Genomic DNA, 57,671 nt, shown 5'->3' on the forward strand with positions numbered 1-57,671 from the left:
GCGGCCGAGCGGATGCGTCGGATCGAACTCGCGGATCACGAGCGCGCCGCCGGGCGCGAGGACCCGCGCGGCTTCCCGGAGCGCCGCGTCGTGGTCGGGGAGGTGGTGGAAGGCGTCCACGATCGTGATCGCGTCGATCGTCGCGTCGCGGAACGGGAGCCGCCCGGCGTCGCCGGCGACGCCGGAGAGCCCGCGGACCTCGCTCGCGCGAGCGAGCATCCCGACGGACGCGTCGACCACGGTGATCTCGGGGCCGGTCAGCGCGGCCGCGGCGCGCCCGGACCCGCCTCCCACGTCGAGCAGGCGGTCGATGGGACGAGTCGCGTGGCCGAGCCCCGCGGCCAGTTTCTCCCCGTTCGCGGGCGGCATCGCGAGGTCGTACAGCGGGGCCACCCGATCGAAGAAGCCGACGTCGCCGACACCGTGCATGGCCGTGCTCGGCGACGGAGCAAGTTAAAAGCGAGCGCGGCGGCCCGACCGCATTTATATACCCGCGCCGTAGGAGCGGCATGGAGTTCTCGCTTCTCGGCCGGCCGGGTTCGGGCGCGACCCTCCGGCTCGACTACCGGGCGTTCGCGTACGCCGGGAAGTTCGTCGTCGTCGCGCCCGGAAAGGCGGTGCTCAGGACGCCGGACGGCTCGCCGGCGGTGCCGGAGTGGGAGCCGACGGAGTCGCTCCCGCCCACGGTCGCGGCGAGCGAGCTCGACGACGACGTGTACGCCGCCGTCTCCTTCTCGCCGGACCGAACCGATCCCGAGTGCTGCCGGCTCAGGTACGTCACGGTTCACACCGCGCGCCGCGGCGAAGGGTTGGGTCCGCGGCTCGTCGATCGGACCGTCTCGCGGCTCGCCGCCGACGGCTACGCGCGAGTCCGGATCGCGGTCAACAACCCGTTCGCCTACGTCGCACTTTATAAATCCGGCTTCGCGTACACCGGCGACCGAACCGGGATCGCGGAACTGGAACTGGCGCGGCCGGCCGACGAACCGACCGCCTCGCCGGAGCGAGTCGCCGCCTACCGAACTGGTCTGCGCGTGTTCCTCGACGAGGCGCGCGCCGGCGACCGCGACCTCGACCCCGCGGAACGGCGGTTCATCGCGGCGCGGCTCGACGACGGCTCGCCGCCGGACGGCTGACGAGTCAGTTCAGCGCCCAGATCCCGTAGTTGAGCGCGGTCGCGAAGCCGATCCACGCGAGGTACGGCACCAACAGCAGCGCGGCCCGCCGGTCGACGCGCGCGAAGGCGGCCATCGTCGCGACGACGAGCGGGATGAGGAGCGCGAGCACGACGAGCCCGAGATCGGCGCGTTCGAGCCCCCAGAAGACGGGCGACCACGCGACGTTGACCGCGAGTTGGACGGCGAACAGCCCGAGCGCGACCCGCACGTTGCGGGCGACCCCGAGTCCGTCGTCTACATCGCCGCTCCGCCGGCGACCCGTCACGTAGACGAGCGCCGCCGCGGCGCCGAGCATCGCGTACAGAATCGGCCAGACGACGCCGAACGCCCAGTTGGGCGGGTAGTACGAGGGCAGTTCGAGGGCGGCGAACCACGCGCTCTCGGTCGCGGTGAAGGGGACACCGATCGCGCCGATCAGGTTGACCGCGATCGCCGCGAGGACGACGAGGGCCGCGTCCCGTCGGTCTGGCAGGCGGGTTCGGAAAGCGGGAGCCATACCGCTCACTACGGCGGCGAGCCGCTTAAAATCGACTCAGATCGCGTCGTAGTCCTCGCGGAACGTCTCCAGCGTCGCGGCGAGCACGCCGATGACGATCGGTCCGACGAAGAGGCCGGTGAAGCCGATCGAGTAGATGCCACCGAACACCCCGAGGAGGATGATAGCCGGGTTCAGATGCGCCGACTGGTCGATGACGATCGGGCGCGCGTAGTTGTCGAACAGCGAGACGACGACGAGGCCGTATAACGCCAGCAGGATTCCGGCGGTCACCTGGTCGACGAGGACGAGATACGCGGACGCGGGCCCCCAGACGAGGAACGCGCCGATGAGGGGGAGCAGCGCGAGCACGGCCATCACGAACGTCCAGAAGACGACGTTCGGAAGCCCGACCGCCCAGAGACCGAGCCCGGCGATGAGCGCCTGTAACACCGCGACCGAGATGTGACCGATGACGACCCCCCGAGTCGTCGCGTTCACCTTCTCGATGAGCCCGTCGATGACGGTCGGAGGCAGCGGGATCGTCGACCGGAGCCACCGCAGGAACGCCGGCCCGTCGAGGAGGGTGTAATACACCAGAAACAGCGCCAGCGCCAGCCCGAGCGACGCGCGCAGCGCGCTCGTGAACACCCCGCCGAGCCCGCCGAACAACGCGTTGAGAAGCAGATCGCCGGCCGTCGTGAGCAGCTCGTCGATCTGGAACTCCTCGCCGGTGATCGCGGCGATGCGCGCTTCGATCGCGGGGAGGTCGACGCCGGTGTCCCCGGCGGCGATCGAGGCGAGATCGCGGACGAATACCAGCGAGATGTACGCCAGCGGCAGGATGACGGCGACGATCGACCCGAGGAGGATGACCATCGCCGAGGTCATGTTTCCGAGCCGCGGGGACAGCGGCTTCCGAAGGCGCCGAGAGAGTCGGCGGTGGAACGGGAAGAGGACGTACGCGAGGATCGCCGAGGCGATGACGTACTCGATAAACGGGAGGATGATGAGAAGCGTCACCAGCGAGACGGCGCCGATGAGAAACAGGAGGAACGATTGCCCGCGATTCATGGCGGCACCTCTCGCCGGCGATGTATAAACGTGGCCGGTGGCGTCGATCCGACGGATCGATATCGCCGTCGGCGCCCGCGCGGTGAGACGGTCCGCTCAGGCGCTCGCTTCGTCCTCGTCGAGCCCGGGCGCCGCCGCCGGGTCGACGTCCTCCGGCTCGGCGGTGTCGCCGCCCACGACCGTCTCGCCGTCGTCGGTCTCGACGTACACGTCGGCGGCGAACCCGGCGAGCGCGTTCTCGTACTCGGGCGTCTCCAACTTCTCGGGGGTCGCGGGGGCGTCGACGACGCCGCCGGCCGGCCGGAACTCGCCGAGCGGGTCGTCGATCGTGATCCTGTGTGCGGCGAAGAAGGACTCGTAGCGGCGGTAGTGTTCCTCCAGCTCCCCGCCCGGGATCTCCATCATCTCCGTCCAACCGTGATTGAAGAAGTCGAAGTTGGCCTGAACGTGGGTGATCTCGCGGGCCTCGGCCTCCGCGAAGCCGGCTTCGAGGGCGGCCACGTAGGCGTCCATCGTCGCGTCGAAGAAGCTGTCGAGGTGGTCGCGGCGCTCCTCGCGGCGCCCTTCGTCGGCCTTGTTGAGGAAGATGCTCGTGTGGAGATCGACGAGCTTGTCGTTCGCGACGTCGCCGATGACCGGCGTCGTCAGCGCCTTCTTCGCGGCCCAGTGGCGGATGTTCTGCCGGATCTTCATGAACGCGGTTAGGGAGCGACGACCTTGAATCTGTGGCGAGCCGTCCGGTGGCGAGAGCCGGAACGGTCGACGAAACCATTATTGCGCGAGGAACACAATACACTAGCGAGATGACCGCGACGGACCCCGACGACGACTGGGCGAACCGGATCGAACACCAGCGGCAGGCGAAGATCGAGCACTTCCGCGACTCGGCGCGGTCGCCGTTGCCGATATCCATGCGCGGCGACGCGTTCCCCGGGTTAGCGTACTACGAACCCGATCGGTCGTTTCGGTTCGTGCTCCCCTTACACGAGCACGACGACCCGGAAATGGTCACCGTCGAGACGACCGCCGACGGCGAGCAGACGTACCGCCGCTGGGGCGAGTTCCGGTTCGAGTTGGACGGCGAGGAACGCGCGCTGCAGGCGTACCGCCCGGCCGACGGCGCGGACCGGTTCTGGGTCCCGTTCCGCGACGCGACGAACGGCGAGGAGACGTACGGCGCGGGCCGCTACCTCGATCTCGAACCGGACCGCGACCGCGTCGACGGCGAGTGGATCGTCGATTTCAACCACGCGTACAACCCGACGTGCGCGTACAACCACGCCTACGAGTGCCCGCTGATCCCCACCGAAAACTGGCTCGACGCGCGGATCGAGGCCGGCGAGAAGGACTTCCCGGCCGAGCCCGCCGGCGCCGACGAGCACGGTCACGAGTAGCGCGATCGAACCGGTAGTCTGGACGACAAGTCGACCGAACGAGCCGCCGAAGCGTCGATATCTCGGGGAAGAGGCGACCGAGAGACGGTCTATCACGGTCGTCAACGCGGATGACAATCCACATTAACCCCGAATCCGAACAGCCGATTATGAGCGATTCGTACGTGATCATCGGTGACGGCATCGCGGGCGCGTCGGCGGCCGAGACGCTCCGCGAGGAGGCACCAGACGCCGATATCACGGTTCTCACCGACGAGGGAGAGTCCCTCTACAACCGGATCCTGATAAAGGAGTACGCGAAGGGGAAGCTCCCGGAGGCGCCGATTTCGATCCACCAAGAGGAGTGGTACGACGACCACGACGTCGACCTCCGGCTCAACACCGTCGTCGTCGACATCGACGTCGAGAACGACGCGATCCACACCCACGAGGGAGAGACGTTCGCGTACGACACCCTGCTGCTCGCGGTCGGCGGGACCCCTCAGCAGCTCCCGGTCGGGAACGCGGACGCCGACGGGATCCACCACTTCTGGACGTTCCAGGACGCCCGCAAGATCAAAGCGAGCGTGGAGGACGCCGACAACGCCGTCATCGTCGGCGCCGGGCTCTTAGGCATCGACTTCGCCGCCATCTGCGGCGCACAGGACGTCGAGGCGAAGTACCTGATGCGCGGTGACGCCTGGTGGCGCTACGCGCTCTCCGAGGAGGGCGCCGAGATCATGCACGACGCGATGCGCGAGCGCGGCGTCGAGCCGGTGTTCGGCTCCGGCGTCGACCACTTCGAAGTCGACGACGACGGCCACGTCGAGGCCGCGGTCGACCCGAACGGCGAGCGCTACGAGTGCGACTTCGCCGGCGTCGCCATCGGGCTCAACTTCAACACCGAACTGGTCGAGGACACGCCGATCGAGACCGAAGACGGCATCGTCGTCGACGAGTTCATGCGGACGAACGTGGACAACGTGTACGCCGCCGGTGACATCACCACGTTCAACGACCTCGTGCTCGGCGAGCAGGCGAAGAACGGCTCGTGGGGGTCGGCCAAAGAGCAGGGCACGGTCGCCGCCCGCAACATGGTCGAGTACGGCAGCGAGACGTTCGAGTGGGTCTCGTCGTACTCGATCACGCACTTCGACTTCCCGTTCCTCTCGTTCGGCCACCCGACGCTCGGCGACGACTCCGTCGAGGCCACCACGGCCGACGGCGAGTGGCGACGGGTCGCGCTGCAGGACGGGAAGATCGTCGGCGGCGTGCTCATCGGCGACCTCTCGCCGCAGTCGGCGTTCAAACAGCTGATGCGCGAGGGCCGCGACGTGAGCGGTCAGACCGATCTGCTCATGGAGCCCGGCTTCTCCGTCGACGACCTGGCGGCGCAGACGGAGCAGTAGGCGCGACGCAGTAGCAAACGTCGGCAGAGCAGTAGCAAACGTCGGCAGAGCAGTAGGCCGCGGGGGTCCTCCGCTCCCCGCACGGTCGCGGGGGATCGAGATGCGGCCGACGACGAGTCATCCAATACCTTTTCACGCGCTCGTGATCTCTCTGCTACCCAATGGCTCGCGGATCGTCTCCCGATCGGTCGTCAGTGCCCGGTGACGACTTCTTTCGGTCGTTCGTCACGGAGTGTTCTGACCCGGTCGTGTCGATCGACCGCGACGGCGCCGTCGTCTACGCCAACCCCGCGACGGAGGCTGTCCTCGGGTACGATCCCGCCGATCTTCGCGATCGGCAGCTCACCGAGCTGATCGCCGATGACGCCACGGACGAGCGGGTCCGCTCGCTTCGCGGGCGGCTCGACGCGATCGCGGGAATCGCCGACGCCGGCCGATTCGGGTTTCCGGCACGACACGCGGACGGGCACACGGTCACGTTCTCCGTGCAGTTTCACGAGCACGCGGCGGGCGGAGCGGCCGCCGACTCGGACGCTCGCGTCTACACCGGCGTGTTCCGGGACGCCGTGGCGGACCCGGCGGACCGCGAACTCAAGACGTTCCGCAACCTCGTCGAGCAGGCCGGACACGCCATCTACGTCACCGACACCGACGGGACGATCGAGTACGTCAACCCCGCGTTCACCGACCACACCGGCTACGAGCCCGCCGACGCGATCGGCGCCACCCCGGCGATACTCAACTCCGGGGAGATGCCCGAATCGTACTACGACTCGCTGTGGGCGACCCTCAGAGACGGGGAGGTGTGGGAAGAAGAGATCGTCGACAGGCGCCGAGACGGCAGTGTATATCACGCTCACCAGACGATCGCTCCCGTGTTCGACGAGTCGGGAGCGCTCTCGCGGTTCGTCGCGATCCAGACCGACATCTCCGAGCGGAAAGCGGCGATGGGACAGCTGAAACAGTACCGCGACATCGTCGAACAGCTCGACGATCCGATCCTGTTGCAGAACTGCGCGGGCGAGTTCGAACTGGTCAACGAAGCGGTGAGCGAGTTCGCCGGCGTCTCTCGCGAGGAGCTGTACGGTACCGACGAGTTCGCGTTCATGGACGCGGAGACCGCGAGCGAGATCGACGAGCGGCGTCGAGAGGTCCTAGAAACGGAGGCGATGGCCGAGTACAGCGTCTCGCCGTCGTTCGAGCGGAGCGACCGAGAGGCGACGTTCAGCACCCAGCGGTACCCGTACTACGACGGCGACGGCGAACTGGCGGGGACGTTCGCGATCTGTCGGGATATCACGCGGCTGAAGGCCCGCGAGCGCGATCTCGAACGCTACGAACGGGCCGTGAACGGCGCGACGGACCTCATCGCCGCCACCGATCGCGACGGCCGGTTCCTCTTTGCGAACCCGCAGTACCGCGCGTACCACGGGATCGAAACCGACGACGTGCGGGGACTCACTATCGCCGAGGTGATCGGCGACGAGCGGTACCGCGACGTGAGCGGGTACGTCGACCGGGCCCTCCGGGGTCGCACCGTCGAGTACCGGACGACGCGGGCGCATCCGGAGCGGGGAACCCGAACGTTCGACGTTCGGTACTACCCGTTGGAACACCGGGACGAGGAGGAGCCCGGGGGGGTGGTCGCGGTGCTCCGCGACGTGACCGACAGCGTGAACCGCGCGCGCCAGCTCAGCGTCGTGGACCGCGTGCTCCAGCACAACCTGCGGAACGCGCTGACGGTGATTCGCGGCCGGGCGGAACAGCTCGTCGCGACCGACGCGACCGACGCGACCGGTTCGGCGGACCGTTCCGGTCTCGGCTCGGGCGAGGCCACCGGCGTAGACGGCGCGGACGGCGGAGTCGACGTCGCCGACGCGGCCTCGTACATCGTCGCGCGGGCCGACGATCTGCTGACGACGAGCGAGAAGGCACACCACATCACCGAGATGCTCAGCGATGCGCCCGAGACGGAACCGGTCGACGTGGCGCGGACGGTCGACCGCCTCGCGGCGACGGCGGCCGCCGAGTCTCCGAACGCGTCGGTGTCCGTTTCGACGCCCGACGACGGGGGCGCCGTCGCCGCGGCGACGGACTGGATCGATCGGGCGTTCGACGAACTGATCCGGAACGCGATCGAACACCACGACCGCGAGCGCCCGACCGTCGAAATCGCGGTCCGATCGACGGCCGAGGCGGTCGAAGTCGAGATCGCGGACGACGGCCCCGGACTCACCGGGATGAACCGCGACGTGCTGGAGACGGGAGAAGCGGTCGACGCGCTGTATCACGGCAGCGGACTCGGGCTGTGGCTCGTGTACTGGGTGATCCAGCAGTCGGGGGGCTCGGCGACGGTCGCGGCGCGGGACCCCCGCGGAACCACGGTGACGGTAAGCCTCCCGCGTTCGAAACGGAAGGCCGGCGGCTCGTGAGCGAGGGTTCGGTGGGGCGCTATTCTCACGATCTCGGGGTCGACGCAAGGTTTATCATTAATAATGTGGTATGTGTTCACATGCCACTCAGGGAAACGGGGAGACGAATGCGGCTCCGGCGTACCGGACGGGTACCGACCGACGCGCGGGTCCGTCACTACGACGAGCTCGACGAGGACACGCAGGTCGCGGTTCTGGAGCTGGCGGGGCGACCGCGGACGGCCCCCGAAACCGGCGACCTCGACGACGGCGACGTGGTGAAATTCACCGACTACTACGAGGTCCGCGCGCGCTGACCGCGGCGTCGACGAGTCGTCACCCGGACAGCGACCGGGCGGTGAGACGCGCCCCGATCGGGCGAGTGGCCCCTAAAGCGAAGTTGTTTTCGCCCGCCGGACGAAACCCGAATCATGGACAGTGGCGGATCTAGCGACATGACGTTGGCGTTCGAGTTGGAGGCGTTACAGTCCCTCGCGGACCCCAACGACGTGTTCAACAACGCTCGGCAGTGGACGGAGTACGTCGGCGTCGTCAGCGAGAAGCCGACCTACGTCGTCACCAACTTCACCCGCAAACACCGCGTGCGTCAGGACTTCTTTTCGGGGCCGCGCGGCGTCGAGGAGAGTTTGACGAACATCGCCAAGCAGTTCGACACCGACCGACACGTGTTCGTCGGCGTCGACGAGGAGGACGAGGCCCTCGCCGCGGCGACCGGGTGGGAGTTCCTCCACGTCGAGGACGCGGCGGACGCCGCCGGCTGGACCCTCGCGGGCGACGAGCGCGACGCTGAGCCCGCCGAAGAGCCCTCTCGCGACGACTGGCCCTGAGCCGGTCGCCGCCCGGTCGCCGTCCGACCGCCGCCGGCCGCGGATCGATCGATCGCCCCGTCGGAGAGGTGTTTTCACCGTCGGCGAGAGACGTGGTGTCATGAGCGACGCGCCCGACCACCACGAGACGGACGACCACCACGATCACGACGAGGACCACGACCATCACCACCACGACGCCGAGTCCGTAGCACTCGGGGTCGTGACGGTGTCTTCCTCGCGGTCGCTGGACGACGACCCCTCCGGCGACTACGTCGTGTCGGCGTTCGAGGCGGCCGGTCACGAGGTCGTCGTCCGCGAACTCGTCCCCGACGAGTACGACAGCGTGCAGGGCACCGTCGACCGGCTCGCGCGGCGGAAAGACACCGACGCGGTCGTCACCACCGGCGGCACGGGCGTGACGCCGGACGACGTGACACCGGAGGCGGTTCGAGGCCTCTTCGCCAAGCGACTCCCCGGCTTCGGCGAACTGTTCCGCCGGCTCTCCTACGAGGAGATCGGAACGCGCACCATCGGCTCGCGGGCGACCGCCGGGGTCGTCGCCGACGCGCCCGTGTTCTGTCTGCCCGGGTCCGAGAACGCGGTCAGACTCGGCGTCGACGAGGTGATCCTTCGGGAGATCGAACACCTGGTCGGCCTGGCGAGCCGCGGAGCGACCGACGACGCCGAACCCGACGACGAGAGTGACGACGAGAGCGACGACGAGCACGCCTGACGCGGACGACGCTGACGACGCGCCCGGCAGTCACACCGACGCGAGAAAGTTGCGGATGAGGTCGTGACCGGCCGCGGTCAACACGCTCTCGGGGTGGAACTGCACCGCCTCGATCGGGTGCTCGCGGTGGCGGATCCCCATCACGATCGGCTCGCCGTCGTGGTCCGTCGTCGCGGTCACCGCGAACTCGTCGGGCACCTCGGTGGCGGCCAGCGAGTGGTACCGCCCGGCGCGGAACCCCTGATCGAGGCCGGCGAAGACGCCCTCCCCGTCGTGGTCGACCGGGAAGGCCTTGCCGTGGATCGGCTCCGGCGCGTGCCCGACGGTGCCGCCGTACTCGTAGACGGCGGCTTCGAGCCCGAGACAGACGCCGAGCGTGGGCACGTCGGGCGAAAGCTCTCGGAGGACGGCCATCGTCACGCCCACGTCGCGGTCGTTCTTCGGGTGACCGGGACCGGGGCTGAGGAGGATCGCGTCTGGGTCGGCGCGCTCGATAGCCGCGAGCGAGACCGTGTTCTTGAGCACCTCGACGTCTATCGTCTCGTCGTCCTCGCCGATCGGCTGGTCCGAGACGTACTCGACGAGGTTGTACGTGAACGAGTCGAAGTTGTCGACGACGACGACCTTCATTCGTCGACCTCCGTGCCCGCGGCGAGCGGGTCCTCGGTCGGGGGCTCTCCCGCCCGAATCCGGTCGATCGCGGTCAACACGCCGTCCATCTTCTGTTCGGTCTCCTCGTACTCGGCGGTCGGATCGGAGTCGGCGACCAGTCCCGCGCCGGCGCGGACGGTCACGGTGGTCTCGTCGGCGCCTTCCTCGAGCGTCGCCGTCCGGATGACGATCGCGAAGTCGGCGTCGCCGGTCCACGAGTAGTAGCCGACGCCGCCGCCGTACGCCTCCCGCGGGGTCGATTCGAGGGCCTCGATGATCTCCATCGCGCGCACCTTCGGCGCGCCGGTGAGCGTGCCCGCCGGGAACGTCGCTCGCGTCGCGTCGAACGGGTCGGCGTCGGCCGCGAGCGTTCCCGTCACGGTCGATTCGATGTGCTGGACGTGGCTGTACTTCAACACGTTCATGAACTCCTCGACGCGGACCGACCCCGGCTCGCTCACGCGGCGAACGTCGTTCCGCGCGAGGTCGACGAGCATCGTGTGCTCGGCGCGCTCCTTCCCGTCCGCGAGCATCTCGCCGGCCAGCCGGCGGTCCTCGACCGGGCTCGTCCCGCGGGGGCAGGTGCCCGCGATCGGGTTCGAGACGATCCGGTCGCCCTGCACCGACACGAGCGTCTCCGGACTCGCCCCGACGATGCTGCGGTCGTCGTGGCGCAGGACGTACATGTACGGCGACGGGTTCACCTCGCGGAGCGCCGCGTACAGCCCCAGCGAGTCGACCTCGCCGCGGAGCTCGCGGCTCCGCGAGATCACGCCCTGGTAGATGTCGCCGTCGAGGACGTGCCGTTTCGCGGTCCGTACCGCCTCCTCGTACGCCGCCTGCGGTTCGGCGGACTCCGACTCGACGCGGATCCCGTCCGGTTCGGGGGGCGACGCGTCCGCCAACTCGCCGGCGACGCGCTCGGCTTCGGCGACGAGGTCGTCGTAGACCGCTGCGGGGTCGTCGTCGACGCCGATCACGGGGGTGAAGACGAGTTCGACCGTTCCCTCTTTCTCGTCGAAGACGACCGTCCGCGTCGTCAGCGCGAACTCCGCGTCCGGAAACGCGGTCTCGGGTCGGTCGACGCCGACCTCCTCCAACCAGAGGTCGTAGACGGCCTCGTACGCGAGGAAGCCGACGAACCCACCCGAGAGGATCTGGCGATCGGTGTCGGGGAACCCGCGCAGGCTCACGTCGGGGAACGCCGCGCGGATCCGGTCGATGGCGTCGCCGGCGGCGGGACCCAGCGCGTCGTCGAGCGCTGCGTCGTCGTCACCGCCGAGAGAATCTCCGTCGTCGCCGTCGCCGTCACCGACGAACTCGGCGGCCGGACCGAGTCGCGTCACGTCCGTTCGGTCGGGGTGGACGGAGACGATCGCCTCGGGGTCGTACCCGACGAACGAGTAGCGCGCGTGTTTGTCCGCTTTCCCCCCGGCGGTGAACGCGCCGTCGGGGTCGCTGGAGGCGACCTTCTCGCCGGATTCCAACAGGAACCCGTACGGGCCCTCACCGACCAGCGTCGCGTACGCGGCGAGAGGGGTGACGTCGGGGTCGAGCGACGCGGACGCGCGGACGACGACCGGCTTCTCTGCGTCCGCGGCGAGGTCGACGAAGGCGTCCTTCGAGCGGTCCAGTTGGGGGTGTGCGTCGTCCATGCTCACGCCAACTCCATCTCTCGGCCCGCGTTCGCGACGAAGCGGGCGATCGCGTTGTGGTCTTTCCGACCGTCGGTGAACTCGACGCCGGACGCGACGTCGACGGCGAACGGGTCCGCGACGCGGACCGCCTCGGCGACGGTGTCGGCCGTGAGCCCGCCGGCGAGGACGACCGGCGAGGTGAGCCGGGACGCCAGATCACCCGCCCGCTCCCAGTCGTGCGTCTCGCCCGTCCCGCCCGCGCCCGACTCGTCGGTCGAGTCGAGCACGAGCGCGTCGGCGACGGCGTCGAGCTCCTCCGCGCGGGCCGGGTCGTCGGCGTCGACCGCGAGCAGCACCTTCCGTTCGGTCTCCGCGCGGACGTAGCGGATCTCGTCGGGAGTCCACTCGCCGTGGAGCTGGAGGGCGTCGGGGCCGATCATCCGGACCAGTTCGACGGCGCGCTCGGCCGATTCGGGCATGGTGACGAGCGTCGCCGTGACGAAGGGGGGAACGGCCGCGAGCAGCTCCGCCGCGGCGGCGGGGTCCACCTCCCGGGGCGAGTCGACCGGCACCTCGGAGATGACGCCGACCGCGTCGGCGCCGGCGTCGATCGCGGCGCGGAGGTCCGCGTCGCGCGTGAGCCCGCAGATCTTCACCCGGGCCATCAGTCGTCCTCCGAGCCGGCCGCGGCGGTTCCATCGGTCCCGGCCGACTCCGGTTCGCTATCGGCGTCGCTCTCGTCGTCGCCACCGCACAGCGCCGCGAACTTCGCGGCGGCCGCCCCGGTGTCGATGGCCTCGGCGGCCCGCTCAACCCCGGCGGCGAGGGAGTCAGCCTCGCCGGCGACGTAGACCGCCGCGCCCGCGTTCGCGAGGATCAGGTCGCGCTTCGGGCCGGTCACCGAGCCGTCGACGATCCCGCGGAGGTCGGCGGCGTTCTCCTCGGGGGTCCCGCCGGCGACCGCCTCGATCGGAGCCCGTTCGAGTCCGAGGTCGTCCGGCGAGACGGTGAACTCGGTCACCTCGTCGCCGTCGACCTCGGCGACGACCGTCTCGTCGTGGATGCCGATCTCGTCCATCCCGGCGCCGTGGACGACGAGCGCCCGTTCGACGGGCATGTGTGCGAGCGATCGCGCGATCGTGGGGACGAGGTCGGGGTCGTACACGCCGAGCACCTGGGCGTCGGCGCCGGCGGGGTTGGTGAGCGGGCCGAGCACGTTGAAGATCGTCCGCATTCCGAGCTCCTTTCGCGGACCGATGACGGCCTTCATTGCGGGGTGGAACACGGGCGCGAGCATGAACCCGATCCCGTCGTCCTCGATCGCGGCCTCGACGGCGGGGGGCTCGGCTTCGACGTCGGCGCCGGCGACCTCGAGCACGTCGGCGCTGCCCGACGACGAGGAGACGGAGTAGTTGCCGTGCTTGGCGATCGGGACGCCCGCGCCGGCGGCGACGATCGCCGCGGTCGTCGAGACGTTGATCGTGTCGTAGTCGTCGCCGCCGGTGCCGCAGGTGTCGACGAGCGGCTTCCGGTCCGGATCGATGGTGCGCGCGGCGTCGCGCATCCCCTGCGCGAACCCGGCGATCTCGGCTTCCGTCTCGCCTTTCGCCCGGAGCGCGGCGAGAAGGGCGCCGATCTGCGCCTCGGTCGCTTCCTCGAAGACGAGCCGCGCGGCCTCGCGCGCCTCCTCGACCGTCAGATCCGTCCCGTCCGTCACGCGTTCGACCGTGTCGTTGATATCCATAATGTGCACCAATGTATTGTTTCGCGTTATGATGTACAAGTATGTACACTAAGTTAACGCTGTCGCCGCCGCTCGGTGCCGGCCCGTGCCGCAAAACCCGTCGGCAGGCTGTCGAGGGCGCGCCTACGCGTCGCGGAGCGCCGTCGTCCCGTCGGCCTCGACGACGACCACCGGGACTTCGGCGTCGTCGACCACGGTGTCGGTCGTGGAGCCGAAGACGAACCGACCGACCGTCCCGGTCGTGGGCGCACCGACGACGACGAGGTCGTAGTAAGGGGACTGCTCGACGATCGCGTCCGCGGCGCTCCGCGCTTCGACGAGCCAGCGATCGGCCCGCTCGAAGTCGCCGAGGCGGTCGTCGGCCGCCGCGAGCAGCGCCTCGCCGGCGGCGACGGGGTCGGCGGCGGCGTCGTGGTTGCCGTGGTTGCCGTGGTTGCCGCCGGCGCCGCCGCTATCGCTGCCGTCGCGTCCATCGGTCGCGTCCAACTCGGCGGCTTCGACCCCGGCATCCGACGGGACGACGTGGAAGAGTTCGAGCCACGCGTCGGTCGCGTCCGCCAGTCGCCTCGCCAGGTCGACGGTCGCTCCGGAGTGCGGGCCGGGACCGACGGCGACGAGGATCGAGGAGATCCGGTTCGGACGCGCCAGTCGGGACTCCCCCTCGAGCCTCGCGTGAGCGACTGAAGCGGTCGTCGTGGCCGCCTCAGTGACGGCGGGTTCGACGACCGACTCGCCGGGCCCTGCCTCGTGCTCTGCGGTCGGGGCCGCGGATCCCGCGGGACCGGTCTGATCGTCGGCGTCGCTCCCGTTCATGTGTTTCCGTCAGACAGACGCATGATAAATCCTGCTGGTCCGGCCCGCCGCGACCGACGCCTCCGGGTTCGGTGCCGCTGCTCGCCGCGTTCGACTGCCGAGCGCGCACCGATTGCCGGGCGATAAAAATTGGTGGTGTCGGTCATTGCGCCGAACGGCCGCCGGGGCCGCAGCTTAGATGACGCGGTTCTGCAGGTAGTCGAGGTGTTTCGCGTTGTAAACGATCTTGACCTCGTCGGTCGCCGGGCTGCCGATGCAGGTGAGGCGGACGTTCTTCTCTTCGACTTCCTCGTCGGAGAGAATCTGCTGCATGTCCATCTCGATGTCGCCCTCTTTCACGATGGACGCGCAGTTCGCACACGCGCCGGCGCGGCACGAGAAGGGCCAGTCGTAGCCCTGCGCCTCGGCCGATTCGAGGATGTATTCGCCCTGATTCACTTCGAGGCTGCCGTAGTCCTCGGCGTCGAGGTCGGCCGCGGCGGCTTCCTCGAAGAGGTCGTCATCGTCCATCGACCAGCCGTGGTCGTCGAGCACTTCGTAGTTGAGGTATTCTACTGTGGGCATCACCTGCGGGTTTGATGCCCACCTCATTAGGCTTTGCTGTTCCTCGCCTTTGACGGTCGTATCGGACACCCGTACGAACGCCGGTTGCGGTCGTTCAGTCCCCCGATCGACGCCTGACAGTCGGCTATCAGGCTTGAGACGAGGTGGGCAACAATCAAGAGCGAACGCCCCGTCTCGGTGATCGATGAAGGAGTCAGTCGTCGCCGACTTCGTCGGCCGCGTCCACACCGCCGACCTCGGAAGCGACGATCCGGTCACGGGGCGCATCCTGCTGAGCCAGCGCAGACTGGTGATCGCGACGGACGGCACGAAGACGACCGTGCCGCTCGCGGACGTGTTCGACGTGGCCGTCGGTACCGTTCCCGGCGACCTGCAGTCGTTTTTCAACGACAGCGTCACCGTCGCCTACGACGGGAACGACCGAAGACGCACGGCTCTGATCGAGGGCGAATCAGACGACATGGAGCAGTTCACGCGGCTCCTGTTCAAGGCGCTGTTGCGGAACGTCACCGTCACGGTTCGCCATCCCGCGAAAGTCGGCGGTCGCGTCACCGACGCGACCGACCACACGGCGTCGGTGACCCTCTCGCCGGGCGCGATCGGCTTCACCAACTGCCCGGAGCCGTTCCGGGTGACCCTCTCGACCGTCATCGACTACGAGCGGACGGACCGGACGCTCGCGGGGACGAAACGCCCCGCGCTCGTGTTCCGTCACGTCCCCGACACGCAGACGGTGACGTCGATTGCGACCGTCCCGGACGCGCGAACGCTGAACGTGCTCGGGCGGTACCTCAAGCTCGAATACGACGAGGCCATGGACGACCTCGACTCGTTCGATCCAACCGAGGAGCAGCTGGAGGTCCTCGTCTCGATCTACTCGGCCGGCGGCGAGGCGAACATCGCGGAGATCGTCACCGGCGACGTCACCCAGACGTCGATGGTCCTCGATCAACTCCGGGAGGCGGAGCTCGTCGTCGACGGTGACACGGGCGCCGCGCTCACCCGAAAGGGGCAGATGATCGTCACCTCCTACCTCGAATCGGTCAACGCCTGACGCGAAGGGACGCCGCCGCTGACGGGCCCGATCGGCTCGACGCGTCCGGACGAACCGACGCGCTCGGGGGAAGTTTCATGCTCGTGGACGTGTAGGGTATTCACATGCCAGACGACCACCACGGGCGTCCGACGAAACTCGACGCCGTGGCCCGCGAGCGGGGGATCGACGCCCCGGCCCGTGCCGGCTCGGCCACGGGGGGACCGTCGGCCGCGCCCGGTCCGCGGGTTGCACGCGTTCCGGAGACGCACGTCCACGACACGTTCTCGGTCGACGGAATCGACACGAAGCGACGGGAGGCGCTGTTGGAGGCCGTGCTCCGCGACTGCGACGGCGTCAGCGCCGCGTCGGCGACCCAACGAAACGGCACCGTCGGCGTCCACCACGACCCCGCCGTGAGCCGGGACGACCTCCGCGAGACGCTCGTCGCGTGTGGGCTGGTCGTCGCACCGGGCGACGACGCGTTCGTCACCCGCCGCGCGTCGCAGTTCGCCTCGGCCCGAGTCGCCGTCGCGGTGCTGTTCGGGCTGATGGTCGCGACGCCGTACATCGGCGTGCTCTACCCGACCCGCGTCGAGTGGTTGTTCTACGACCCGGTGACGGTCGCGTACCTCCAGTCGATCCTCGATTCGGCGGTCGCGACGCACTTCTTCGTGAACCTCGCGGCGCTCTCGGGTATCGCCTTCCTCGTCGCCTGCGGCCCGATCATCCGCCGAGCGATCGGCGCGGCCGCCGAGGGGCGGCTCACGAACGAGGCGGTGTTCGTCGGTGGCGTCGTCGCGGTCTTCGGGTACAGCACCCTCGCCGCGTTCACCGGTTTCGGCGGGAACGTCCACTACGACCTCGTCGCCTACGCGACCGCGGGCGTCACCCTGTGGACTCACTTCGGCGCCGACGATCCGGCCGTTGACCCGGCGGCGACCGCGGACCCGACCGCTGACCAATCCGGAGCCGACGACGACCCGGTTGCGATGACCGACGGCGGCCGCTGAGGCGGTCTCGGCGGGTCGCGTTCGTTCCCTTACTGGCGGCCAAGCGCACGCGAGAGCGTCGGCGTCGTGCTCGGTTCCATGTTCGGGGTCGTGTTCGGTGTCGTCCTACGCATTTCGCTGCGCCCACGGTTGGAGAATCGCATAGACGGCTTCGTTCATGGGAACGGCGACGTCGTTCTCCCGACCCCGCCGGACGACCGTGCCGTGGAGGGCTTCGAGTTCCATCGGCTTCTCGTGTGTCATGTCGTAATGGAGCGACGAGTACGAGTCCGCGCCGAGGTCGTCGGCGAAGTCCATCCACTGGGAAACGGTCCCGTCCCGTAGCTCGGCACCGGTAGCCCGACCGACTCGACACACCTCGTCGATCAGCCGCCGGTACATCTCCCAGGATTCCTCGTGGCTTCGAATCTCGCCGAGCGGGAGGCGCACCGTCGCGGTCATCCCGGCCTGCGCACAGATGAACGCGGCCTTCTCCCAGAGGTCGGTTTGTATCGATTCGGACAGTTCGGCGTCCATTCCGTCGGCGCGATCGCACCACTCCAGAAAGCGCGTGGCGCGGTCGCTTCGCGCGCCGTCCAGCTCGCCGTAGGTGAAGCTGGTCGGTCCGCCGGTGTGCTCGACGACGCCCGGTTCGGCGATCGTCGAGAAGATGTAAGCGACACCACCCATGACGTGCTCGCGACCGATCTCGGCGGCGAGTTTCGTCTCGTTGTCCAAGCCGTTCTGCAGTGACACGACGGCGGTGTCGTCGCCGAGGAGGGGACGGACCTCGCGGGCCGCCGCCTCGGTGTCGAAGGACTTGACGGTGAACAGCACGACGTCACACCGGCCGACGTCAGCCGGGTCGTCGGTCGCGGGCAACTCCATCGAGAAGTCACCGGAGACGCTTTCGACGCGGAGGCCGTCGCGCTGGAGCGCATCGAGGTGGTCGCCGCGCGCGATGAGGTGGACGTCGGCGCCGGCTTGAGCGAGGCGACCCCCGAAGTACGCACCGACGCCTCCGGCCCCGTACACTGCGACCTTCATCGGTTCTCGCCGCCCGTCGGAATCGGTGTGTGGTCTGCCATTGTCCGGTACACCTCACTCGGCCGTGTTAACGCTTATCTAGTTTCGTTAGCAGCTCGACGGTCCCGGTGTCTCCGTTGACGCGAATCCGCTGCCCGTCGGTGATCGCCTCTGTCGCGCCGGCGACGGAGACGACGGCGGGAAGGCCGTACTCGCGGGCGACGAGCGCGCCGTGGGTCAGGCTTCCGCCGACCTCGGTGACCAGTCCGCCCGCGGTCGCGAACAGCGGCGTCCACGCGGGATCGGACGACGGGCACACGAGGATCTCGCCCGACCGAAGGGTCGTGGTCGCCGGATCGTCGACGATCCGAGCCACGCCTTCGACGACGCCGGCGGAGACCCCGGTGCCGACCAGCGTGTGCTCGTCGACGTCCACGCGTTCCACTCGGGGGATCTCGCCCTCGCTAGTGATGAGCGGCGGGATATCGATCCGGCCGTGCCGCTCGTGGTCCCGTTTGCGTGCAGCGATGTCGGGGACCTCGCCGTCGGGGTCATCGACGAGCGAACGGAGTTCCGATCTGCGGAGAAACCACACGTCGTCCGGGTCGTCGAGCACGTCCTCGCGGACGAGGTGCTCGCCCGCCCGCTGGATCGCCTCGTGCCACGCTGCGAACAGGTGTGCGATGGCGTGTTTCGGTTCGTCTCGGAGGTGAATGTGGCTTCGGTACGTCCGGAGCAGGTGATTCACGAGCGGGCCGCGGACGGGCCCGAGCAGCCCCCGGTCGGCACTCGCTTGCAGCTCGTCGATCGCCGCCTGCGCCTCTCGTTTGCGCTCGCGGAGCCGGGACCGGTGTGCGCCTCGGTCCTCGCCGGCGAGGTTCCCACGAACGATGCCGAGCGGGGCTGAGGGGTCGTCACGCCACCGAGGACGACTCGGGTCGAACTCGCCGACGGCGCGGTGGCCGAACTCGTCGATAAACGCATCGAACGCCTGAACGAACGCCTCGCTCCCGTCGACGGCGCGGACTTCTTCGTACGGCTGTCCGTCGAGTATCGCCCGTTCGACCGCGGGCGTCTCTCGTGCGACGTCCGCGATATCGCCGAGCGCCAGCGTCATTCTGGTGCCGACTTCCGCCTCGTTGCCTCGTGCGGCCGCTTCGACGGTCGCGGCGTCCGCGCCGGAGACCACCCGTTCGAGGACCGTTCCCGCGAGCGGGCCGATGACGACGCGCATCGACTTCGGCGACAGGTCGGAGACGAACTCGGTCGAGAACCCCGCGAAGACGGTCTCGACCAACTCGGCCGGATCGTCGGTCGCGAGAATGTCGGCCGCCTGTGCGCTCGCCCATTCGTTGAGTTCGGTCACGAACTCGTCGATGCCTGCCGCCCCGCGAACGAACGGGGCGATCCCCTGCCAGAACAACCGAGCGAGGATCGGGAGCACGCTGGCGACCGTCCGGAGCAGTGCCGGGAGCGTTGCGAGCGACACGTCGATACCGAACTCCTCGCGCCGTTCGGCGAGCAACCGCTCGGTCCCCTCGGCGGCCGACCGGTTCACCGCGGCGATCGTCTTGACGATGCCCTCACGCGTCCGGCGGAACCCGAGAAACGGTGTGATGTCCATGTACGCCCGGCCCTCGGTCCGGGTGATCCAGGCGCGGTCGCGTCCCGTGAAGCCGTTCATCACGTCGCCGTACACCGCCTCCCACAGGTCGAGTGCCAGCGGAGGCATCGGGTCAGTCATCGCCTGTCCGTGACCGAGGCTGAGGTAGACGTGCAGTCGGTCGTCGTCCGGGCGGGGGACCGGCAGCGAGACGAGTGACGTGATCGGTCGGGACTGCAGAATGACGAACGCACCGTCGACGAGCGCCCACTCGATGTCCTGCGGCTCGCCGAACAGCGCCTCGATCCGTTCACCGATATCGACGAGCGTCCGGAGCTGGGCGTCGGTGAGAACGCGCGTCTCTCGCCTGTCCGTCCGTGTGTCTACCGAGGTGGTGCCCGCTCGGGTGAGCCTGCGTTCGGTCGCTTTGTCGCCGACGTCGTACTCGATGACTGCGCCCGTTTCTCGGGCGATTCGCGCGTGGTCGGCGCTCACCTCGCCGGCGACGACCGCGTCGCCTAAGCCGTACGTCGCGTCGACGGTCGCGACGGTTCGCTTGCCCGTCTCCGGGTCGGCGGTGAACAGCACGCCCGCCGCGTCGGCGTCGACCATCCGTTGCACGACGACCGCCATCTCGACGTCGGTGTGTGCGATACCGTTTCGCGCGCGATAGGCGACCGCCCGGTCGGTGAACAGACTGGCCATGCAGTCGCGGACTCCGTCGGTGACGGCGTCGGCAGTGACGCCGAGGTGGGTGTCGTGCTGGCCGGCGAACGACGCCGTCGGGAGGTCCTCTGCCGTCGCCGACGAACGGACGGCATAGGTCGTGTCGGCGCCGACGTCGAGCGCCTCGGCGATCGCGCGTTCGATCGGGTCGCCGATCGGTCGCTCGCGGATGAGCGCCCGGATCTCGGCAGCCGTCGTCGTCAGCGCGCCGGAGTCGCGGGGGTCGTGCGAGCCGAGCCGCTCGATCGCTGCGCTGATCTCCGCGTCGTCCGCGATTGACCGATACGCCGCAGTCGTCACAACGAACCCGGACGGGACCGGAACTCCCGCGTCAACGAGGACGCCGAGGTTCGCGCCTTTGCCGCCGGCGACACCGAGGTCGGCGGCCCCGAGAGAATCGAATCGGCGGACGTAGTGCGATCGCGGGTTCTGCGTCATGCTCACCTCTCTGTGGGTGTCGGTGTGTCATCTACCTAATGGTTCTGCCGGAGTCACTCGTGACCGGCTCGTTGGGTCGGTTACGTGGCAACCAGGACGACTGCGACGCCGCCGAAGGCGATGCCGAGGGCCTTCTTCGCGTGACGACGAAGGTCGGGAACAAGTGACCCGCGGCACCCGGCCGCGATCGGCGATACGGATTTACCGCGTGGAAGTCTAACGAGGCTAATGGCACAACGATCCCTCCTCGTTCGCGCGCTGTGGTTCGTGTTCGTCGGCTGGTGGGTAACACCGATCGTCGTCAACACCGCGTGGCTGCTCAACGTCACGGTCGTCCTGCTGCCGATCGGCATCAAGCTGATCAACCTCGTGCCGACCGTGCTCACGCTCGCGGAGCCGCGGTCGCTGTCGGAGCCCGAGTCGGCGCGCGGGCAACGCTCGCTCGCCGTCCGGGCGATCTACTTCGTCCTCGTCGGGTGGTGGCTGAGTCTGCTGTGGGCGAACGTGGCGTCGGCCCTCGCGATCACGGTCATCGGGCTGCCGGTCGCGATCTGGATGCTCAACCGGCTGCCGTACGTCACGTCGCTGTACCGATTCCACGGGTGACCCTGCCGGTTACTGCCTAATCGGCGTTGTCCTACGCGAACCCCACGTCGACGGGCTCCGTGGAACACCCTTTTTCAGACACAACACGGGATGAACAGTCGGTCACGCAAAGGGCATCTCTCTCGACGGTACAGGCACAAAGGAACTGCAGACACACTGTTCATCAATCGCGTTCGGAGTCCCCGGGCACTGCCTTCTTGTCTCTGCTTCCGACAATTCCCCCAATAGTTGCGCCGAGAACCGCACCGATTAGAGCGCCAATTGGACCAAACAGTAGACCGCCGAAGATGGCGGAGAATATCAGGGGAAAGAATATATCGACCATGCTCGGCCTTGATTTTTCATTCGAATTTGAAACGGTCATGTCTGCTTATTTTCTGTCCCTGAATATGTATTTTTTCTGTACTACGTGGTTTGTGCGGCTCCTGTACTGACCACAGCCGGTATCAGGAACGGAGGCGTACCGCGTCACAGAGGCCTCGGGTGAGGTACATGCTGACGCCGACACGTCCACGGTCAACTCGGCAAACGTATCCTGGGACGTAACTACACCTGCCGGGACATACGCGGAGTACGTGCTAGTCAGATCGCTCGGCGACGAACCGACGACGTACAGGACCACGTTTGAGTTCGATACTGGTAACTTCGATCTTGAGCAACCACCGTGGGTCGACGAAGCCAATTCGACAGAGCCGTACGAACTGACGGCACCCGTTCTGATCTAGCCACGTTCCAGTGCAGACGTCGCATACTCCCCTCACTTATGAACTCACACCTGTTTGACTCGAGGGAATGAACGACGATGATTCACGTCTCGATAGTTCATCCTGTCCGGTGATACCGGGTTGCTGACTACCTGTATCAAGGAGAGAGTCCCGCCATTTACAGTAGTTGCCGAATCAAATCTTGTTTCGCACTAACCAAGCCGTTGAGTTCGCGCATTTCACGATCGTAGCGGATTTCGTTGTGACAGATTCAGTGAGAGAGCGAGGGAACGCCGCGACAGCGGCGTTCCCGAGCGACACCTCTCCGCGATAAGGCGTACTCACCGGTTATCCCGGTCAGATCCGAGGTGGACTCAGCCGTAGTCTGTCGAGAGAACGAATCTGCGGAAGATTCGTGTTGAAATCAGCGGTGTCTCTGGAACTGTTTCAGCTGAAGCTAACACGTTAGCTAACACCCACAGATTGTACAACGACACCGCGAACAGAAAGTAGAACAGTCGAACCGAGAACGTCGGCGACGACGTTCTCGGGAGGAAATCGCCGAGCTGGCGATATGACGTTTCGATCCCCCAGCGGCGGCAGAACGCCGCCGCGTATGCTCTCGCTGTCGATGAGTCTACGTCTAAGCTTGTCACGAACCAGACGTGCTCGTCCTCGCTTGTGCGGTGCGGAACCGCGAAGACTGTGACATCTACCGACGCTGTTGGTTTGCGCTTTCGCTGCATCGTGTACTCGTCAGCAACCGTCTCAGCGCCGGCGCTGAGGCGGTCTTTCATTCCACTACTCGGCCGCGCACGCACGATATAACCGACATCCTGCTGTTCCAACTCCGCGACGACGTGGACTTGGTAGAATCCACGGTCGAGGTAGACGTGCCGAATGGAGACGTACTGTTTGGCTGTTTCGAGCAAGGAGCGAACGGCTTCGCGCTTGGCGCGAAAGCCGTTCGCGTCCATCGGGACCACCGCAAGCGTAAATCGCGTGCGAGGAGCGACGATACACAGCGTTGCGAAGCAAAACGCTTTGTTTGTTCCGAGATCTGGATACGTGGTTAGGACGTGGTCTGTGTCGGCAGATCCGTAGAACCGCCACTCGTGGAGATCGATGGCAACATCGACGAACGCGGGAAGTCGGCGTTGAGACCGGAGGACTTCGAACACTCGATCTCGGACGCCATCGAACTGGTCGGTGATAGCCTCTGCTGAGAGATTGCGCAAGTGATACAGCAGCGATTTAGCGAGTGAATTTCGAGCCGTAGCGGTGATATCGACGTGCTCGTCACGATCAAGTTGGAGCGTTTTCCCACCCGTATTTGCGAACTCCTGATCAAAAGCGATCCGAGAGAGGATTTCCAAGAAATCCTCTCTCGTGTACTTCCCACACGGTTTTACGCCGAATTCGAGTTCTGGAAACAGCACCGTCGACGCAGCACGGCAAACCTGTTTCGCCTCAGCTGTCTGGACCATCTGGTGACCAACACAGCCCAGCCTGAAGAGTCTCAGTCAGGTTCGGCAACTACTGTTTAGGGCGGGCGTGAATCCGACATCACACGGTACAATCCACGCTCGACGCTTATTCTGGGGTATCCTCTCTGACTTTCTTTTCACCTTCGAGGAGCAACCCTTTCCACGTCAACCCCCGGTGCTTCTTCCGTTCCTTCAACCGCTCGTACTGTTCATCGTCGTCAAATTCGATCCGAACTGCCCATCGAAACGACGTTGCCGACGTATCTAGTACCTGAATCCATGCCTCCGGGGACGCCCGACAGACCTCGACACCACGGTTATCGGGCAGGGCTCCAAACGGTACCTATGACGGGTGACCAGGAGAGCGAGGTGCTGATCGAGTTCAGCGAGAAGATGGAGCACCTACCGAAGTCGGTCGACCGAGCGGCGGTCAAGCGTCTCCAAATCGTGGCGTCCGTTCTCGACGAGGGAATCCGCGTTCCGGGAATCGGCTACCGCATCGGTATCGACCCACTGCTCGGTGTTCTCCCGGGGGTGGGGGACGTACTCAGCGGCGGACTCTCGCTGTACATCGTGGTTGAGGCGGCTCGTCTCGGCGTGTCCTCCACGACGCTGCTCAAAATGATCGCGAACATCGCCGTCGACGTGGTCGTGGGAACAATCCCGATCGCGGGTGATCTCTTCGACGCCGCCTGGAAGGCCAACAAGCGCAATTTCGAACTGGTACTGAATGACCTCACAACGGAGTACGACCCGTCCCGGTCACCAGACGAGTGAACCGGAATCGGGCTAGTCTTGCGGGAACGGACCGGGGGCCGCCCGGCCGCCGAGTCAGTTGAGGAACGGATTGTCGACCGGTTTGAACTGGTGGTTGCATGAGGGGCACGCAACCAACCGGCGGCCGGTGTCGGTGACGACGACCGTGAAGCGGCGGCTCCAGTCTCTGGTACCGCACTCGGGACACTGACGGGTAATGGGTGGCATCATGCTCAACGTGTCCGTAGGCGCTCTACACTGCCTTCTATCGGTCCGAGCGTCAAAGGTATGCCGGGAGGACAGCCGACGTCTGGGTTCATTTGGCCGGTCGCCTGTGTTGCCGAGGCCGGTGCGTCAGCCGGGCGCGCGAAAGGCCCGCGTGGTGTCTCTGTCACCGCGGACGACGTCGACCTCGACGAAACCCAGCGAGGTGAAGATGCGGTCCCAGTCTCGGTAGTACAGCGGCGTGTCCTCGTCGACGTAGTTCAGATCGTGGTCGGTCGACGACGACTCGCGTACCGGTTCCTCGATCTCCGCCGTGACGAGGACGTCGTTGGTGATCCGAGCGATTTCCTCGAAGACCCACTCGACGTCGGGGTGGAGGTGCTGGAGCGTTTCGACCGAGTAGACCGCGTCGAACTGTCCGTCGTCGAACTCCTCGATGACGTCCTCTATCGGGCCGCAATAAAACGTTCCGTCGGCGGCGAGTTCGGGGTAGGTCTCCCGCATCGTGTCGAACGCCTCGGCGTTGATGTCGACGCCCGAGAGGTTCTCGAAGCCGTGGTCGGCGAGGTGTTCGAGGTGCCGGCCCGACCCGCACCCGAGTTCGAGGACTGCCGCGTCGCGGGGAAGGTGCTCGCCGAGGATATCGCGTATCACCGTACTCGTCTCGTTCGGACCGTGATATGCGTAGTACGCCGGTGAGTGTTCGCCCGCCCGGTTTACCCACGCGTTTCGGACGGTATCGGGATCCACGTGTGTTGACTCGTGCAAAGGTGTAAAACGTCGTCGGAGACCGCCTGAATCAACTACCCCACCCAAACGCCTCGGGCGATTTGAGGGCGGGTTGTCTCTGAACCGGGGAAGCGAGTAGGACGGGGACGTTTAGAGCTGTCCGACGTCGCCGACCACGGTCCGGCTCTGCTGGCGCATGAACTGCTGGAGGTACCACGGACCGCCGGCGAACTTCCCGGTCGTTCCGGAGTACTTCCAGCCGCCGAACGGCTGGGCATCGACGAGCGCACCGGTCGTCGCGCTCTGCTCGCGGTTCACGTAGCACATCCCGGACTCGATCCGGTCGAACCACGTGTTGATCTCGTCTTCGTCCTCCGAGAAGAGGCCGGCACAGAGTCCGTACTCGCTGTCGTTGGCCTTCGTGATCCCCTCTTCGAGGCTCGAGACGGGGTGGATAGTGACGAACGGGAGGAAGTGCTCGTCCGTCGCGAGCGCGTGATCGTGTGGGATGTCCGTGACCACGGTCGGTTCGACGTACCGACCGGCCGGGAGGTCGTCGCGGTCGTCGCGGTCGACTCGGCTCCCGCCGGTCAGGACCGTGCCGTCCGCGGCCGCCGTGTCGCAGATGTCGTCGTAGCGCTCGATCGCGCTGTCGTCGATCAGCGGGGAGACGACTGTCTCCCGGTTCTCGGGCTTACCGACGGAGAGGTCGTTCGTCTCCGCGACGAGACGCTCGGTGAACTCGTCGGCGACGTCCTCGTGGACGTACACGCGGGAGGTCGCGGAGCACTTCTGACCGCTGAACGAGAACGCGCCGAACTTCACGCCGGAAACGGCCTTCGAGAGGTCGGCGCTGTCGGAGACGATGACCGGGTTCTTCCCGCCGAGCTCCGCGATGACCGGCCCGCGTTTGTCGAGTTCGTCGAACGTCCGCTGGATCTCGAGCCCGACCTCGCGGGAGCCCGTGAACGCGAACCCGGCGACGTCCTCGTGTTCGATCATCGGCTGGCCGACCGCTCGCCCGCCGCCCGTGACCAGGTTGGCGACGCCGTCCGGAATACCCGCCTCCGCGAGGACGTCGAAGAACGCGTGCGCCGTCAGCGGCGTGGTGCTCGCCGGCTTCACGACCGCGGTGTTCCCGGTGATCAGCGCGCCGGTCGTCATTCCGACGAGGATGGCGAACGGGAAATTGAACGGGGACACAACGCCGAAGACGCCGTACGGCTGGAGGTCGCTAACGCAGCGCTGCCCGGGCGTCGGCTCGCGCGTGTCGGCGGAGTACCCCTCGGTCCGTTCCAGTTCGCTGCTGTAGTACCGGAGGAAGTCGATCGCCTCGTCGACCTCCGCGATCGCCTCGTTCCGCGTTTTCGCGTTCTCGTAGGCCATCAACGCCGTGATCTCGAGTTTGCGGTCTTGGATGATGTCCGCGGCGTCGCGGAACAGCGCGGCGCGCTCGTCCCACGGCGTCTCCTTCCACTCGTCGTAGGCGTCGCTGGCGGCCGCGACGGCCTCGTCGACGTGCGTCTCGTCGCCGGCGGCGAACTCGCCGAGGACCTGGTCCGTGTCCCCCGGATTCGTGACGGTGAACGTCTCTTCGGTCTCGATCTCGTCGCCGTCGATCCGGAGCGGGTGGGTCGCCCCGAAGTCGGAGCGGATGTCGTCGACTGCGGCCTCGTAGGCGCGGTGGAATTCGTCCAGCGTCCCCGCCTGCGTGTGCTCGTGAATCGTGAGTTCGTTCTCGAACTGGCTAGGTGTCATTAGCGTACAATGTGTTCCGCGCGGAGTATAATTGTGCCGAACGGAATGCTGCGGTCTGCCGATCGGATCGGACCCGCTTCTCGATCGTATCGAAGACGTCCGCGATCGGCTCGTGTCGGTCACTACTGACACGGTGGCTCGTCGAATGGGGCCACCCGAGACCGGTCGCGCTGCCCTCGCGGCCTCGGCACCGGGAATTATCCCTCGGTTGGCCGAATCGGAGGCATGGCACTCGCGGCTCCTGACCTCTCAGGTTCGACGGCGTTCATCACCGGAACGACCCGCGGCATCGGCAAACAGCTCGCGCTCGCGCTCGCCGACCGCGGCTGCAGTATCGTCTCGACGGGCAAGACGACCGACGGCGACGACTCCGACCTCGAAGGGTCGATCGAGCAAACGGCCCGCGAGGTGCGTGATCGCGGGGTCGAGGCGCTCGCGCTCGAACTCGATCTCCGCGATGAGGCTCGCGTCGAGGCGGTCGTCGAGGAGGCGATCGATCACTTCGGCGAGGTCGATATCGTCATCAACAACGCGAGCGCCATTCAGCTGGCGAACGTCGCCGACCTGCCGGCCGACCGGTTCGATCTGCTGACCGAGGTGAACGTCCGCGGGACTCACCTCGTCGCGCACGCGTTCGCCGAGCATCTCGCGGGGCTCGACGAGGCGTGGCTGCTGTCGAACTCGCCGCCGATCGTGACCGACCGGTCACCGGGGAAGGCGCCGTACGCGTGGTCGAAGCTCGGGATGTCGTTCATCACGCTCTCGCTCGCCGAGGAGTTGGCCGGCGACGGCGTCGGCTGTAACACGTTCTGGCCGGTGACGACCATCGACACCCGCGCGACCCGGTACTTCGGGCTCGGGACCGAGGACGACTGGCGCACCCCGGAGGTCGTTTCCGACGCGGTCCTCGAGATATTAGCGCGTGACCCGGCGGAGTGTACGGGCAACAGCTTCTACGACGAAGCCCTGCTCCGCGAGGCGGGAGTCACCGACTTCTCGGCGTACAATCTCACTGACGGCGACCCGGCACCGATGTCGGCGCGGCTGTTCGATCCGGAGTTCGAACGCGAGGCGTGACCGCCCCGTAACCGAGCAACATCAAAAGGTAAAGTGCCTGTATCTCGGATATGCGGGTATGGCTGACAAGGAGATCGACGACGTGGACAGAGCGATCCTGTACGCGCTCCAGGAGGACGCGCGGAACATGTCGTCCGGTGACATCGCGGAGCGGACCGGTACCTCGGACAGTACCGTCCGCAAACGCATCCAACGTCTGGAATCCGACGACATCATCAAGGGATACAGCGTTAGCGTCGATTACCAGAAATCCGGCTACCCGCTTCGAATGCTGCTGTACTGTACCGCCTCGATTCCCGAGCGCGGCACCTTGATACCCGACATTCTGGAGATCGACGGCGTCATCTCGGTTCAAGAGCTGGTCACCGGAGAGGAGAATCTGCTCGTGACGGTCGTCGGCGAGTCGGACAACGAGATCACGCCCGTCGCACAAGAGCTCCTCGACATGGGACTGACCGTCGCCGACGAAGTTCTCGTCAGGAGTCACGAGACGACACCCTTCGGCAAGTTCGACTCCAAGGACAGTAGCTAGGCGACGACGCGCGGTCGATCTGCAACGATGCGGTTTTTTTACTGGGCTACCCTCCACGGTGAGCAGTCTGCTCGCAAATACTGCGAAACCATAACGTTCTATAATGGTAGTTTTTCGAACGAACTGTTCTCATAGACAGATTTAATAGTCATTCTGTTCTCCAAAGCGAACGAAGACGACCAAAAGCGGACTCCGGTATCTACCGGCTACCGGAAGCGGTCGTATGATGGACTGAACGATGTCAGGACACAGTTCGAAACAGACTGTCGGAGCGCTCCCGGACACGACGGTGGAATCGTCGGTCGTGCCCGTGGCACTAACGTGGGCCGTGTGGTCGCTGTTCGCGGCGAGCGTCGTCGTCCTCATCGCCCGACTCCGGATCGGCGGCGCGTGGGAGATCCCCGGCGTCGTCGCCATCGACGGTCTGACCGTGCTGATGTGGGTGGTCGTCACCTTCTTCAGCGGCATCGTTCACAGCTACTCGCGTCGCTACATGGCCGGTAGCGCCCACGAAACCGGCTTCTTCCTCGCCGTGTTTGGTTTCACGGTCGCCGTGATCGGCCTCGTGGCCGCCGATCACTTCGCCGTCTTCGCCCTCCTGTGGCTGGCGATGGGTCTGGTGATGGCGCGCCTCATCGGCACCGTCGACGGCTGGGCGCAGGCACGGGCCGCCGCGAGCGTCGCCCGCAAATACTTCCTCGCCAGCAGCGCGCTCCTCGGCGTCGCGTTGACCGCGCTGTGGTGGGCGACCGGCGAGACGTCGGTCTCCGGCGTCGCCGCGACCGCCGACACCCTCGGCGGACCGGTGTGGCTCGTCGCCGCGGTCGCACTCGTCCTCGCGGCGATGATTCAGTCCGCGCTCGTCCCGTTCCACGGCTGGCTCCTCTCCTCGATGACCGCCCCGACGCCCGCCTCGGCGCTGATGCACGCCGGGTTCGTCAACGCCGGCGGCATCTTGCTGACGCGTTTCGCTCCGGTCGTGACCGTCGACGCGACACTCATGCTCGGAATCGTGGCCGTCGGCGCAACGAGCGCCTTGGTCGGGAAGCTGCTCAAAACCATCCAGTCAGACGTCAAGACCGAGCTGGGCTGCTCGACGGTGGGGCAGATGGGCTTTATGATCATGCAGGCCGGTCTCGGCTTCTTCGGAGCCGCGATCACCCACCTCATCCTCCACGGCTTCTACAAGGCGTATCACTTCCTCAGCGCGGGCGAACGGGTCGAGCACACGAGCCCGACTGCGAGCGACACTCACGAGACGAGTGTCACGGGCGCCGCGATCATCTTGCTCACCGGCCTCGCAGGCGGTGGACTGTTCGCCGTGCTCACGGGGAAAGGAACGAGCGTCGACAGCGGGCTCCTCCTCGCGGTGTTCGTCGTGCTCACCACGATGCACGCCGCCCGCACCGCCGTCGAGCAGGCCTCGCTTCCGTCGACGGCTCGCTACGGCGCGATACCGCTGGTCTTCATCCCGGCGATCGCCGTCTACGCGCTCGTCTACGAAGCGGTCTCGGGCGTCCTGTCCGGACTTCCGGTCGTCGCGGCCCCGACCGAACTGAGCGCGCTCCACGCGCTCGTCGCCGGCGTCTTCCTCCTCACGTACGTCGGGATCGAAACGGGAGTCCACGAACGCAGCCAGCGCCTCTACGTCGCGCTGTTGAACGCGAGCCAACCCGCTTCCAGCACCGTGCTGACTGCCAGGGAGGACTACAATGAGTACTGAACACACCCTCGAAGACAGCATCGACAAGGCAGCGACCACCGTCGGGTCGGTCTGGCCGATTCACTCGTTCGTGACGGCCAACCCGCTCTCCGGATTTGAAGACATGCCGTTCAGCAAGGCCGTCACCCAGGCTGCGGACCTTTTCGGCGGTCGCGGTTATCCGACCCCGGAGACGTTCCACGCGGCCCTCGAAGGCGGGCAGATCGACCCCGAGCTGCTCGCCTCGGAGCTGGCCGCGCGCGGGTACGAGGACGACCCTGAAACGCTGCTGGACCGCATGGACGCGAACGTCGAACCAGCGCGTCCGAACGCCGACCTCGAGCAAGCCGACCACGTGCTGACGAAGTGGCTGTCGGCGTTCCTCGACGAGGGCCAGGCGCAGTGGCCGATGCCGAACCGCGAAGACGGGTTCTACAGTGCCTTCCGGTCGGTGGCGGCGCACGACGGCCAGATCCCCGACAAGGGGGTCATCGCCGACCTGCCCGAATCGCCGATCGAAGCGATCGAGTCGGTGTTGGCGTCGTATCCAGAGAGTCAGTGGGAACCCATCTTCGAAGAGCAGTTCGCCGCGCTCCCCGGATGGACCGGGTTCGTCAAACAACGCGCCGCCGACGACGGCGCGTGGCAGTCGACGTACCCCATCACGCTGGAAGGGTATCTCGCGGCGCGCCTCGCGCTGCTGGACGGGTTCGACGCCGATATCGAACCGGCGACCGGTCCCGACAGCGCCGGAGACGAGGCCACCGATGAGATCGCCGACGCGTTCCTGAGCGCGTGGGAAGCGAGCTACCGTGGCGACGTCGTTGAACGCGTCGCCGAAGAGAGCGCCGCCATCGCCGACCGCGACCCCTCCGGTCGCCCAGACGCGCAGCTGGTCTTCTGTATCGACACGCGCTCGGAGGTGCTTCGCCGTCACATCGAGGAGACGGGCGACTACGAAACGCACGGGTACGCCGGCTTCTTCGGCATCCCCATGCAGTACCAGGGGTACGATTCCGAGGTGTCGGTCGACGCCTGTCCGCCGATTCTCGACCCGCAGCACCGCGTCTCCGAGATCCCGACCGACAGAGACGCACAGGCGAGTCACAACCGCTGGTCGGGGCTCCGCGAGGCCGCGAGCGAGGTGATCGAGACGCTGAAGACGAACCCGGCCACCGCCTTCGGCTTCGTCGAGAGCGCCGGCAGCGGGTACGGGCTGGCGCTCGCGGCCCGTACCCTCGCGCCCGGCCGCGTCTCCGACCTGCTCGACACCGCCGACGACGTGAGCCCCGACACCCACGCGTTCTGCGAGCAGACCGTCCACCATCAACACACCTACGTCGGCGATCTCCCCGTGGGGCTGACCCACGAGGAGAAAGTCGAGTACGCGGCGACAGCGTTCGAGCTGATGGGTTGGGAGGAGTTCGGTCGCCTCGTCGTGTTCACGGGCCACACCAGCGAGACGGCGAACAACCCGTACGACTCGAGTTTGGACTGCGGCGCCTGTGCCGGCAACGCCGGTGGCCCGAACGCCCGCGTTCTCGCGGCGATCTGTAACGACGACGCCGTCACGGCCGCACTCCGCGACCGCGGGTTCGACGTCCCCGAGGACACGGTCTTCGTCGCCGGCCAGCACAACACGACGACCGACGAGGTGGAACTGTTCGCCACCGACGTCCCCGAGAGCCACGCGGACGACCTCGAACAGCTGCGTGGGAACCTCGCGACCGCCCGCGAGAACGCGACCGCCGAGCGCGCCGCGTCGATGGGGACCGACGGCTCGATGAGCGTCGATGAGACGGCACGCCGCGCCGCCGACTGGGCCGAAACGCGTCCCGAGTGGGGACTGGCCGGCAACGCCGGCTTCGTCGTCGGCCCCCGCGAACTGACGAGCGACATCGATCTCGACGGGCGCGCCTTCCTCCACTCGTACGATTGGACGACGGACCCCGACGGCGACGCGCTCGAAGCGATCTTCACGGGCCCCATGGTCGTCACCCAGTGGATCAACGCCCAGTACTACTTCTCGACGGTCGACAACGCCGTCTACGGGAGCGGATCGAAGATAACGCAGAACCCCGTCGGCAACGTCGGCGTCTATCAGGGCAACGGCGGCGACCTGATGACCGGCCTCCCGCTGCAGTCGCTGATGGCTGCCGACGACAACCCGCACCACCAGCCACTCCGCCTCTCGACGATCGTTCACGCGCCGGTCGACCGCGTCACCGACGTCCTCGCTGAGCACGAGGAGCTGACCGAACTGCTGGACAACGACTGGCTCTCGCTGACGGTCGTAGACCCGACGCAGGACCACCGCGCGTTCCACTACGAGGACGCGTTAACGTGGAGCCCGCTGTTCGAACAGCCCGAACCCCCCTCGGAGGCACCGACCGTTCCCGCCGTCGCGGACGACTGATACCGAACCGGTCTCGAGTCCGATCAGACGCCGCACTAACGGCTATTCCGAGTACGACGAGCACGACGACACTCCGACGAGTCCCGTCAACGACCGCTTCGATCAAAATGTCGCGCCCCTCGTCAGCCGTCCGTTCGGCCTGCCGCACGTTCTCGTACCCGAGATTCCGGAAGATATCCTCCACCACGTCCTCGAACTCGAATCCGGAGAGATCGTCAAGCACAGCCATCAGACGTACACCAACAATCTCGGTTCCGCGGTAAAGGTTCTACTGGCTCCGTTGGCTTTGTTAAAATCCTATTCTTCAAACATATTATAAACTGACACAGCTGGTCGGTGAAGAGTGCATACTTTGCGGCTGGATCGCAAGAGGGGTGATGTTTGGCCGATACCGATTGTCGATTTACCGACTAATCCATCTGGACGTTCTGCCGCCCGAATAAGTGCGACGTACCGAAAAATAGGTCTTCATAACTAACCGTGGGCATTTCTCATGTTGAGATGTACCATGCCACTCTATATGGACGTTCATAGAGATGTTGATGCAAGCGTTGAGGATGTTGTTGATGCTCACAAAAAAGATCTCGAAACGCAGGAGAAACACGGTGTGAAATACTTGAATTATTGGGTAGATGAAGACGAGGGAGCCGTCTTTTGCCTCTTTGAGGGCCCCAGCAAAGAAGCGGGTGAGAAAGTCCACAAAGAGGCCCACGGTCTCACTGCAGACGAGATCTTCGAAGTCGAACAGGGAGAGTGAATCAAGCCTCCCGAATCACCCACCTGTGACAACTCGCAATAATTCGCGTTGTATCTCGCACGCAATCTCTGACACAATGCAGTCGAATTGTGCTCTGCACCATCTGTACTGACCAGACCAAGCCAACATGTGCGGCAGAACGGTTTTTTTTTATTTCGATTGGGAACCGGAGAGGCTTCCCTCGACGTGTTCGCAGGACCGAAACCGCCCCCAAATCGATCGGCGGTCGGCGACGAACCGGTAGCCGCGTTCCCGGATTCGTCCCCAACCGGGAAGCAGACGCGCTGTGTGAACGAGACGTCGACCGACGATCCCACACCGGCTGACGCACTGTTCAAGCGCTCGGCCGCAGGAATATACCGCGTCGTCGGTCAGCAGGTGCATGCAGGTGTCGTAGTCGTCCGGAAGCCGCGCCTTCTGATCCGGTGTGAGTTCGCTGAACCCGATCGGATCGAACGTACCGAACCGCAACAGCCACCGCGTCATATACATACAGAAGCCGCAGTCGTCGTCGTACACGAGGCGTGGAGTAGCCATACAGACGATTTGGAGCGCTCGCTATTTTATGTTCTCCCAACAGGTGACCAACACGCGCGGTGTATATCGTGCGGTATCCACACCACGATCCGCATGGCTAGCGAACCATCCCGACACGTGCGCGCCCCGTATTGACCACAAAGTGAAACAGAGCAGTCGGTTAATCCGTGTGGATGACTAACGTGTTGTATGAGGTCGATCACGAAAGCGATACTCGTCGGTGGTGGCGTGGTGTTCGCCGGGTGGGTCGGGTGGGGCATTTACTCGACCAAGAAGGCGAAATCAGTTCCGTATGAACGGCTCCGAACGCTGAACGGCAGCGAGCTTCGCCGCTATCCCCAGACGATGCTCGTCGAAACGACGGCACCAAACCAGCGAACCGCATTCCGACGGCTCTTCAGATACATCTCGGGAGCCAACCAAAGCAACGAGTCGGTCTCGATGACTGCCCCCGTCGAAACCCAATCCGGAGCGTCGATTGCGATGACCACCCCCGTCCGCTCAGACGCGACCGGAACCGACGCAGAGACGGTCCGAATGGCGTTCTACCTCCCCGCCGAGTACACTCCTGACACGGCGCCGGAACCGACGGAAGACGAGGTCACACTCGTCACCGAACCACCGAAGACAGTCGCCGTGAATCGGTTTTCTTGGTACACGCCGGAGTGGCGCGTCACACGGCGAACACGGAAGCTGCTCTCCACACTCGACCGTGAAGGCATCGACCCGAAGGGAGAGCCGTACCTCCTCCGGTATAACGACCCGTGGACACCGCCGTTTATGCGGCGAAACGAAGTGGCAGTAGCGGTAGCCGAGGAGAACTAACCGTCGAACTGATCGAGTCGCTCGCCACCGTCGAAACCGCTGTCGCTGGCGGTTCAGCACCCTCCGCGGAATATGACACGCGTCTCTCGCACAGCATCGCCGTCAGACTCGATCAAATCGGACCGATCAACGCCGGTGATTCACGACATGACTGACGTGCCGGCTCACTCGGTGACGTTCCCCGCCGGAGTCGTCGGTTCGTGACACGGTAGAACGCCTGCGGTGGTGGATAACGGAACGAGACCGCCGACAGTTGGCGGCTCGTGGCCGCTAGCGGACGATTCGCTACCTACTGAAGCGACAGCGACGCTGGGACGTCCACCCGGCCAGCGCTCCGATGGGGACCAGCACAACGCTGACGAGCGGACTCCACGCAGTAGCAACGGTTCGAGCGACGCCGACAGCGGCCCACAGCGGTGCCGGGTAGGATTGTAGTGCGTACTGAAACTCCTGCCCGGTAATGACACTGAGAAGGAGTGGAAACAGAAGCACGTACACAGCCACCAGTACCGGTACAAGTACCACGATACAGAGGGCCAGCAGGCCGCCCGCGATCGCACCCTGTTTCGGGGTAGACACCTGAGACATAACGCGTCTCCACAAAAAGAGACCAACCACGAATCCGGCGACGACTGTAAATTGTGGCGCGTACCCGGTCCAGTACTGTGCGTCCGCGGTAAGCTGTGATGGACTGACCTCCAGCACGAGCTGATAACAGAGGGAAGCGACGAGTGCCGCAGACGCCGCGACAATCCCCGTCCCGATGTCTTGCCGCCGCCATCTCCTCACGTTCCGATGCCACGCAGCCATATCACTTCGTAAGGGGCGTGAGAATATAACTGAGTGCCAGCGCTCAGAGAGGTATCTCCGCTGTATTTAGCAGCCAGTTCCTGTCTGTTTCAGCTGATCTCAACGGAGCCACCAGGTACAAACTCCCCGTCACCGGTGACAGCCATCGTGCGATCGGCGCGGCGAAACACGTCTGTGGCTCATCCGTTGCGATCCGCGCTGTCTGTCACCCGTGGTTACTGACTGGCGGCCGCGTCGGAAGCGGAACAGAACCGCTTCCAGAACGGGTGGGCAAACAGCTCACCGATGGTCTGGTCTCGGATAGCCCGTAGTCTGTCTTCGGTCGGCACTGCGGCGCCGCTGACCGACCGAAGCGGTGCCGGGACCGCCCCAGGGAAAGTTTGGACGAAGTCGGACCACGTCACGCCGGCAGGCCATCGACCCGCTTTGAGATGTCCCGCGTCGAGCAGCGCGTCGGTCGGGATCCGTCCATCGACGAGCGCGGCGAACGCCTCGTCATCGACGACACCGAAGCCGGTGGGCGTTCGTGGGAGGGCGGCATGCCAGTCCAGTTCCGGCAGTAACGGGACGTCGTACTCCCGCGCGTATCTTCTGACCGGGTGAGCCGTGTGTTTCCCCTGTGCGAGGACGTTCAGCGGGGCCGGATAGCCGGTCGTATACCCAAGCGCGACAGCGAACGGCTCCTCGACTATCCGGTCCAGAACGCTCCGGAGATGCGCGTCGGAGAAGCCGAGTTTCGGGAACCGCGGATGGGCAGGGGCGACCCAAGCGGCCTCGCGGCCGAGTTCGCACAGTTCGTCGAGTGAGCACGCTCGGGCTGGCGGACGATCTTCTATCGGCAATCCGCAGACGGTTACGTGGCTATTGTCCGTCTCCACGGAGGTCTCGATACCGTTGATAACCGCCCCACGGCTGCCGGCCACCGTGAAGACAGCGTGCGACTCGAACCGATCGATTGTGCCACCGCGCTCGAAAACGCGTTCGGCCAACCGATCGAACCGATCGGGGTCAGCCCGCCAATGTTCGGTGCGCGTGAAAACCACGTCGAGGGTCGGTGGTGCAGCACCCACCATCGAAACGTAATCCGCGTGATGTATCCCGTTTGTGTGGCCCCTAACATCGCGTTCAGCGTAGTTCGAATCCGCCGTGTGAGTGTGGTGACAGAGTATTGTCGGCATGTTAGCCCTCGCATTGAGAATACGGGATCGGTGATCGTATTTTAAGTGAACTACCGTCAAAGCGAGTTATAATGGTGTCCTTAACAGACCGTTTTACGAGTAACTCCGTGTTGAGGGTGACGCAGGTCCGGTGTGGACAGCGGGACAACGGTTGCCGGGAGAGACAGCAGTGACTGACTCAGAACGACCGTTCGCGCCTCGGCCGAGCGATAAGGATGCAATCGTGAGCGCGCCGTTCGGAGGCGGCCGCAACGTGCTTGCAGCGGTAAATAAATACCCTGGAACCCACCACCGCGCGTGGAATGGGGCGCTTATCGAGGAGGTTTCAGCGTTCCGTCTCGACGTCGAACAGCTCTACGACGTACACGTACTGTTGAGCCGAACGGACTCAGGGGTTACTCTCGACGTACGAAACGATGCGGTTGCGAGCACCACCGGCTACACCTCAAGCCGTGTCCCCGAAATCAAGATCCACAACGACTTCCGGTTCCCCGACGGTGAGGGAGCAGCCCTAGACCAACGAGTGCTCGTCAGTCCGAACACGCCGACGTTGTTGATCGACAATCGCGCCCGCTTCGAAGACGCGCGGGGTCACTCACTGTTCACACTGGCCAGCCTCGGAATGGACGACATTCGAACCGGCAACGATGTCGAAGAGGCGGCTCGTCGACACGTGAGTGGCTACGATTTTATTATTGCTCACGACGGGAACCGGTACCTCGCGATCGCACAGCGAAACCCGGAGACGGGCCAAACAACGTTCGACGGTCAGCGAATCGGCCTCCAAGGCGTCGAGTCGGGGCCGGACCGCAGTGCGTGGCAGGACCTGTATGTTGACGGAACCGGGACGCTCACCGAGACGACGGAGAAGGAAGGCAAAGTAGACGCCGCCATCGGACTCCATGCGGGGAGGGAGACCGACGTTCGCTGGACGACCGGAATCGGGTTTGGAAAGAGCGAGCGGGAGGCTATCGATAACGTCCGCTGGACACTGGATGCCGGGTATGAGCGCGAGCGAGCGACCTTCGAGGCGGTCTGGGAGGCGTGGTATGCGAACCTCTCACTGTCGCCTCCGGCCGACGCCACTGCGCGGGAGCTATACGAACTCTCGGTGACGAGCATCAAGTGTGCTCAAGACCGCCTCGGCGGCATCATCGCTGGGGCGTTCAAGCCAGAGCAGTTCTCCTATCGCTACATCTGGCCACGGGACCTAGTTATCATGATACAAGCCCTCTCGTCGATTGGCGCGATGCCCGAAGCCCGCCGGGCTTTGGACTGGCTTGATCACGTGCAGATCGACAGCCACACCACCGATAAACGAGACATCGACCGCTACGGCACGTGGTGGCAGAACTACTACGCTGACGGGAGCGACCACTGGCAAGAGCTCCAACTCGATCAGGTCGGCGGGCCGATTTACGCCCACTGGCTCCTCTACGAGGAGACCGGTGATAACGCACTATTGGAGGCTCACTACCCCATGAGCCGTCGAGCAGCGGACTTCCTGCTGTCGTGGGATCAGGACGGGTTCCCGAAACGACACCAAGATCCCTGGGAGGAGATCTGGGGCCACACGACAGAGGGGTCGGCGGCCGCTATCGCCGGACTCCGATCGATGGCAGAGCTCGCCTCGGCAGCCGGCGACGACGCCTACGCCAAGCGCTGCCGCGAGCGCGCCGCCACGTGGGCGAGTAATTTCCGTGAGTACTGTTTCGAGGAGGACGGGTTATTGGGCGCGCACTACGTCACGGCGAGCGATCCCGAGTACCCGGACTGGCCTCCAGCAGACCGCCGTCCTGATGGCGCTGTCTTCATGGCATACTGGCCGTGGAACGTCGTTGCAGCCGACGACGAGACGATGGTGTCGACGGTCGAACACGCCACCGACACTGCGTGGCGCGCCAAACGAACACCGTGTCTGGGACGGTATCCCGGAGACGATTACACGCCGACCGGAGTTGACGAGGACGGCGGCTGGCCCATCTGTGAGGCCTACGCCGACATGGTTCGCTGGCAGAGCGGCCGCGACACCGATGCGGTCTCCGACTACGTCCACCACCACGCCCCGGAATGGGTGACGAGCGCAAACCTCCTCCCCGAACGCGTCGACGGGGCCGGTCGCCCTCGCTGGAACGCCAACCTCCTGTGGAGCCAAGCGACCTACGTGTTACTCGCAGAGAGCATGCGCCGTGGTGAACCGTACGGAATGGCACCCGGACGTTAAGTCGCTGGCGGACTACCCCACCCTACTCGCTCACGGCTGACGCCGTTTGCTCCTTGAGGGAGGCGTAGCGTAACTTCATTTTCTCCGACGATCAGGACCGAAGGTGGGGACGTTGGCAGGCGCAAATGGAGCTTTACAATCCGTTCGAAGCCGTATCCGAGCTCACAGCAGTCAGTGAACCGCTTCGGGATCGAGCCGCACCAGATTCGTTCTCTCCGAGCCTCATCGTGATATTCGCACTCTTCAGCGACCGAGCGGGTCACCTCTTTGGTACATCATATGACATCAGCGAAATGCACAATTGATATCCATTCGCGCGCTGAGCCCGACCTATGCAAACAGTTGTGCTCGCTGCCGGATCGGGAACGCGTATGCGTCCCCTCACGGAGACGCAGCCGAAGCCGACGCTTCCGGTCGCCGGTCGTCCGCTGATCGGTCACACGCTCGCCGCTGCTGTCGACGCCGGTGCCTCGAGACTGATCGTCGTCGTCAGTCCGGAAACGACGGCCGTGCAAGCGGCCATCGGGGACACGGTCGACGGCGTACCCGTCGAGTACGTCACCCAAACCGAACAGCGCGGAACTGCCGACGCCGTGGCCGTCGCGGTCGATACGCTCGCACCGGAGCCATTCGTCGTGCTGAACGGGGACTCCCTGTACGATGAGGGCACCTTGGCGACGCTCTACGAGTCGACGCCGGCGGTCGGTTCCTTCCGGGTCGACGATCCGCGGTCATACGGCGTTCTCACGGTCACTGACGGGCGAGTCACGGGAGTGGTCGAGAAGCCGGCCACCCCCCAGAGCAACCTGATCAACGCCGGGGCCTATGCGCTCCCGGCGGACGTCCAACAGTGGCTCGACGTTCCCGAAAGCGAACGCGGCGAGCTCGAGTTCACGGACGTCCTCTCGCGGGTGTGTGAAGCCTTCGAGGTGACGTCGGTCACCTTCGAACGGTGGCTCGATGTGGGTCGACCCTGGGATCTGCTCGCGGCCAACGAGTGGAAAGTCCACGAGGCCGAGCCGACGATCGAGGGAACGGTCCACGAGGACGCGACCCTCTCCGGGAACGTCCACGTCGCCGCCGGAGCAACGGTCCGATCCGGTGTCGTCATCGATGGACCTGCATATCTCGACAGCGGTGCGAGCGTCGGTCCGAATGCCTATATCCGCGGTGCCACCTACGTCGGCCCCGGCGCGAAGGTGGGACACGCCGTCGAGGTGAAAAACAGCGTCTTCATGGCCGACGCGACCGTCGGGCACCTCTCCTACGTCGGCGATAGTATTCTCGGGCGTGAGACGAATTTCGGTGCCGGAACGAAGGTCGCAAACCTCCGTCACGACGGCCAGCCGGTACAACTTACTGTGAAAGGCGAGCGCGTCTCTACGGGCCGGCGAAAGTTCGGTGTTGTTCTCGGAGACGGCGCGAAGACCGGCATCAACACCAGTCTCAACGCCGGTGTCACCTTGTCTACTGGGGCAGCTACCACGCCGGGAGAGGTCGTCACCCGAGATAGATAAGACGCCGAGCAGAGGCCGTCCCCTCTCGCGAAGATTCTCCCGTTCTCTCTGTGCCGAACTCCGAGGCGTTCGCCTCGGACGCAGCTGTTAATACGAGCTTATAGTTCGGGTCGACCACCGATCGGTAGACTAACACCTCCGTTGAGGCATCAGCAAAACATGGACACACAGTTCCTCGAAGCGACGGTGAGTATCCGCGGTGTCATCCGTCGACCGGACGACCAGGTACTCACTATTCGCCGATCGAGCGACGGTGGATGGGAACTGCCTGGTGGTCGACTCCACCGCGGGGAAGCCGTGCTGGACTGCCTGCACCGTGAGATACGCGAGGAAACCGGACTGGCGGTCGCGATCCGCCGACCGGTCGAGGCCGTATCGTGGCAGAATGCCGCCGGGAAGGACCGATTTGCGGTGTATTACGACTGTGCGACCGATGAGTCCGGGGTGACGCTGAGCGACGAACACACCGAGTCCGAATGGACCTCGAAAGCGACCGCCTGCGAGCGGTTGAGCGAGGTACAGGCGACGGCGACGCGCCGAGCGACGCAGCCTGAAGCGACGAAGTGAGAGGCCCTCCTGTTTCGACGGGGGAGAAGAGGCGGACGACGGCGTCGACCGCCTCCTCGTAGGCGTTGAGCCGTTCGTACCGCTCGAAGACGCTATCGGGGACCGGTGAGCGGCGAAGTCTTTCGCTCGTGCTGTTTGACGTCCGTGAGCGTTCGATGGACAGCGGCGGTGAGCGCAGTCAGACCGTGGGAATCCGAGACGGGGCTCCGAACCGTGTGGTTCCGTCTCGTCTTCGCGCCGGTTGGTGCGAGTGGCCGCCCCCGCGACAAGCGATAAGACCAGCTTAACGCGGACGGGAATCCGTCTCGTCACCGGAGAGAAACCCGGATGGCTTTATGGCGGACCCACCGGAAGCAACACTATGACTACACTGGCCGTCGGCGTCGTCGGCGCTGGATGGATGGCCACCGACTACCACGTGCCGGCGTTTACTTCTCATCCCCGAACCCGCGTCGTCGCGTTTGCCGAACGTGATGCCGACCGACGGTCGACGGTTGAAGAGGAGCTATCGGTACCGGGGTACGACGACATCTCCTCGATGCTCGCCGCGCACGATCTCGACATTGTGAGCATCTGTACTCCCCCTAGCACGCACGAAGCGATCTTTATCGCCGCGGTCGAGGCGGGCTGTCACGTCCTCTGTGAGAAGCCCCTAGCATTGTCGGCCGAGAGCGCGAGCCGGATGGCCGACGCGGCCGCCGCCGCCGACATCGTCACACAGATCGGCTACCTCCACCGATACTACCGGAACTACCAGCGAGCCATGACGATCCTGTCGAACGACCTGCTCGGCGACCTCGTCGAGATAACCGTTGCGCACCACTCGGCGCCGCCCTCCCAAGGCTGGTACTACAACCCCACCCTCTCTGGCGGCGGCGTCGCTCGCGACCTGTTTCCGCACTCGCTGGACGTGCTGTTCGAGCTGTTCGACGAATCGCCCGACGTAACCGACGCGAGCGTCCGGTACCTCCGAGACCGGAACGTCGAGGACGCCGCCCGCGCCTCGATGACCTTCGGCGACGTTCCCGTGGAGCTCTCGGCCACGTGGACTCAGACCGAGGGCGTCAGTCGCGTGCTCGTCGTCGGGACCGAGGGATGGCTGGAGCTCGACTCGAAGACCCTACAGGGGGACGTCCACGGACGCCCCTTCGAGTTCCAGCAGGGATCGCTCCCGCTGGTGGACCTCGGTATTGCGAACCTCTTTCCCGCGAGCGACGAGGACGCCCACACCGAACGCATCCACGACTTCGCCGACCACGCGGTGGCGGGCGACCCTGACACGTCGGCCCCCGTTGGCCGCGGTGTCGCGGTCGCGGAGGTCATCGACGCGGTGTACGAACGCAGCGGGGTCGACCCGAGGGGTGAACGATGAGGGTCCTCGTGACGGGGGCGACGGGGTTCATCGGGCTGAACCTCCTGGCGGCGTTAGAAGAGACCGACCACGAGCCGGTCGCAATGGTCCGTCCATCGTCGACGACCACGCGACTTCCCGACGGCGTCGACACGGTCGAGGCCGATCTCTCGGACACCGACTCCTTAACTACGGCGTTGGCGGACGTCGAGGGCGTCGTCCACCTTGCTGCGGCGGTCTACGACACCGCGTCGATGGCGACGGTCAACACATCCGGCACCGAACGACTCGTCGAAGCGGCGACGCGAGGCGACATCGACCGGTTCGTCTTCCTCAGCACCATCGGTGCCCACCCGGAGGTGCCGGCCGACGCCGAGTCGACGTACCAGCAGTCGAAGGTCGCCTCTGAAGAACTGCTGTTCGGCCGGGAGCACCCCTTCGAGGTGGCCGCCATCTATCCGACGTACATCTTCGGTCCGCGTGACTACCGCCTGACACGGTACGAGCACGTCCGACCCATCGCGACGAACCGCGTGCTCGTTCCGCCGCTGTACACCGACGCGAAGTACAACATCGTCCACGTCGACGATGTCGTCGGCACCGTCGGTCGCTGTCTCGACGGCGAGGCGACCGGCCGACAGCTCGTGACCGGGCCGAACCTCACGAACGGACAGGTGCTCAAGGCGATTGCGCGCCACACACCTGGCAAGTGTCGCGTGGTCACGGTCCCGTACGGCGCGATTCGGTGGGGGGTCAAACCCGCGATGGACCTCCTCCACCGGGTCGGAATCTCGCCGGTCCCGGGCGAAGGGTTCCTCGAACGCGGTGACTTCGGGACCGTCCGGCCAGCGCTCACCGAGCAGGCTCCGGTCGATCAGCGCCCTTGGGAGGCCGCGCTCAGCGAGACGGTCGAATGGTACGAAGCGGTCGGGTTGTTATAAATGAGCGGGCGTGGTCGCGGCTCCCTGTCACCGCCGCCGCTCCGAAGGACGATGAATCTCGCCCGGGCGAGTTCGTTGCTGTTCGGTGTCGAGCTGTTGAACACGGCGCTCGGCTTCTTCGGCACGGTGTACTTCGCCCGCGAGCTGGGCGCGACGCTGCTTGGCATCTTCTTCCTCTTCGAGGCGACGCTGTACACGATGGCGACCGTCGTCGACTTCGGACTGCGGGGGGCCGTCGAAAAGCGGATCAGCGCCGGCGACGACCCGGCCCAGATGTTCGGCGCGGCGGTCGTGTTGAAGGTTCTGCTTATCTTCGTCGTGTCGGTCTTCGTCTTGGCCGTCCGCGAACCGCTCGCCGGCTACGTCGGAACGGATCTCGCCGTGGAGCTGATCGGCGTCGTCATCGCGTTCGAGCTGTCGATGCTCGTCATCCACGTCCTCCAAGGAGAGCTACGGGTCGCCCAGACCGCGGTTCTCCACTTCCTCCGGAGTCTCACGTTCGTGACCGTCGCGGTCGGGCTCTTACAGTACGGCTACGGCGTCCGGGCGCTGGTGTACGCGCTGTTGGTCAGCTACACCGTCCTGCTCGTCGGCGGGATACTGCGAGTGTCGACGCCGGTGGCGCGTCCCGGTCGCCGCCATCTCCGGTCGCTGTACGACTACGCGAAGTTCAACGGCATCTGGGGGCTGGGCGGTCACGTCTACAACTGGATGGACGTCATCGTGATCGGGTTTTTCCTCTCGCAGGCCGCGGTCGGCGCCTATGAGTTGGCGTGGCGGTTGACGACGACGGCCATCATGTTCAGCACCGTCTTCGCTCGCGTTCTCTTCCCGCAGCTGTCGGCGTGGCAGGCGGACGGCGCAGTAGAGAAAGTGCGAGACCTCATCTCGGAGGCGATGACCGTCTCGTTGTTGTTGATCGTCCCCTCCGTGGTCGGCGTGACCGTCATCGGTCGAGAGATACTCGGCGTCATCTTCGGGCTCGAGTACACCATCGCCGCGGCGGCGTTCCTGGTGCTCATGATCGAGAAGCTCCCGCAGGCGGTGAACCTCGTCTTCGATAAGGCGATACAGGCGTTCGACCGGCCCAAATACGGAGCCATCGCCACGGTGGTCTCGTTGTCGATGAACATCACCCTGAACGTCCTTCTCGTCCCGCGATACGGCCTCGTCGGCGCCGCCGCAGCGACCCTGTTGTCGGTGATCGCTAACACGGCGATACTCGGCTATTACCTCGGTCGGCTCACCACCATTCGATTTCCGGTTCGGGACGTCGGCTGGACCGTGCTCGCCGCCGTCGGGATGGGTCTCGGCCTCGTTGGGCTCACGCAGATACTCACCGTCGATACGCCGCAGGCACTCCTCGCCGCGATCGGAGGGTCGGCGATCCTTTACGGCGCCGGCGTGCTCGCGGCGCCGCCGCTTCGAGCCAAAATCATCGAGAACGTTCGGAACGTGCCGGGATAATCCGCCGTCATACACCCGAGGGAGCCGAGTTACTCGGTGAGCCGGTAGACGACTCCCGCTTGTTGCGAGAGGGGATCTTCCGAGAGGGCGGCACGCGTTCCTAACACGTAACTGTCGGAGCCGTCTTGCCCCAGCGAGAGCACCTGAATGTCGATGCCGCCGTCGACTTGGAGTTCTTGCATTGGCCACTGACCCGACTCTTGCGGTGTCGCGGCGATGAGTCGGCCCGCCGGTTCAGAGAACGAGCTCGTGTAGACGCCGAATACGTACGATTCGTCGAGCGCCGCAATTGAGCCGGTATGGATGTGGCCGCCGATAACAGCGAATCCGACGGGGTACCCCTCCTCGTCGAAGTGCGGGAACTCTAAGACGGGGTCGACGAGAGGCTCGCCGCGTTCAGACTCGACGACACACTCCCCGTCACTACTGGTGCCGAGTTGAGGGTCATGGCACCGAGTTCCCTCCTTGAGCGGCCAGCCGTAGTTGTTACCTGACTCGATGACGTTGACCTCTTCCCACATTGCCTGCCCCACGTCTCCGGCGATGAGTCGGTCGCCGCTGAAGGCCATTTTCCACGGATTCCGAAGGCCCCACGCGTATATTTCGTCCCGGCCTTCCTCGCCGACTAGCGGGTTGTCCTCGGGAATGCCGTAGGGGAGATCGTCAGTCCGGTCGTCGACATCGATGCGGTAGATACTCCCCATGAGCGTGTCGAGCTCTTGGGCGTTGAACGGGTTCAGACCGTCACCGAGCGAACCGTAGAGGTAGCCGTCCGGTCCGAACTCGATGGTACCGGCTTGGTGCAGCTCTCGATGCCACGGCATGTCGAGGAGAATGCGTTCGCTGTCGGGGTCGGCCACCTCCCCGTCCGAAGCGACACGAAACTCGGAGAGTATCTCCCGATGGTCGGTGTCAGGGTCCTGAGCGGGCGCGCTGTACCGGACGTAAAATTGACCGTTCTCTTCGTACTCCGGGTGGAACGCCAGGCCCAACAGCCCCCGTTCGTCGTAGGGGATCCAGTTCGGCAGTCCCTCTCCGACCGCGACGAGACGGTCGGACAGGTCGAGAAACGGCGTCGAACGGAGCCCGTCGGCGTCGTGAACGTAGATGATGCCAACCTGATCGATGATGAACCGCTTGTCGCTGCCGTCAACGGCGGGGATGAGTCCGTTCGGAGAGGTGAGCCCCGTCGCGACCTCCGTCAGGCCGACGGTCGGCCCCTGCTCGAAGAACGTCGGGTCGGGTTCGTCGTTTCCCTCAGAGCCGTCGCCGTCAGAGCCGTTCGGAGCGTCGCCGCCGTCGGAGCCGTCCGAAGTGTTCTCCCCGCCTTGGTTACGCTCGTCACCCGAGCACCCTGCGAGCGCGCTGGCCAGACCGGCGGTCCCGGCGGCCCGCAACACCCGTCGGCGCGTGACCAGCCGGGTGCGGTCACCCTCTCTATAGTCCATGATAGCTTAAGTTAACGAGAGCATATAGTCCTTTATGACGAACATATATACGAAGCCGTGCCCTTCTGAATTCATGGTTTTTCAGACGGTGACAGCATGAAAGCGGTGATACTAGCGGCCGGTGAAGGGAAGCGGCTCGGTCCGCTCACGGAGCGTCGTCCGAAGCCGATGATCCCTGTCGGGAACAAGCCGATACTCGAATCGGTGTTGACGACCGCCATCGACGCCGGCGTCGACAGCGCCGTGTTCGTCGTCGGCCACGCCAGAGAGCGCATTCAGAGCCATTTCGGAGACGGCGACGAGTGGGGCATCCCGATCCACTACGTGGTTCAAGAACACCGGCTCGGAGGCGCGCACGCGCTTTCGCAGGTCGAATCGGCGGTCGACGGGCCGTTCCTGACGCTTCACGGCGACCAACTCGTCGAGCGGCAACTGCTCGATCGGCTCATCGAACGCTGGACCGAGACGAACAGCCCGGTGATGGCGGCCGTCCAGTCGACTCGTCCGACCGAGTACGGCGCAGTCGAGATCGACGGGGATGCCGTCCGCAGCGTTTCTCCGACGCCGACCGCCGATCCGCCGTTCCTGGTCAACGGTGGCGCGTACGTCTTCGACGAACGCGTGTTTGACGTGATCCGAAACGTGACAGAGACCGCCGACGGCGACTTCGGGATGGCGACCGCACTCCAGCGACTCGCCAATAAACAGGCCCTCTCAGCCGTACGACACCAAGGTCCGTGGCAGGATCTGACCTATCCGTGGGATCTGCTGTCGACGAACGCGACGCTCCTCCACGACCACGAGGACGAACGCTCCCGAGAGGGTGTCCACGAGACGGCGGTCATCGCCGATGACGTCGCGCTCGACGAGGGCGTGTCTGTCGGTCCGAACGCGACGTTACTGTCCGGGACGTCGGTCGGTCGGAACGTACGGATCGGTGCGAACGCGACGCTGTCGAACTGCATCGTGATGGATGGCGGGCGGATCGGTAACGGAGCGGTCCTGAACGACTGTATCCTCGGAGAGTCGGCCTCGGTCGGTCCGAACGTCACCGTCGAAGGCGGGTCGGCGCGGGTCGTCGTTGACGACACGATCCATCGCGACGTCACCCTCGGCGGCGTCGTGGCCGACCGAGCACGGCTCGGTGGAAACGTGACGCTCACGCCCGGCACCGTCGTTGGACAGGATGTGTCCGCACACAGCGGGACCGTCCTCGAGGGACAGATTGAGTCGGGCGAAACAGTGCGGAGGGCCTAATCATGTGTGGAATCATCGGATACATCGGCGAACAGCCGGCTCGGCCGCGCCTCGTGGCCGGGTTAGAGCAGTTGGAGTACCGTGGATACGACTCGGCGGGTATCGGGCTCGTCGACGACGATCTTGCGGTGTTCAAACAGGTCGGGCTCGTCTCCGGGATCGACATCCCCGAGTCGACGACACAGACCTGTGGAATCGGCCACACGCGATGGAGCACACACGGGAAGCCGACGGACGCCAATGCGCACCCGCACACCGACTGTTCTGGCCGGGTCGCGGTCGTTCACAACGGCATTATCGGAAACTACGACGAACTCCGAACGACGCTCTCGGATCACGAGTTCACCAGCGAAACCGACACCGAGGTCGTCGCTCATCTCCTCGAGGTCGAACTCGAACGGACGGACGACCTCCGGGAGGCGGTTTCGGCCGTCGTTGCCCGAATCGAGGGGAGCTACGCACTGGGCGTCGTCGCCGCCGGCTACGACGGCATCATCGCCGCTCGACGGAACAGTCCGCTGGTCGTCGGGCACGGGAGCGACGGGAACTTCATCGCGAGCGACGTGACGCCCCTGCTCGCGCACACTCGCTCGGTGTCGTATCTCGAGGACGGAGACATCGCACAGGTGACCCGTGAAGGGGTCAGTATCTGGAAAGACGGGAAGCCGATCGACAGAGAGCGACACACCATCGAGTGGAGCCCCGACGCGGCCGAAAAGGGCGGATACGACCACTACATGCTCAAGGAGATCCACGAACAGCCAACGGCGCTCCGTCAAGCCATCGCCGGTCGCATCAACGGGATCGAGGAGGGGGTCGATCTGGCAGAGCTGTCTCTCTCCGAGGAGTTCCTCACCACTATCGACGAGATTCAATTCGTCGCTTGTGGCACGTCGTATCACGCCTGTCTGTACGCCAAACAGCTAATAGAGGAGTTTGCCGACGTGCGAGCGACCGTCGAGTTCGCGAGTGAGTACAGCATCGGAAGCGGCCGCGACCCCGAACGGACGCTGGTGGTCGGAGTCAGTCAGAGCGGCGAGACCGCCGACACCCTCCGCGCATTACGGATGGCTCACCGCGTCGGCATTCGAACGCTCGGCGTGACCAACACCGTCGGGAGCACGATGGCACGTGAATGTGACGACGCGCTGTATATCCGGGCAGGACCCGAGATCGGTGTCGCAGCGACCAAGACGTTCGCTTCACAGATTATCGTCCTCGCGATGTTCGCGCTGACTGTGGCAGAGACGCGCGGCGAACTCGACGTCGCGGCTGGCCGCGAGTTGCGCCGAAATTTGCAGGACCTTCCCGGTGCTGTCCAAAGCGTCCTCAATCAAAACGACGAGATCAAAGAGATCGCAGAGGCCTATGCCGACGGGGAGGCGTTCTTCTTCATCGGTCGGCGCCTTGGGGGGCCCGTCTCCCTAGAAGGTGCACTCAAGCTCAAGGAGATCTCCTACGACCATGCTGAAGGATTCCCTGCCGGCGAACTCAAACACGGCCCGCTGGCGCTGGTCACGGAAGAGACGCCGGTACTTGCGATCCTCACCGACGGAACACGCCCTGAAGAAACTCGAAACAACGTCAAGGAAGTCCAGGCGCGCGGTGCACCGGTCATCGCGATCGCCGCCGACGGATATCAAGGAGATCACGATGTCGAGTTCGAGGTGCCAGACCTCGGACTGTTGGAGCCGCTGGTAGCAAACGTCTACCTCCAGTTGTTCGCTTACCACGTCGCCAACAGCAAAGGAAGAGCAATCGACAAGCCGAGAAATCTGGCGAAGAGCGTAACTGTCGAGTGATCATTATTGGGATAATCTCCCATTAGATGGAAGTATTGGATTTTTATTACGTTCTATTTTGACAATCCGGGTTATAATTGGCAGACAAGGTTATCTTACTCAGTGACCAATATCGGGTAATATGGTAACTGAACCGCCACCTGCCGAAAATAATTTCAAACTGACACGGCGGACGATGCTCAAACTCAGCGGCGTCTCGGCTCTCGGAACCGGTTCGGTTGCCGGCTGTCTGGACGCTGACCCCGTGTCCATGCAGAGTCTCGGCTCACAGAGCCTCGGCTACGGTGGCGTACCGTACCAACTCAACGGTGGTTTCATGCCGCCTCTCTCAGTCGTAGGGCCGGGCCAAGGTATCGTAGCCCACTGGCCGCTCGACGGCAGCGGTGAGACAGCGACAGATGTCGCGGGGGGGAACAACGGCACCGTACAAGGGACACCACAACAGGGCATCCCAGGCGCATACGACTCGACGGCGTATGCGTTCGGAGCTGGCCCGGATGATTACGTGAAGATTCCGGATGCCGCCGCATTGCGCCCCGAAACGGAACTCACCTTCGCCGGATGGTTCCAGACAGAGAGCAGCGCCAACGCACAAACAGTCGTTCAGAAGGCGGACGCTCGCTTCGGGGCCGAAGGGTATGCCGCCGAGGTACAGACACCCAACAGCCTGCGGGCCCACGTCGGCGTCGAGAGCGGGCAGGCTAGCGTAAACCCCTGGGGAGTTGCCACGCATGACGGCGAGTGGCACCACCTCGCCTGCACGTGGGACGGGAGTGCGCTCGTGATGTACCTCGACGGTGAGGAGGTCGGCCGTGACGACTCACAGTCCGGCGCTGTGGTCCACAGCGACCGGTCGCTGTACATCGGCCGTGGCGACAACGGCTACACCAGTTACTACGCGATGAACGGCGCGATCGACGACGTTCGCGTGTATAATCGCTCTCTCAGCGCAGACGAGATCGTCTCGCTGTACGAAGGGACTAGCACAGCGGAGTCGGAACCAGACACGGGGTCGGAGCCGGACTCGGGATCGGAACCGGACTCGGGGTCGGAGCCGGACACGGGGTCGGAGCCGGACTCGGGATCGGAGCCGGACACGGGATCGGATTCGGGATCAGAACCGGACTCGGGGTCGGACACGGGGTCGGAACCTGACTCGGGGTCGGACTCGGGGTCGGACTCGGGGTCTGAGCCGACACCCGTCGATCCATCCACACAGCCAGCCCCAGCTGCCCGCTGGCAGTTCGTCGAGACCAGCGGCGCAACGATCGCTGACAGCGCGGGATCGAACGACGGCTTCGTTCGTGGATCGCCAGTGCTCGACGCGGCAGGTGTCTTCGAAAGTTCCGGAATTTCGTTCGGAGGAGCCCCCGAAGATTACGTCGAGATGCCGAACGCGGGCGCGCTGCGGCCGACAGAAGCACTCACCTTCGGCGGATGGTTCCGCACCGACAGCGGCGAGAACGAGCAGACGATCGTTCAGAAGGCGGACGCCCGCTTCGGAGCCGAAGGGTATGCCGTCGAGGTACAGACACCCAACAGCCTGCGGGCCCACGTTGGCGTCGAGAGCGGACAAGCCAGCGTGAATCCGCGAGGGATCGCTACGCACGACGGAGCGTGGCACCACCTCGCCTGCACGTGGGACGGGAGTGCGCTCGTGATGTACCTCGACGGTGAGGAAGTCGACCGCGACGACTCACAGTCCGGCGCTGTGGTCCACAGCGACCGGTCGCTGTACGTCGGCCGTGGCGACAACGGCTACGCCAGTTACTACGCGATGAACGGCGCGATCGACGACGTCCGTGTCTACGATACGGCGCTTACTACCCAACAGATCGGCGCCCTACTCGACGTCGCCGCGAGTGACGAACCAACCGATTCCGACACACCGACAGTTCCGAACGATGAGTTCGGCGAAGGCGGCTACGGGAGCTACGGCTACGGTGGGGTCGAGGAAAACTAACATGACAGACAATCACCAATACGAAACCCCTGCTGCAGGGACCCAAAACTGGGATGAACCGCTGAACCGCAATTTCGAACGTATCGACACGGACGTCGAAATCCGCGATACCGACGCCAGTCGGTCGAACTACGTCGCCAAGACCGGCGCGAAGTTCCTCGCGACCGACACCGGAAACGTGTATCTCGGCGACGGTGGGTCGTGGAGTCAGCTCGGAACGATCGGCTCCGGCGGCTCCGCCGGAGGCGGAAGCGACGTCGTTTCGCTGCTGTTAGCCGGCCTCGTCGTCGCCGTCGGGAAGAACAACACGAGCCCCCGATCCGTTGACCCCGCCGAGACAGACACGCCGATTCAGGACGCGCTCGACATCGTGAGCGCCGCTGGTGGCGGTGAGGTGCGGCTCCCGGCAGGCGTCGTCGAGGAGACCGGCCCGATCCGGCCGTACGAGGAGACGCAAATTCTCGGTCTGGGCGTCGAGATCTCCAAGATCTCGATCACCGACCGGAGCGCGGACGGGATCCTGTTCGATCGAGAATCCGGCGTCAGCCGCGTCAGACTCGACGGCTTCGCACTAAACGGGCCGGCCGGGACCGGACCGACGGGAGTCGCTATTCACCACACCAACAGAGACACCCAAGACCTCCTCGTCGGCCGACTGCTGTTCTGGGGATGGAACAACTCGGTCTACCGCGTCGACGAGGGCGTCGGCCCGTTCCAGTGTCGCCACGAACAGCTCACCATCTACGAGTGTGACGCCGGTGACCAAGACGGACTGTTCGAGTTCCGCTCGTGGTACGGCCCTGCGAACTGGTTCGGTACCATCGCGGCCTACCCGAGCGCGAACGTGAGCGGGCAGAACACCACCGTGTTCTTCTCACGCGGCGGGACCCAAACCGTCGACTACCTCACGATGGGCGGTTCGGCCGGTGTGGCCATCGATCAGACGTGGGACAGCGTCATCGAGTTCGGCAACGTCCATTGGGAGCCCACGTCGAACCCGACAAACCCGTCGGCGATCATCCGCCTGCGCGGCCACGGCACAGCCGTCATCGACACGGTCAAGCACGTCACCGGCGTCGCCGACTACGTCTACGAACTCGGATACGACGACTACAACGGTCGCGGCCCGGGCAGGAAGATCCTCGGCCCGTACATCGAACTCGGTGCAGCCGCAGACATCACCGGCGGTATCGTCAATCTCGCCGCCCCGGTCGATCCAGCCGAACCGTCGCTGTATCAGGGATCTCCCGACGACGTGACGGTCACGCACAACGAGGGCTCGACCGGCGGGTTCCGCGCACTTGGAACTGCTGGAACCGGGTTCTGATCCGGGGTGACTGCTTTCCGAAATGAGGGATTAAGTACGGACCTCTCGCAGTAATAAGCACCCAGTATGGCTGGCGATTCCCCATCGACCGATCTCCTTGTCCACTCCCGCTATCGCACACGTGGAATGGTTCGTTCGCTCCGACAGACCCTCGCTAAATTCGGAGTCATCGAGCGCATGGCATGGCACGCCGGTGAGTGGCTTCATATGCGGACGCCGTCCAGTCAGCATTACCCCGATCCGGTCGACGTGACCGGGCGATACGACCGCGAAACGGTGCCGTCCTATCCCGTCGACGCCGACAGTCCACCGTCGAACTTCGAGGCGGTCAGCGGCATCAATCCCGTCGTAACGGCGGCGGACGTGACTGATTTCGGTCGAACTGACTGCGTCGCCGACCCGTTTCTATTTATCACGGAGACTGGCCGCTGGCATCTCTTTTTCGAGGTCTATACGCACAACCGAACGCCGACGGCGGCGATTGCGCACGCGGAGAGCGACGACGGCTACGACTGGACCTACGACCGAGTCGTTCTCGAAACCGACGAACACCTCTCGTATCCGTACGTGTTCCGGTGGGAAGGCGACCACTACATGATTCCCGATCGGTGGGCGAAAGAGCTGGGACCGGCGCCGGTGACGCTGTATCGTGCCGAATCGTTCCCGGAGACGTGGACACCGGTGGCTGATCTCGTCACGCCAGAGACGCCGCTACACGATTTCAGCGTCTTTCGCTGGGAGGATCGCTGGTGGGGAATCCTCGGTGACGGGACGGACCTCTACGCGTACTACAGCGACGATCTCGAATCACCGGCATGGACACCTCACGAAGCGAATCCGATCGTTGAGGACCGCCCGAAGGCCGCCCGTCCCGGAGGGCGACCGCTCGTGTTCGAGGATCGGATTCTCGCGTTTTATCAGGACTGTGCGAACCGGTACGGCGAGCAAATCCACGCGTACGAAATCACTGAACTGACGCCCACGAATTACGAGGACCGTCAGCGGGGTGACGGTCCCGCCGTGGCGCCCCCGGGGGGACTCGGGTGGAACTCCGGGGCGATACACCAGGTCGATCCGTGGTTCGACGGCGACGGATGGCACTGCGCGGTCGACGGGAATCTCGGGCTGGGATACCAAGTGTTCGGCGAGCACCACTGGGCGATCGGGATCTATCGGGCGTGACGAGAAGCCCCCAGAGGTGGCGGACGAGGGACGTTCCTAATGCGTGGGGTCCCGCGTAGCGATACCTTCCAAGAATCCGATCCCGTAGCAGGTGTACTGCGCCGCGAGCATGACCGGGACAAGCAACGCCGACAGAGTTCGCCGTTCGCGATACACCTGAGCGGTCGCGTACGCACTCACAAGCAGGAACGAGGCGAACAGCAGCGGGACGTACCGCGGCTTTCGAGACGTCAGATCGATCGCCGCGGCGAGTGTCCCGCAGCCGAGTGCCACCGACGGTAGCGCGGAGTACCATCGGATGATCTTCCCGTGGCGGCGCTGGATGCGGGCCATCGCGTAGCCGTACGAGCGGCTCTTTTTGCAGTACGCACCGAGGTTGGCCGAGAGGTGGTGCGAGACGGCGATCGACGGATCGAAGACGAACCGATACCCGTCTTCCGACAGCCGGAAGTGGAACTCGGCGTCCTCACCGACGTTGACCGCGTCATCGTAGCGGTACGAGTCGAAAACCGTCGCGTCGTACATGACGTTACACGCCGCGACCGAGCGGACGGTGCGGACCTCGTCGATCGCATGGGACTGTGGTGAGCCGCCGGATCCGAAGACGGTCCCCTGGACGCTACCGACCAGTTTACTGAACCACGGATCGTCTGCGAACGGCCGGTTCGGACCTCCGACGCCGACGATACGCTCGTCGTGTTGGCTTTCGATACGGTCGACGTGCGATCGGAGCCACGTTGCGGGAACCGCACAGTCCGAGTCGGTGAAGGCGACGTAGTCACCGGTCGCGACGTCGACCCCGTGGTTTCGGCACGCGCCGATAGTTCCCCCGTCGACGACGCGGAACGTCGCATCGAACTCGGCGACTATCGTTTCAGTGCCGTCACTACTTCCCCCGTCGACGACGATCACTTCGTACCGATCGGTCGGGTACGTCTGCTCGGCGAGCGAAGACAGCGTCTCTCCGATGGTCGCCTCGGAGTTGTAGGTGACGACGACGACCGACACCAGCGGGTCGGAAGCGCCAGCAGATGGCTGGTTTGACACGAGTGTATCTCTGACTGCGTTTGAATAATGGTGTCGGTGACTCGTTCAGCCCAGACCCTGTCCAGCAGAGCCTAGCACGCGGAGGCTCCCCGTTCCCGACGGTCCGGTCACGTCGACGTCTGACGAGCGGCCGAAATACCACGAGCGGCGGTCGGGATCGAGCCGGCCGGAGACGTGTATGGTGTTCCGCTGAATCGTCCCGCGACCGCTCACAGAGCCGGACAGGACCGCGTCACCGGCCCCTTCGCTGAGTTCGTACACGTACCGGACCGCCTCCGAGTCGACGAGCACGTCGTCGAACCGAGTCGCTCCGTTGGGACCGATGCGAACGAGAGAGCGAGGAACGGTTCGCTGCCCGGTCGGTTCGTAGTGGAGTCGGCCGACACGGAGGCGACCGTTCTGGGAGTCTACGAGCCGCCCGGCCGTCGTCCCCGTCGTGATGTCACCGACTGTGAGCTCGCCGCCACGCTGGTGTAACAGCACGCTGTTGGCCCCGCTGCGAGCGGCCGACGGATAGGCGACGATAGTGCCGAACCAGTTGGCCGGCCCGTACGAGGAGCGCCACTCGATCAGTGCCCGCTCATCGCCGGCGTCACACTCGTCCATCCGGAGAAAGTCGTGGCGACACTGGAACGGGCCGACGCCCTCGTCGACGCGGTAGACCGAGTTGTTCCACGCCCAGCAGTAGAGCCGACCGACGTAGAAGTCCGCGGGATCGCTCACCGGGTCGGTACCGTTATCACAGAAGTGAATCGCCACACCGGAGGACGACTGCTGACCCGGTCCGCGTAGTTCGAAGCCGTCGAGCTGGACACGGCTTGCGCGGGGCGATCGGTCGAACCGGATGCCGTCGGTGTCCGGCTGGGTGATCTGGAGGACCGAGACGTTCATCCCGTAGCCGTATATGCCGGTGTTCCGGTGTGGACGAACCGGCCCCCGTTCGCGGACGATTCCCGGCGGCAGATAGACACGGCCGCCTGATTCGGCGACGAAGTCGAGCGCGTCTTGAACCGGCGTCTCGGTCTCAGTCGGCTCGATGGCCGTGGTCTCAAGATCGCGTCCGATGGCGACGATGTGACCACGGGTCAGCGGTTCGGGTGGCGGTGTAGACATCTGGTCACCCCATCCCGAACAGCCTGCAGTCGCCGACGCAAGCATTACCGCGAGATATGAACGCCGATCCAGTGGGCTGGTCACGGCGGCCACCTACGACGGAATCGGAGGAACACACGTCCCGCCATACTTCCCCAACCATTATAAATCGTCGCTGCCGGGCTGTGAACTCCCCGGTCCACCGCCACTGATGGGAGAGACTGTTCGAGACGCGTTCGTCGGTGGTCGCGGGACGCCACGGTAAGTGAATCATAACCGTTCGTGTCCTGGATTTTCCCGGAAAGCATAACAGTCCCCCCAGTAGTTAGTTAGACGAACTTACTGCTGCGACGACTCGTGGCGGCATGGTACTATGACAGACAACCGGAACACCCAGACAGATGCGGACACGGAGACAGCGAGGGGTTCATACCGCGTCCTCGGCTGTGCGTTTGAACACCCGAATCACGTGTTCCAAGTCCGGACTCCGTTTAACCACCGCTCGTTCGACGCGCTCAACGCTACCGGGGTGGACCTCGATGTGGTGTCACCGACGCCGTTTGCGCCACCAGTGGGACCGTACTCGGACTACCGACACGTCCCGAAGACGGAACAGTGGGGCTCCTATCGAGTTCATTACCCCCGATTCCTGTACATGCTGCCCAAGAAGTACTTCTATCACGTCTCGGGGAACTCCGCACAAAAGCGCGTGACGAGGTACGTCGAACGGACCTTCGAGACGCCCCATGACGTCGTCCAGACCTGCGGATTCTATCTCGACGGCTACGCCAGCCTCGAATACTGCCGAAAGCACGACATTCCGTTGGTCGCGCTCTCACACGCCGGTGATTTGAAAAACTTCGATCGCTTCAACAAGACGGTCCAGTCGCAGATCCGCGAGACGATCGACTACTGTTCGGCCGTCTTGACCGTCAGCGACGAACTCGCAGACGTCGCCAGACGCTTTGCGCCCGCCAGCAAGGTGACGACGCTCCCCATCGGCGAAGACCCAGAAAAGTATCCGACGGACCGCCGGGAGGCGATCCGGCGAGAACTCGGCATCGCTCCCGAGACGAAGCTACTGCTGTTCGTCGGGCGCTTCGAGGAGGAGAAAGGGGTCCGCGAGTTGGTCGCCGCGCTCGAGGCGCTGGACCGCGACGACGTGGCCGTTGCCGCCGTCGGTCACGGCGGCGCGCTGCGTTGGTGGTTCCTCGAGCAGTTGGGTGAGCTGTCGCACCCGTCGCACGCCTACTGGGAGTTGGACCCCATCGCGGTCCGTCGGCTCCACGTGGCATCGGATCTGCTTGTCCTCCCGAGCCATTTCGAGGCTCGACCAACGGTCATTTACGAAGCAATGGCCGCGAAGACACCCGTGTTGGCGTCGAACGTCGGCGGCATTCCGGAGATGATCGTCGACGGCGAGACGGGGGTGTTGACGCCCGCGAGCGACGCCGATCGGTTGCGAAAGGCCTTGGAGTACCTCCTTGATGATCCCGAGCGGCTCCGAACGATGGGTGCGGCCGGCCATCAGCGGCTGCTCGACCAAGAGTGGACCTGGACACACCACGCTCACCAACTTTCCGAGATTCACAGAGAGGTTATGAATGAATAACGGCACGGAGACGTCGCCGACGGACGCGCCGCGCGTCAGCGTCATTATCCCGACGTACAATCGGG

General features: G+C 65.1%; 52 protein-coding genes and 1 pseudogene (1 of these 53 running past the window's edge). 31 read left to right on the top strand and 22 right to left on the bottom strand.

What is annotated here, in order from left to right; genetic code table 11:
* Nucleotides 1-429, bottom strand: a 429-nt coding sequence (locus C461_RS09055; RefSeq protein ID WP_008000563.1) for a class I SAM-dependent methyltransferase, incomplete at its 3' end; no start/stop codon positions are given.
* A gap of 80 nt (nt 430-509) precedes the next feature.
* On the opposite strand from C461_RS09055, the gene C461_RS09060 reads away from it, so the two are divergent.
* Nucleotides 510-1,136 (top strand): GNAT family N-acetyltransferase, encoded by a 627-nt coding sequence (locus C461_RS09060; protein WP_008000564.1) that lies wholly within the window; start codon nt 510-512, stop codon nt 1,134-1,136.
* A 4-nt stretch (nt 1,137-1,140) separates the two neighbouring features.
* On the opposite strand, the gene C461_RS09065 is transcribed toward C461_RS09060, so the two are convergent.
* The 3 genes from C461_RS09065 to C461_RS09075 all read right to left on the bottom strand — a co-directional run bounded on the left by C461_RS09065 (nt 1,141) and on the right by C461_RS09075 (nt 3,420).
* Nucleotides 1,141-1,674, bottom strand: a complete 534-nt coding sequence (locus tag C461_RS09065; protein WP_008000565.1) for a TspO/MBR family protein — start codon at nt 1,672-1,674, stop codon at nt 1,141-1,143.
* A gap of 36 nt (nt 1,675-1,710) precedes the next feature.
* The gene (locus C461_RS09070) at nt 1,711-2,727 is read right to left on the bottom strand and encodes an AI-2E family transporter (RefSeq protein ID WP_008000566.1); all 1,017 of its coding nucleotides are present in this window, start codon (nt 2,725-2,727) and stop codon (nt 1,711-1,713) included.
* Nucleotides 2,728-2,823: 96 nt separating this feature from the next.
* Complete coding sequence (locus C461_RS09075; RefSeq protein ID WP_008000567.1) at nt 2,824-3,420, bottom strand: DUF6149 family protein; 597 nt, start codon at nt 3,418-3,420, stop codon at nt 2,824-2,826.
* Nucleotides 3,421-3,530: 110 nt separating this feature from the next.
* Between C461_RS09075 and C461_RS09080 the strand changes: the two genes are divergently transcribed.
* From C461_RS09080 to C461_RS09105, 6 genes are all read left to right on the top strand, one after another.
* Nucleotides 3,531-4,121, top strand: a complete 591-nt coding sequence (locus tag C461_RS09080) for a DUF1684 domain-containing protein (protein ID WP_008000568.1) — start codon at nt 3,531-3,533, stop codon at nt 4,119-4,121.
* Nucleotides 4,122-4,270: 149 nt separating this feature from the next.
* Complete coding sequence (locus C461_RS09085; RefSeq protein ID WP_008000569.1) at nt 4,271-5,509, top strand: NAD(P)/FAD-dependent oxidoreductase; 1,239 nt, start codon at nt 4,271-4,273, stop codon at nt 5,507-5,509.
* A 161-nt stretch (nt 5,510-5,670) separates the two neighbouring features.
* On the top strand, nt 5,671-7,941 hold the full coding sequence (locus C461_RS09090; protein WP_049906489.1) for a PAS domain S-box protein: 2,271 nt from the start codon (nt 5,671-5,673) through the stop codon (nt 7,939-7,941).
* An 80-nt stretch (nt 7,942-8,021) separates the two neighbouring features.
* Entirely contained in the window at nt 8,022-8,237 is a 216-nt protein-coding gene (locus C461_RS09095; protein ID WP_239639106.1) for a hypothetical protein, read from the top strand.
* 114 nt (nt 8,238-8,351) lie between these two features.
* The gene (locus tag C461_RS09100; RefSeq protein ID WP_049906490.1) at nt 8,352-8,768 is read left to right on the top strand and encodes a DUF7124 domain-containing protein; all 417 of its coding nucleotides are present in this window, start codon (nt 8,352-8,354) and stop codon (nt 8,766-8,768) included.
* 100 nt (nt 8,769-8,868) lie between these two features.
* Nucleotides 8,869-9,483: a MogA/MoaB family molybdenum cofactor biosynthesis protein gene (locus C461_RS09105; protein WP_008000575.1), complete on the top strand. Its 615-nt coding sequence runs from the start codon at nt 8,869-8,871 to the stop codon at nt 9,481-9,483.
* A 30-nt stretch (nt 9,484-9,513) separates the two neighbouring features.
* Here the strand turns inward: C461_RS09105 and trpG are convergent, their stop codons facing one another.
* The 6 genes from trpG to fer all read right to left on the bottom strand — a co-directional run bounded on the left by trpG (nt 9,514) and on the right by fer (nt 14,892).
* Nucleotides 9,514-10,113, bottom strand: a complete 600-nt coding sequence (gene trpG / locus C461_RS09110; RefSeq protein ID WP_008000577.1) for an anthranilate synthase component II — start codon at nt 10,111-10,113, stop codon at nt 9,514-9,516.
* Nucleotides 10,110-11,789: an anthranilate synthase component I gene (gene trpE, locus C461_RS09115; RefSeq protein WP_008000580.1), complete on the bottom strand. Its 1,680-nt coding sequence runs from the start codon at nt 11,787-11,789 to the stop codon at nt 10,110-10,112. Before trpE ends, trpG begins: the two co-directional genes overlap by 4 nt.
* Before the next feature lie 2 nt (nt 11,790-11,791).
* Nucleotides 11,792-12,436: a phosphoribosylanthranilate isomerase gene (locus C461_RS09120; protein WP_008000582.1), complete on the bottom strand. Its 645-nt coding sequence runs from the start codon at nt 12,434-12,436 to the stop codon at nt 11,792-11,794.
* Nucleotides 12,436-13,515, bottom strand: coding sequence for an anthranilate phosphoribosyltransferase (trpD, locus tag C461_RS09125; RefSeq protein WP_008000583.1), 1,080 nt, complete (start codon nt 13,513-13,515; stop codon nt 12,436-12,438). The genes C461_RS09120 and trpD overlap by 1 nt, the downstream gene beginning before the upstream one ends.
* Nucleotides 13,516-13,638: 123 nt before the next feature.
* Nucleotides 13,639-14,328 carry a universal stress protein gene (locus C461_RS09130; RefSeq protein ID WP_008000585.1) on the bottom strand — a complete coding sequence of 230 codons (690 nt, stop codon included), beginning with the start codon at nt 14,326-14,328 and terminating at the stop codon, nt 13,639-13,641.
* Between the two features lie 174 nt (nt 14,329-14,502).
* On the bottom strand, nt 14,503-14,892 hold the full coding sequence (gene fer / locus C461_RS09135; RefSeq protein ID WP_008000587.1) for a ferredoxin Fer: 390 nt from the start codon (nt 14,890-14,892) through the stop codon (nt 14,503-14,505).
* Nucleotides 14,893-15,076: 184 nt separating this feature from the next.
* Between fer and C461_RS09140 the strand changes: the two genes are divergently transcribed.
* Both C461_RS09140 and C461_RS09145 read left to right on the top strand, forming a co-directional pair.
* Nucleotides 15,077-15,946, top strand: a complete 870-nt coding sequence (locus C461_RS09140) for a CheF family chemotaxis protein (protein WP_008000590.1) — start codon at nt 15,077-15,079, stop codon at nt 15,944-15,946.
* 104 nt (nt 15,947-16,050) lie between these two features.
* Nucleotides 16,051-16,938 (top strand): hypothetical protein, encoded by an 888-nt coding sequence (locus tag C461_RS09145; RefSeq protein ID WP_008000592.1) that lies wholly within the window; start codon nt 16,051-16,053, stop codon nt 16,936-16,938.
* Between the two features lie 105 nt (nt 16,939-17,043).
* Here the strand turns inward: C461_RS09145 and C461_RS09150 are convergent, their stop codons facing one another.
* Both C461_RS09150 and C461_RS09155 read right to left on the bottom strand, forming a co-directional pair.
* A complete protein-coding gene (locus C461_RS09150; protein ID WP_008000595.1) occupies nt 17,044-17,964 on the bottom strand; it encodes a 2-dehydropantoate 2-reductase in 921 nt (306 codons plus the stop codon).
* A 67-nt stretch (nt 17,965-18,031) separates the two neighbouring features.
* Nucleotides 18,032-20,710 (bottom strand): PEP/pyruvate-binding domain-containing protein, encoded by a 2,679-nt coding sequence (locus C461_RS09155; protein WP_008000596.1) that lies wholly within the window; start codon nt 20,708-20,710, stop codon nt 18,032-18,034.
* A 38-nt stretch (nt 20,711-20,748) separates the two neighbouring features.
* Here C461_RS09155 and C461_RS16190 point away from each other — a divergent pair, with 38 nt between their 5' ends.
* A complete protein-coding gene (locus C461_RS16190; RefSeq protein WP_275039112.1) occupies nt 20,749-20,877 on the top strand; it encodes a hypothetical protein in 129 nt (42 codons plus the stop codon).
* A 61-nt stretch (nt 20,878-20,938) separates the two neighbouring features.
* Nucleotides 20,939-21,316, top strand: a complete 378-nt coding sequence (locus C461_RS09160) for a YccF domain-containing protein (protein WP_008000598.1) — start codon at nt 20,939-20,941, stop codon at nt 21,314-21,316.
* A gap of 163 nt (nt 21,317-21,479) precedes the next feature.
* Here C461_RS09160 and C461_RS15535 read toward each other — a convergent pair whose 3' ends face one another.
* Nucleotides 21,480-21,680 (bottom strand): hypothetical protein, encoded by a 201-nt coding sequence (locus C461_RS15535; RefSeq protein WP_152418373.1) that lies wholly within the window; start codon nt 21,678-21,680, stop codon nt 21,480-21,482.
* A 714-nt stretch (nt 21,681-22,394) separates the two neighbouring features.
* The gene (locus C461_RS09165) at nt 22,395-23,507 is read right to left on the bottom strand and encodes a transposase (RefSeq protein ID WP_049906491.1); all 1,113 of its coding nucleotides are present in this window, start codon (nt 23,505-23,507) and stop codon (nt 22,395-22,397) included.
* Between the two features lie 345 nt (nt 23,508-23,852).
* Here C461_RS09165 and C461_RS09170 point away from each other — a divergent pair, with 345 nt between their 5' ends.
* On the top strand, nt 23,853-24,284 hold the full coding sequence (locus tag C461_RS09170; RefSeq protein WP_008000602.1) for a DUF4112 domain-containing protein: 432 nt from the start codon (nt 23,853-23,855) through the stop codon (nt 24,282-24,284).
* A gap of 333 nt (nt 24,285-24,617) precedes the next feature.
* Here C461_RS09170 and C461_RS09175 read toward each other — a convergent pair whose 3' ends face one another.
* Nucleotides 24,618-25,238 carry a class I SAM-dependent methyltransferase gene (locus C461_RS09175; protein ID WP_008000604.1) on the bottom strand — a complete coding sequence of 207 codons (621 nt, stop codon included), beginning with the start codon at nt 25,236-25,238 and terminating at the stop codon, nt 24,618-24,620.
* 129 nt (nt 25,239-25,367) lie between these two features.
* Nucleotides 25,368-26,975, bottom strand: coding sequence for an aldehyde dehydrogenase family protein (locus tag C461_RS09180; RefSeq protein WP_008000605.1), 1,608 nt, complete (start codon nt 26,973-26,975; stop codon nt 25,368-25,370).
* A 225-nt stretch (nt 26,976-27,200) separates the two neighbouring features.
* Between C461_RS09180 and C461_RS09185 the strand changes: the two genes are divergently transcribed.
* The 4 genes from C461_RS09185 to C461_RS09200 all read left to right on the top strand — a co-directional run bounded on the left by C461_RS09185 (nt 27,201) and on the right by C461_RS09200 (nt 32,702).
* Entirely contained in the window at nt 27,201-28,052 is an 852-nt protein-coding gene (locus C461_RS09185) for an SDR family oxidoreductase (RefSeq protein ID WP_008000607.1), read from the top strand.
* A gap of 58 nt (nt 28,053-28,110) precedes the next feature.
* Nucleotides 28,111-28,584, top strand: coding sequence for an Lrp/AsnC family transcriptional regulator (locus C461_RS09190; RefSeq protein WP_008000608.1), 474 nt, complete (start codon nt 28,111-28,113; stop codon nt 28,582-28,584).
* Nucleotides 28,585-28,822: 238 nt separating this feature from the next.
* Nucleotides 28,823-30,307: a proton-conducting transporter transmembrane domain-containing protein gene (locus tag C461_RS09195; protein ID WP_049906492.1), complete on the top strand. Its 1,485-nt coding sequence runs from the start codon at nt 28,823-28,825 to the stop codon at nt 30,305-30,307.
* The gene (locus C461_RS09200) at nt 30,297-32,702 is read left to right on the top strand and encodes a DUF2309 domain-containing protein (RefSeq protein ID WP_008000610.1); all 2,406 of its coding nucleotides are present in this window, start codon (nt 30,297-30,299) and stop codon (nt 32,700-32,702) included. The genes C461_RS09195 and C461_RS09200 overlap by 11 nt, the downstream gene beginning before the upstream one ends.
* Nucleotides 32,703-32,763: 61 nt before the next feature.
* On the opposite strand, the pseudogene C461_RS15130 reads toward C461_RS09200, so the two are convergent.
* Nucleotides 32,764-32,931, bottom strand: a pseudogene (locus C461_RS15130) (restriction endonuclease); the annotation flags it as partial.
* A gap of 291 nt (nt 32,932-33,222) precedes the next feature.
* Between C461_RS15130 and C461_RS09205 the strand changes: the two are divergent.
* Entirely contained in the window at nt 33,223-33,459 is a 237-nt protein-coding gene (locus C461_RS09205) for a DUF4242 domain-containing protein (protein WP_049906500.1), read from the top strand.
* Nucleotides 33,460-33,609: 150 nt separating this feature from the next.
* On the opposite strand, the gene C461_RS09210 is transcribed toward C461_RS09205, so the two are convergent.
* Nucleotides 33,610-33,996 carry a thiol-disulfide oxidoreductase DCC family protein gene (locus tag C461_RS09210; protein WP_008000613.1) on the bottom strand — a complete coding sequence of 129 codons (387 nt, stop codon included), beginning with the start codon at nt 33,994-33,996 and terminating at the stop codon, nt 33,610-33,612.
* A 189-nt stretch (nt 33,997-34,185) separates the two neighbouring features.
* On the opposite strand from C461_RS09210, the gene C461_RS09215 reads away from it, so the two are divergent.
* Entirely contained in the window at nt 34,186-34,821 is a 636-nt protein-coding gene (locus C461_RS09215; RefSeq protein ID WP_008000615.1) for an SOUL family heme-binding protein, read from the top strand.
* Nucleotides 34,822-35,846: 1,025 nt separating this feature from the next.
* Here the strand turns inward: C461_RS09215 and C461_RS09225 are convergent.
* Nucleotides 35,847-36,809, bottom strand: coding sequence for a hypothetical protein (locus C461_RS09225; protein WP_152418375.1), 963 nt, complete (start codon nt 36,807-36,809; stop codon nt 35,847-35,849).
* 169 nt (nt 36,810-36,978) lie between these two features.
* Here C461_RS09225 and C461_RS09230 point away from each other — a divergent pair, with 169 nt between their 5' ends.
* The 6 genes from C461_RS09230 (at nt 36,979) to C461_RS09255 (ending at nt 44,876) form a co-directional block, all read left to right on the top strand.
* Nucleotides 36,979-39,033, top strand: a complete 2,055-nt coding sequence (locus C461_RS09230) for a glycoside hydrolase family 15 protein (protein ID WP_239639108.1) — start codon at nt 36,979-36,981, stop codon at nt 39,031-39,033.
* Nucleotides 39,034-39,365: 332 nt separating this feature from the next.
* Complete coding sequence (gene glmU, locus C461_RS09235; RefSeq protein WP_049906495.1) at nt 39,366-40,550, top strand: bifunctional sugar-1-phosphate nucleotidylyltransferase/acetyltransferase; 1,185 nt, start codon at nt 39,366-39,368, stop codon at nt 40,548-40,550.
* Between the two features lie 159 nt (nt 40,551-40,709).
* Nucleotides 40,710-41,117, top strand: a complete 408-nt coding sequence (locus C461_RS09240; protein ID WP_008000624.1) for an NUDIX hydrolase — start codon at nt 40,710-40,712, stop codon at nt 41,115-41,117.
* A 361-nt stretch (nt 41,118-41,478) separates the two neighbouring features.
* Nucleotides 41,479-42,489, top strand: a complete 1,011-nt coding sequence (locus C461_RS09245) for a Gfo/Idh/MocA family protein (protein WP_080506273.1) — start codon at nt 41,479-41,481, stop codon at nt 42,487-42,489.
* Nucleotides 42,486-43,409 (top strand): NAD-dependent epimerase/dehydratase family protein, encoded by a 924-nt coding sequence (locus C461_RS09250; RefSeq protein ID WP_008000628.1) that lies wholly within the window; start codon nt 42,486-42,488, stop codon nt 43,407-43,409. Before C461_RS09245 ends, C461_RS09250 begins: the two co-directional genes overlap by 4 nt.
* 51 nt (nt 43,410-43,460) lie before the next feature.
* Nucleotides 43,461-44,876 (top strand): flippase, encoded by a 1,416-nt coding sequence (locus C461_RS09255; RefSeq protein WP_008000630.1) that lies wholly within the window; start codon nt 43,461-43,463, stop codon nt 44,874-44,876.
* Between the two features lie 29 nt (nt 44,877-44,905).
* Here the strand turns inward: C461_RS09255 and C461_RS09260 are convergent, their stop codons facing one another.
* Nucleotides 44,906-46,324, bottom strand: a complete 1,419-nt coding sequence (locus tag C461_RS09260) for a PQQ-dependent sugar dehydrogenase (RefSeq protein ID WP_152418376.1) — start codon at nt 46,322-46,324, stop codon at nt 44,906-44,908.
* 96 nt (nt 46,325-46,420) lie between these two features.
* Here C461_RS09260 and C461_RS09265 point away from each other — a divergent pair, with 96 nt between their 5' ends.
* The 5 genes from C461_RS09265 (at nt 46,421) to C461_RS09285 (ending at nt 53,855) form a co-directional block, all read left to right on the top strand.
* Complete coding sequence (locus C461_RS09265; protein WP_008000633.1) at nt 46,421-47,581, top strand: sugar phosphate nucleotidyltransferase; 1,161 nt, start codon at nt 46,421-46,423, stop codon at nt 47,579-47,581.
* A 2-nt stretch (nt 47,582-47,583) separates the two neighbouring features.
* Nucleotides 47,584-49,383, top strand: a complete 1,800-nt coding sequence (glmS, locus tag C461_RS09270; protein WP_008000635.1) for a glutamine--fructose-6-phosphate transaminase (isomerizing) — start codon at nt 47,584-47,586, stop codon at nt 49,381-49,383.
* Between the two features lie 121 nt (nt 49,384-49,504).
* A complete protein-coding gene (locus tag C461_RS16195; RefSeq protein WP_275039113.1) occupies nt 49,505-51,346 on the top strand; it encodes a LamG domain-containing protein in 1,842 nt (613 codons plus the stop codon).
* A gap of 1 nt (nt 51,347) precedes the next feature.
* Nucleotides 51,348-52,673, top strand: a complete 1,326-nt coding sequence (locus tag C461_RS09280; RefSeq protein ID WP_008000637.1) for a hypothetical protein — start codon at nt 51,348-51,350, stop codon at nt 52,671-52,673.
* Between the two features lie 177 nt (nt 52,674-52,850).
* Nucleotides 52,851-53,855, top strand: a complete 1,005-nt coding sequence (locus C461_RS09285) for a glucosamine inositolphosphorylceramide transferase family protein (RefSeq protein WP_239639110.1) — start codon at nt 52,851-52,853, stop codon at nt 53,853-53,855.
* Between the two features lie 36 nt (nt 53,856-53,891).
* Here the strand turns inward: C461_RS09285 and C461_RS09290 are convergent, their stop codons facing one another.
* Together C461_RS09290 and C461_RS09295 are read right to left on the bottom strand one after the other, a co-directional pair.
* The gene (locus C461_RS09290; protein ID WP_239639111.1) at nt 53,892-54,902 is read right to left on the bottom strand and encodes a glycosyltransferase; all 1,011 of its coding nucleotides are present in this window, start codon (nt 54,900-54,902) and stop codon (nt 53,892-53,894) included.
* Between the two features lie 45 nt (nt 54,903-54,947).
* Nucleotides 54,948-56,015, bottom strand: a complete 1,068-nt coding sequence (locus tag C461_RS09295; protein WP_008000640.1) for a hypothetical protein — start codon at nt 56,013-56,015, stop codon at nt 54,948-54,950.
* 448 nt (nt 56,016-56,463) lie between these two features.
* On the opposite strand from C461_RS09295, the gene C461_RS09300 reads away from it, so the two are divergent.
* Nucleotides 56,464-57,606 (top strand): glycosyltransferase family 4 protein, encoded by a 1,143-nt coding sequence (locus C461_RS09300; RefSeq protein ID WP_049906497.1) that lies wholly within the window; start codon nt 56,464-56,466, stop codon nt 57,604-57,606.
* Nucleotides 57,599-57,671, top strand: the beginning of a protein-coding gene (locus C461_RS09305; protein ID WP_008000642.1) for a glycosyltransferase family 2 protein. 878 nt of this gene lie beyond the right edge of the window; the window shows 73 of its 951 coding nt (coding positions 1-73); the start codon lies at nt 57,599-57,601; the stop codon falls past the right edge of the window. Before C461_RS09300 ends, C461_RS09305 begins: the two co-directional genes overlap by 8 nt.

Origin of the sequence: Halorubrum aidingense JCM 13560, assembly GCF_000336995.1 — an archaeon.
GTDB lineage: Archaea > Halobacteriota > Halobacteria > Halobacteriales > Haloferacaceae > Halorubrum > Halorubrum aidingense.

Coding starts and splice junctions, on each gene's coding strand:
- C461_RS09060 (WP_008000564.1), top strand. CDS start 510: ATGGAGTTCTCGCTTCTCGGCCGGCCGGGTTCGGGCGCGACCCTCCGG.
- C461_RS09065 (WP_008000565.1), bottom strand. CDS start 1,674: ATGGCTCCCGCTTTCCGAACCCGCCTGCCAGACCGACGGGACGCGGCC.
- C461_RS09070 (WP_008000566.1), bottom strand. CDS start 2,727: ATGAATCGCGGGCAATCGTTCCTCCTGTTTCTCATCGGCGCCGTCTCG.
- C461_RS09075 (WP_008000567.1), bottom strand. CDS start 3,420: ATGAAGATCCGGCAGAACATCCGCCACTGGGCCGCGAAGAAGGCGCTG.
- C461_RS09080 (WP_008000568.1), top strand. CDS start 3,531: ATGACCGCGACGGACCCCGACGACGACTGGGCGAACCGGATCGAACAC.
- C461_RS09085 (WP_008000569.1), top strand. CDS start 4,271: ATGAGCGATTCGTACGTGATCATCGGTGACGGCATCGCGGGCGCGTCG.
- C461_RS09090 (WP_049906489.1), top strand. CDS start 5,671: ATGGCTCGCGGATCGTCTCCCGATCGGTCGTCAGTGCCCGGTGACGAC.
- C461_RS09095 (WP_239639106.1), top strand. CDS start 8,022: ATGCCACTCAGGGAAACGGGGAGACGAATGCGGCTCCGGCGTACCGGA.
- C461_RS09100 (WP_049906490.1), top strand. CDS start 8,352: ATGGACAGTGGCGGATCTAGCGACATGACGTTGGCGTTCGAGTTGGAG.
- C461_RS09105 (WP_008000575.1), top strand. CDS start 8,869: ATGAGCGACGCGCCCGACCACCACGAGACGGACGACCACCACGATCAC.
- trpG (WP_008000577.1), bottom strand. CDS start 10,113: ATGAAGGTCGTCGTCGTCGACAACTTCGACTCGTTCACGTACAACCTC.
- trpE (WP_008000580.1), bottom strand. CDS start 11,789: ATGGACGACGCACACCCCCAACTGGACCGCTCGAAGGACGCCTTCGTC.
- C461_RS09120 (WP_008000582.1), bottom strand. CDS start 12,436: ATGGCCCGGGTGAAGATCTGCGGGCTCACGCGCGACGCGGACCTCCGC.
- trpD (WP_008000583.1), bottom strand. CDS start 13,515: ATGGATATCAACGACACGGTCGAACGCGTGACGGACGGGACGGATCTG.
- C461_RS09130 (WP_008000585.1), bottom strand. CDS start 14,328: ATGAACGGGAGCGACGCCGACGATCAGACCGGTCCCGCGGGATCCGCG.
- fer (WP_008000587.1), bottom strand. CDS start 14,892: ATGCCCACAGTAGAATACCTCAACTACGAAGTGCTCGACGACCACGGC.
- C461_RS09140 (WP_008000590.1), top strand. CDS start 15,077: ATGAAGGAGTCAGTCGTCGCCGACTTCGTCGGCCGCGTCCACACCGCC.
- C461_RS09145 (WP_008000592.1), top strand. CDS start 16,051: ATGCCAGACGACCACCACGGGCGTCCGACGAAACTCGACGCCGTGGCC.
- C461_RS09150 (WP_008000595.1), bottom strand. CDS start 17,964: ATGAAGGTCGCAGTGTACGGGGCCGGAGGCGTCGGTGCGTACTTCGGG.
- C461_RS09155 (WP_008000596.1), bottom strand. CDS start 20,710: ATGACGCAGAACCCGCGATCGCACTACGTCCGCCGATTCGATTCTCTC.
- C461_RS16190 (WP_275039112.1), top strand. CDS start 20,749: ATGGTTCTGCCGGAGTCACTCGTGACCGGCTCGTTGGGTCGGTTACGT.
- C461_RS09160 (WP_008000598.1), top strand. CDS start 20,939: ATGGCACAACGATCCCTCCTCGTTCGCGCGCTGTGGTTCGTGTTCGTC.
- C461_RS15535 (WP_152418373.1), bottom strand. CDS start 21,680: ATGACCGTTTCAAATTCGAATGAAAAATCAAGGCCGAGCATGGTCGAT.
- C461_RS09165 (WP_049906491.1), bottom strand. CDS start 23,507: ATGGTCCAGACAGCTGAGGCGAAACAGGTTTGCCGTGCTGCGTCGACG.
- C461_RS09170 (WP_008000602.1), top strand. CDS start 23,853: ATGACGGGTGACCAGGAGAGCGAGGTGCTGATCGAGTTCAGCGAGAAG.
- C461_RS09180 (WP_008000605.1), bottom strand. CDS start 26,975: ATGACACCTAGCCAGTTCGAGAACGAACTCACGATTCACGAGCACACG.
- C461_RS09185 (WP_008000607.1), top strand. CDS start 27,201: ATGGCACTCGCGGCTCCTGACCTCTCAGGTTCGACGGCGTTCATCACC.
- C461_RS09190 (WP_008000608.1), top strand. CDS start 28,111: ATGGCTGACAAGGAGATCGACGACGTGGACAGAGCGATCCTGTACGCG.
- C461_RS09195 (WP_049906492.1), top strand. CDS start 28,823: ATGTCAGGACACAGTTCGAAACAGACTGTCGGAGCGCTCCCGGACACG.
- C461_RS09200 (WP_008000610.1), top strand. CDS start 30,297: ATGAGTACTGAACACACCCTCGAAGACAGCATCGACAAGGCAGCGACC.
- C461_RS09205 (WP_049906500.1), top strand. CDS start 33,223: ATGGACGTTCATAGAGATGTTGATGCAAGCGTTGAGGATGTTGTTGAT.
- C461_RS09210 (WP_008000613.1), bottom strand. CDS start 33,996: ATGGCTACTCCACGCCTCGTGTACGACGACGACTGCGGCTTCTGTATG.
- C461_RS09215 (WP_008000615.1), top strand. CDS start 34,186: ATGAGGTCGATCACGAAAGCGATACTCGTCGGTGGTGGCGTGGTGTTC.
- C461_RS09225 (WP_152418375.1), bottom strand. CDS start 36,809: ATGCCGACAATACTCTGTCACCACACTCACACGGCGGATTCGAACTAC.
- glmU (WP_049906495.1), top strand. CDS start 39,366: ATGCAAACAGTTGTGCTCGCTGCCGGATCGGGAACGCGTATGCGTCCC.
- C461_RS09240 (WP_008000624.1), top strand. CDS start 40,710: ATGGACACACAGTTCCTCGAAGCGACGGTGAGTATCCGCGGTGTCATC.
- C461_RS09245 (WP_080506273.1), top strand. CDS start 41,479: ATGACTACACTGGCCGTCGGCGTCGTCGGCGCTGGATGGATGGCCACC.
- C461_RS09250 (WP_008000628.1), top strand. CDS start 42,486: ATGAGGGTCCTCGTGACGGGGGCGACGGGGTTCATCGGGCTGAACCTC.
- C461_RS09255 (WP_008000630.1), top strand. CDS start 43,461: ATGAATCTCGCCCGGGCGAGTTCGTTGCTGTTCGGTGTCGAGCTGTTG.
- C461_RS09260 (WP_152418376.1), bottom strand. CDS start 46,324: ATGGACTATAGAGAGGGTGACCGCACCCGGCTGGTCACGCGCCGACGG.
- C461_RS09265 (WP_008000633.1), top strand. CDS start 46,421: ATGAAAGCGGTGATACTAGCGGCCGGTGAAGGGAAGCGGCTCGGTCCG.
- glmS (WP_008000635.1), top strand. CDS start 47,584: ATGTGTGGAATCATCGGATACATCGGCGAACAGCCGGCTCGGCCGCGC.
- C461_RS16195 (WP_275039113.1), top strand. CDS start 49,505: ATGGTAACTGAACCGCCACCTGCCGAAAATAATTTCAAACTGACACGG.
- C461_RS09280 (WP_008000637.1), top strand. CDS start 51,348: ATGACAGACAATCACCAATACGAAACCCCTGCTGCAGGGACCCAAAAC.
- C461_RS09285 (WP_239639110.1), top strand. CDS start 52,851: ATGGCATGGCACGCCGGTGAGTGGCTTCATATGCGGACGCCGTCCAGT.
- C461_RS09295 (WP_008000640.1), bottom strand. CDS start 56,015: ATGTCTACACCGCCACCCGAACCGCTGACCCGTGGTCACATCGTCGCC.